The 57,671-nt window shown below is 61.8% G+C and carries 53 protein-coding genes (2 of these 53 cut by a window edge); 19 read left to right on the top strand and 34 right to left on the bottom strand.

Features of this window, described 5'->3' with window-relative positions:
* From hrpD5 to BWP39_RS22925, 4 genes are all read left to right on the top strand, one after another.
* On the top strand, nt 1-646 hold the 3' portion of the coding sequence (gene hrpD5, locus BWP39_RS22910) for an HrpD5 family protein (protein WP_096724367.1). Its footprint begins 368 nt before the window's first position; 646 of the gene's 1,014 nt are visible here — the last part of the coding sequence; its start codon lies off the left edge, out of view; the stop codon is at nt 644-646.
* Nucleotides 643-924 carry a hypothetical protein gene (locus BWP39_RS22915; RefSeq protein ID WP_207557055.1) on the top strand — a complete coding sequence of 94 codons (282 nt, stop codon included), beginning with the start codon at nt 643-645 and terminating at the stop codon, nt 922-924. Before hrpD5 ends, BWP39_RS22915 begins: the two co-directional genes overlap by 4 nt.
* A 123-nt stretch (nt 925-1,047) precedes the next feature.
* Nucleotides 1,048-1,257, top strand: coding sequence for a hypothetical protein (locus BWP39_RS22920; protein ID WP_096724371.1), 210 nt, complete (start codon nt 1,048-1,050; stop codon nt 1,255-1,257).
* 112 nt (nt 1,258-1,369) lie between these two features.
* A complete protein-coding gene (locus BWP39_RS22925) occupies nt 1,370-1,825 on the top strand; it encodes a CesT family type III secretion system chaperone (protein ID WP_091007024.1) in 456 nt (151 codons plus the stop codon).
* A gap of 9 nt (nt 1,826-1,834) precedes the next feature.
* Here BWP39_RS22925 and pilV read toward each other — a convergent pair whose 3' ends face one another.
* From pilV to sctC, 6 genes are read right to left on the bottom strand one after another with little or no spacing between them, the layout of a single operon-like run.
* On the bottom strand, nt 1,835-3,499 hold the full coding sequence (pilV, locus tag BWP39_RS22930) for a shufflon system plasmid conjugative transfer pilus tip adhesin PilV (RefSeq protein ID WP_096724373.1): 1,665 nt from the start codon (nt 3,497-3,499) through the stop codon (nt 1,835-1,837).
* Nucleotides 3,478-3,948, bottom strand: coding sequence for a type IV pilus biogenesis protein PilM (gene pilM, locus BWP39_RS22935; RefSeq protein WP_096724375.1), 471 nt, complete (start codon nt 3,946-3,948; stop codon nt 3,478-3,480). The genes pilV and pilM overlap by 22 nt, the downstream gene beginning before the upstream one ends.
* A gap of 43 nt (nt 3,949-3,991) precedes the next feature.
* Entirely contained in the window at nt 3,992-5,362 is a 1,371-nt protein-coding gene (locus BWP39_RS22940; RefSeq protein ID WP_096724377.1) for a type II/III secretion system family protein, read from the bottom strand.
* Nucleotides 5,363-5,365: 3 nt separating this feature from the next.
* Complete coding sequence (locus BWP39_RS22945; protein ID WP_096724379.1) at nt 5,366-6,124, bottom strand: response regulator transcription factor; 759 nt, start codon at nt 6,122-6,124, stop codon at nt 5,366-5,368.
* A 33-nt stretch (nt 6,125-6,157) separates the two neighbouring features.
* Nucleotides 6,158-7,249, bottom strand: a complete 1,092-nt coding sequence (locus BWP39_RS22950; protein ID WP_207557056.1) for an ATP-binding protein — start codon at nt 7,247-7,249, stop codon at nt 6,158-6,160.
* A 17-nt stretch (nt 7,250-7,266) separates the two neighbouring features.
* Complete coding sequence (sctC, locus tag BWP39_RS22955) at nt 7,267-9,054, bottom strand: type III secretion system outer membrane ring subunit SctC (protein WP_407944803.1); 1,788 nt, start codon at nt 9,052-9,054, stop codon at nt 7,267-7,269.
* 107 nt (nt 9,055-9,161) lie between these two features.
* On the opposite strand from sctC, the gene BWP39_RS22960 reads away from it, so the two are divergent.
* Nucleotides 9,162-10,262, top strand: coding sequence for a type IV pilus twitching motility protein PilT (locus BWP39_RS22960; RefSeq protein WP_096724381.1), 1,101 nt, complete (start codon nt 9,162-9,164; stop codon nt 10,260-10,262).
* A 180-nt stretch (nt 10,263-10,442) separates the two neighbouring features.
* Here BWP39_RS22960 and BWP39_RS22965 read toward each other — a convergent pair whose 3' ends face one another.
* From BWP39_RS22965 to BWP39_RS23000, 8 genes are all read right to left on the bottom strand, one after another.
* Nucleotides 10,443-11,012 (bottom strand): type 4 pilus major pilin, encoded by a 570-nt coding sequence (locus BWP39_RS22965; protein WP_096724383.1) that lies wholly within the window; start codon nt 11,010-11,012, stop codon nt 10,443-10,445.
* A 97-nt stretch (nt 11,013-11,109) separates the two neighbouring features.
* Nucleotides 11,110-12,186: a type II secretion system F family protein gene (locus BWP39_RS22970; RefSeq protein ID WP_096724385.1), complete on the bottom strand. Its 1,077-nt coding sequence runs from the start codon at nt 12,184-12,186 to the stop codon at nt 11,110-11,112.
* Complete coding sequence (locus tag BWP39_RS22975; RefSeq protein WP_096724387.1) at nt 12,176-14,008, bottom strand: GspE/PulE family protein; 1,833 nt, start codon at nt 14,006-14,008, stop codon at nt 12,176-12,178. The genes BWP39_RS22970 and BWP39_RS22975 overlap by 11 nt, the downstream gene beginning before the upstream one ends.
* Before the next feature lie 5 nt (nt 14,009-14,013).
* Nucleotides 14,014-14,634 carry a hypothetical protein gene (locus BWP39_RS22980; protein WP_096724389.1) on the bottom strand — a complete coding sequence of 207 codons (621 nt, stop codon included), beginning with the start codon at nt 14,632-14,634 and terminating at the stop codon, nt 14,014-14,016.
* A complete protein-coding gene (gene pilO2 / locus BWP39_RS22985; protein ID WP_096724391.1) occupies nt 14,624-15,898 on the bottom strand; it encodes a type 4b pilus protein PilO2 in 1,275 nt (424 codons plus the stop codon). The genes BWP39_RS22980 and pilO2 overlap by 11 nt, the downstream gene beginning before the upstream one ends.
* 25 nt (nt 15,899-15,923) lie before the next feature.
* The gene (pilN, locus tag BWP39_RS22990) at nt 15,924-17,672 is read right to left on the bottom strand and encodes a PilN family type IVB pilus formation outer membrane protein (protein WP_096724393.1); all 1,749 of its coding nucleotides are present in this window, start codon (nt 17,670-17,672) and stop codon (nt 15,924-15,926) included.
* Nucleotides 17,672-18,727 carry a toxin co-regulated pilus biosynthesis Q family protein gene (locus BWP39_RS22995; RefSeq protein ID WP_096726110.1) on the bottom strand — a complete coding sequence of 352 codons (1,056 nt, stop codon included), beginning with the start codon at nt 18,725-18,727 and terminating at the stop codon, nt 17,672-17,674. The genes pilN and BWP39_RS22995 overlap by 1 nt, the downstream gene beginning before the upstream one ends.
* A 610-nt stretch (nt 18,728-19,337) precedes the next feature.
* On the bottom strand, nt 19,338-20,465 hold the full coding sequence (locus tag BWP39_RS23000; RefSeq protein WP_133116917.1) for a hypothetical protein: 1,128 nt from the start codon (nt 20,463-20,465) through the stop codon (nt 19,338-19,340).
* A 320-nt stretch (nt 20,466-20,785) separates the two neighbouring features.
* Here BWP39_RS23000 and BWP39_RS23005 point away from each other — a divergent pair, with 320 nt between their 5' ends.
* From BWP39_RS23005 to BWP39_RS23025, 5 genes are all read left to right on the top strand, one after another.
* Nucleotides 20,786-21,109 (top strand): hypothetical protein, encoded by a 324-nt coding sequence (locus BWP39_RS23005; protein ID WP_096724397.1) that lies wholly within the window; start codon nt 20,786-20,788, stop codon nt 21,107-21,109.
* 8 nt (nt 21,110-21,117) lie between these two features.
* The gene (locus BWP39_RS23010) at nt 21,118-21,507 is read left to right on the top strand and encodes an HrpB1 family type III secretion system apparatus protein (protein WP_096724399.1); all 390 of its coding nucleotides are present in this window, start codon (nt 21,118-21,120) and stop codon (nt 21,505-21,507) included.
* Between the two features lie 299 nt (nt 21,508-21,806).
* The gene (locus BWP39_RS23015; protein ID WP_096724401.1) at nt 21,807-23,339 is read left to right on the top strand and encodes a catalase; all 1,533 of its coding nucleotides are present in this window, start codon (nt 21,807-21,809) and stop codon (nt 23,337-23,339) included.
* A 126-nt stretch (nt 23,340-23,465) separates the two neighbouring features.
* Nucleotides 23,466-24,077 (top strand): ankyrin repeat domain-containing protein, encoded by a 612-nt coding sequence (locus BWP39_RS23020; RefSeq protein ID WP_096726111.1) that lies wholly within the window; start codon nt 23,466-23,468, stop codon nt 24,075-24,077.
* Nucleotides 24,078-24,427: 350 nt separating this feature from the next.
* On the top strand, nt 24,428-26,623 hold the full coding sequence (locus BWP39_RS23025) for a winged helix-turn-helix domain-containing protein (protein ID WP_096724403.1): 2,196 nt from the start codon (nt 24,428-24,430) through the stop codon (nt 26,621-26,623).
* Nucleotides 26,624-26,651: 28 nt separating this feature from the next.
* On the opposite strand, the gene BWP39_RS23030 is transcribed toward BWP39_RS23025, so the two are convergent.
* The 3 genes from BWP39_RS23030 to BWP39_RS23040 all read right to left on the bottom strand — a co-directional run bounded on the left by BWP39_RS23030 (nt 26,652) and on the right by BWP39_RS23040 (nt 30,260).
* Nucleotides 26,652-27,329, bottom strand: coding sequence for a hypothetical protein (locus BWP39_RS23030; RefSeq protein WP_096724405.1), 678 nt, complete (start codon nt 27,327-27,329; stop codon nt 26,652-26,654).
* Nucleotides 27,330-27,460: 131 nt separating this feature from the next.
* Nucleotides 27,461-28,612: a malate/lactate/ureidoglycolate dehydrogenase gene (locus BWP39_RS23035; RefSeq protein ID WP_096724407.1), complete on the bottom strand. Its 1,152-nt coding sequence runs from the start codon at nt 28,610-28,612 to the stop codon at nt 27,461-27,463.
* 184 nt (nt 28,613-28,796) lie between these two features.
* Nucleotides 28,797-30,260 (bottom strand): M20 family metallopeptidase, encoded by a 1,464-nt coding sequence (locus BWP39_RS23040; RefSeq protein WP_096724409.1) that lies wholly within the window; start codon nt 30,258-30,260, stop codon nt 28,797-28,799.
* A gap of 218 nt (nt 30,261-30,478) precedes the next feature.
* On the opposite strand from BWP39_RS23040, the gene BWP39_RS23045 reads away from it, so the two are divergent.
* Both BWP39_RS23045 and BWP39_RS23050 read left to right on the top strand, forming a co-directional pair.
* Nucleotides 30,479-30,787, top strand: a complete 309-nt coding sequence (locus tag BWP39_RS23045; protein ID WP_096724411.1) for a superinfection immunity protein — start codon at nt 30,479-30,481, stop codon at nt 30,785-30,787.
* 38 nt (nt 30,788-30,825) lie between these two features.
* Nucleotides 30,826-31,983, top strand: a complete 1,158-nt coding sequence (locus tag BWP39_RS23050) for an epoxide hydrolase family protein (protein WP_096724413.1) — start codon at nt 30,826-30,828, stop codon at nt 31,981-31,983.
* Between the two features lie 40 nt (nt 31,984-32,023).
* Here the strand turns inward: BWP39_RS23050 and BWP39_RS23055 are convergent, their stop codons facing one another.
* The gene (locus BWP39_RS23055) at nt 32,024-32,917 is read right to left on the bottom strand and encodes a LysR substrate-binding domain-containing protein (RefSeq protein WP_096724415.1); all 894 of its coding nucleotides are present in this window, start codon (nt 32,915-32,917) and stop codon (nt 32,024-32,026) included.
* A gap of 113 nt (nt 32,918-33,030) precedes the next feature.
* Here BWP39_RS23055 and BWP39_RS23060 point away from each other — a divergent pair, with 113 nt between their 5' ends.
* Nucleotides 33,031-33,570, top strand: coding sequence for a lipocalin-like domain-containing protein (locus BWP39_RS23060; RefSeq protein ID WP_096724417.1), 540 nt, complete (start codon nt 33,031-33,033; stop codon nt 33,568-33,570).
* 16 nt (nt 33,571-33,586) lie between these two features.
* A complete protein-coding gene (locus BWP39_RS23065; RefSeq protein ID WP_207557057.1) occupies nt 33,587-34,177 on the top strand; it encodes a helix-turn-helix domain-containing protein in 591 nt (196 codons plus the stop codon).
* Here BWP39_RS23065 and BWP39_RS23070 read toward each other — a convergent pair.
* The 5 genes from BWP39_RS23070 to BWP39_RS23090 form a co-directional block, all read right to left on the bottom strand.
* Nucleotides 34,140-34,439, bottom strand: coding sequence for a YodC family protein (locus BWP39_RS23070; RefSeq protein ID WP_096724421.1), 300 nt, complete (start codon nt 34,437-34,439; stop codon nt 34,140-34,142). The two genes, BWP39_RS23065 and BWP39_RS23070, sit on opposite strands and share 38 nt — an antisense overlap.
* Nucleotides 34,440-34,896: 457 nt before the next feature.
* Nucleotides 34,897-36,390 (bottom strand): MFS transporter, encoded by a 1,494-nt coding sequence (locus tag BWP39_RS23075; protein WP_096724423.1) that lies wholly within the window; start codon nt 36,388-36,390, stop codon nt 34,897-34,899.
* 31 nt (nt 36,391-36,421) lie between these two features.
* Nucleotides 36,422-37,048 (bottom strand): TetR/AcrR family transcriptional regulator, encoded by a 627-nt coding sequence (locus tag BWP39_RS23080; protein WP_096724426.1) that lies wholly within the window; start codon nt 37,046-37,048, stop codon nt 36,422-36,424.
* Nucleotides 37,049-37,157: 109 nt separating this feature from the next.
* A complete protein-coding gene (locus BWP39_RS23085; RefSeq protein ID WP_096726112.1) occupies nt 37,158-38,003 on the bottom strand; it encodes an isocitrate lyase/PEP mutase family protein in 846 nt (281 codons plus the stop codon).
* 124 nt (nt 38,004-38,127) lie between these two features.
* A complete protein-coding gene (locus BWP39_RS23090; protein ID WP_096726113.1) occupies nt 38,128-38,553 on the bottom strand; it encodes an OsmC family protein in 426 nt (141 codons plus the stop codon).
* A 341-nt stretch (nt 38,554-38,894) separates the two neighbouring features.
* On the opposite strand from BWP39_RS23090, the gene BWP39_RS23095 reads away from it, so the two are divergent.
* Complete coding sequence (locus tag BWP39_RS23095) at nt 38,895-39,203, top strand: DUF4148 domain-containing protein (protein WP_096724428.1); 309 nt, start codon at nt 38,895-38,897, stop codon at nt 39,201-39,203.
* A 118-nt stretch (nt 39,204-39,321) separates the two neighbouring features.
* Here BWP39_RS23095 and BWP39_RS23100 read toward each other — a convergent pair whose 3' ends face one another.
* Together BWP39_RS23100 and BWP39_RS23105 are read right to left on the bottom strand one after the other, a co-directional pair.
* Nucleotides 39,322-41,154, bottom strand: coding sequence for a glycoside hydrolase family 15 protein (locus tag BWP39_RS23100; RefSeq protein WP_096724430.1), 1,833 nt, complete (start codon nt 41,152-41,154; stop codon nt 39,322-39,324).
* A 36-nt stretch (nt 41,155-41,190) separates the two neighbouring features.
* Nucleotides 41,191-42,096 (bottom strand): alpha/beta hydrolase, encoded by a 906-nt coding sequence (locus tag BWP39_RS23105; RefSeq protein WP_096724432.1) that lies wholly within the window; start codon nt 42,094-42,096, stop codon nt 41,191-41,193.
* Between the two features lie 207 nt (nt 42,097-42,303).
* Here BWP39_RS23105 and BWP39_RS23110 point away from each other — a divergent pair, with 207 nt between their 5' ends.
* Nucleotides 42,304-43,263: an alpha/beta hydrolase gene (locus BWP39_RS23110; RefSeq protein ID WP_096724434.1), complete on the top strand. Its 960-nt coding sequence runs from the start codon at nt 42,304-42,306 to the stop codon at nt 43,261-43,263.
* 5 nt (nt 43,264-43,268) lie between these two features.
* On the opposite strand, the gene BWP39_RS23115 is transcribed toward BWP39_RS23110, so the two are convergent.
* Nucleotides 43,269-44,303 carry a substrate-binding domain-containing protein gene (locus tag BWP39_RS23115; RefSeq protein WP_096724436.1) on the bottom strand — a complete coding sequence of 345 codons (1,035 nt, stop codon included), beginning with the start codon at nt 44,301-44,303 and terminating at the stop codon, nt 43,269-43,271.
* 291 nt (nt 44,304-44,594) lie between these two features.
* Here BWP39_RS23115 and BWP39_RS23120 point away from each other — a divergent pair, with 291 nt between their 5' ends.
* Together BWP39_RS23120 and BWP39_RS23125 are read left to right on the top strand one after the other, a co-directional pair.
* Nucleotides 44,595-45,800, top strand: a complete 1,206-nt coding sequence (locus BWP39_RS23120) for an MFS transporter (RefSeq protein WP_096724438.1) — start codon at nt 44,595-44,597, stop codon at nt 45,798-45,800.
* 128 nt (nt 45,801-45,928) lie between these two features.
* Nucleotides 45,929-47,239 (top strand): carbohydrate porin, encoded by a 1,311-nt coding sequence (locus BWP39_RS23125; protein ID WP_096724440.1) that lies wholly within the window; start codon nt 45,929-45,931, stop codon nt 47,237-47,239.
* A 154-nt stretch (nt 47,240-47,393) separates the two neighbouring features.
* On the opposite strand, the gene BWP39_RS23130 is transcribed toward BWP39_RS23125, so the two are convergent.
* The 5 genes from BWP39_RS23130 to gltA all read right to left on the bottom strand — a co-directional run bounded on the left by BWP39_RS23130 (nt 47,394) and on the right by gltA (nt 54,149).
* Nucleotides 47,394-47,948, bottom strand: coding sequence for a carboxymuconolactone decarboxylase family protein (locus BWP39_RS23130; protein WP_096724442.1), 555 nt, complete (start codon nt 47,946-47,948; stop codon nt 47,394-47,396).
* Nucleotides 47,949-47,969: 21 nt separating this feature from the next.
* Complete coding sequence (locus BWP39_RS23135) at nt 47,970-49,298, bottom strand: aspartate aminotransferase family protein (RefSeq protein ID WP_096724444.1); 1,329 nt, start codon at nt 49,296-49,298, stop codon at nt 47,970-47,972.
* 109 nt (nt 49,299-49,407) lie between these two features.
* A complete protein-coding gene (locus tag BWP39_RS23140) occupies nt 49,408-50,268 on the bottom strand; it encodes a MurR/RpiR family transcriptional regulator (protein ID WP_096724446.1) in 861 nt (286 codons plus the stop codon).
* Nucleotides 50,269-50,367: 99 nt separating this feature from the next.
* A complete protein-coding gene (locus tag BWP39_RS23145; RefSeq protein ID WP_096724448.1) occupies nt 50,368-52,662 on the bottom strand; it encodes an amylo-alpha-1,6-glucosidase in 2,295 nt (764 codons plus the stop codon).
* 185 nt (nt 52,663-52,847) lie between these two features.
* Nucleotides 52,848-54,149 carry a citrate synthase gene (gene gltA / locus BWP39_RS23150; RefSeq protein ID WP_096726114.1) on the bottom strand — a complete coding sequence of 434 codons (1,302 nt, stop codon included), beginning with the start codon at nt 54,147-54,149 and terminating at the stop codon, nt 52,848-52,850.
* 454 nt (nt 54,150-54,603) lie between these two features.
* On the opposite strand from gltA, the gene BWP39_RS23155 reads away from it, so the two are divergent.
* Nucleotides 54,604-55,005, top strand: coding sequence for a hypothetical protein (locus tag BWP39_RS23155; RefSeq protein WP_096726115.1), 402 nt, complete (start codon nt 54,604-54,606; stop codon nt 55,003-55,005).
* 42 nt (nt 55,006-55,047) lie between these two features.
* Here BWP39_RS23155 and BWP39_RS23160 read toward each other — a convergent pair whose 3' ends face one another.
* The 3 genes from BWP39_RS23160 to BWP39_RS23170 all read right to left on the bottom strand — a co-directional run.
* Nucleotides 55,048-55,860: an alpha/beta fold hydrolase gene (locus tag BWP39_RS23160; protein WP_096724450.1), complete on the bottom strand. Its 813-nt coding sequence runs from the start codon at nt 55,858-55,860 to the stop codon at nt 55,048-55,050.
* Between the two features lie 186 nt (nt 55,861-56,046).
* Complete coding sequence (mreB, locus tag BWP39_RS23165; protein WP_096724452.1) at nt 56,047-57,117, bottom strand: rod shape-determining protein; 1,071 nt, start codon at nt 57,115-57,117, stop codon at nt 56,047-56,049.
* Nucleotides 57,118-57,350: 233 nt separating this feature from the next.
* Nucleotides 57,351-57,671, bottom strand: partial view of an alpha/beta hydrolase gene (locus BWP39_RS23170; RefSeq protein ID WP_096724454.1) — the 3' portion only. The gene runs 342 nt beyond the window's last position; 321 of the gene's 663 nt are visible here — the last part of the coding sequence; its start codon lies beyond the right edge, outside the window; its stop codon occupies nt 57,351-57,353.

Consider the following 57,671-nt stretch of genomic DNA (forward strand, 5'->3'; position numbering starts at 1 on the left):
GTCGACTGCGGCATCGCGCACCAAAGCGCTGCGCACCGCCGGCGTCGCACTGGCCTGCACGGCATTGATTGGCGGTCTGTTGACGGCCGGCGTGATGATGGCGGGCGCGCAATCCACCGAGGCCGCGACAGTCCGGTTCGATGCAGCCGAACTGTCGAAGCAGATGACCGAAGCATTGCATCGCGCGGGATTGAAGGAACTGACGGCCACGCCGCGCGGCACCAACGTCGTCGTGAGCGGCATCGTTACTAATTCGGACGGCAGCGACACGGCGCGCAGGATCATGGACACGCTCGCGCGCGGCAAGACACTGCGCGAATACGATGTCGCGCAGCAGGACATCGACAACATCCAGCAGTCGCTCGGTAATGCGGGCGCGCGGGTGGAGTACAAGGGCAACGGCGTGTTTCGCGTCAGCGGAACGGTGCAGTCGCTCAAGAAGTTTCAGCAGCTGCTCGCCAACGTCAAACCGGATCTGGATGAGAACGTCAAACGGCTCGACGTCGACGTGAAGGAAACGCGCTCACCGGTGCCGGATATCCGGTATGCCGAAGTGGTTTCGGTGGGCAGCGTGCACTACATCGAAACACCGGACGGCACCAAGCATCTGCTGGATACCACCAGCACCGGCAAAGAAAGCGAATGAACTCAAAAGGAACCGACATGTACGACGCATTGCTCCCTGTTGCGCAAGACCTCAATACCCTCGATGCGACGCTCAATGCGCCGGATAGTCAGCAGCGCGTCGCACGGATTGTCGGGGCGTTCGAAGAGACGGCCCGGCGTATCAGCTCGGCGACGCAGGCGGCGCGAAGCGACCACGAGCGACTCGAGCTGCAAAAGCTGTATCGCGGCATGATCGCGGCGCAGCGCATCGTCCTCACGCTTCACGAACGTCACACTGAGCGCAGCGTGGCGGTGTGAGGTTCGCGGAGCGCCGGATCATCAGGGCCGGCTGTCGCGCTCCGGGATTGTTGCAGTAGCAGTTGTGACCTTCGACCTTGGCAGCGGTTTTGGTAAACCTCATCTTTAATCTGGAGAATCATCATGAGCGGCGGACTTCAGTCATCCGGTGTAAATCAGGCAACGCAGAGCAACCAGGACTCAGTGGCCGAAATGCAGAAAATGGCCAACGAAAACAACGCGATGACGATGGCAAGCATGCAGATCAACATGCAGCAGCAGATGACCAGCGCGATCGCATCGGTGGGCAACAACGGCGCGAAGAACGTCGCCGACGCTGCGAAGGGGCAGTAAGCGCAAGCAACGTGCGACGCGGTACCTGGGGGTTGCGGGACTGGAAAGAGTTGGGTGGTATCCGGTTCCGTAGCCTTTTTTCTTTTGTCTTTCAGCTACAGCAACTGCATTCATGAGCCGGGAACGATACGAGGAACTGGTCCGCGACATCTGCCAGGTGGTGGACCTGCCGGATGCGGACTACGTACTCGAAACGAAGACGATCGAAATCGAAGGGTTCGAGGTCAGACTCGAGAATTACGAAAACGACCCGGGCTCGCTGTACGTCAATTTTCACTACGGCGCGATTTCGCCTGGGCGGACGCTGGTCGTTTTCCGGTTGATGCTCGAGGCGAACCTGCTGATCTATGCGCAGGATCAGGCGCAGTTATGTCTCGATGCCGATACGGGCAGTATCGTGCTGCTCGTGCATGTGCCGCTTACCGATGACCTTACCGGCGAGTATCTTGCCGAGCTGTTTGCGCATTATGCCGAGCATGGGCGGTACTGGCAGACCAATATTATCGAGTCGTCGGATGAGATGTTTGAGGGCATCGTTTCGGGGAATTATTTGTGGTTGAGGGCTTGAGGTAGAGGCTCAATACACCAGGTTGATAGCCCATCCGCTCATCAACGGTGTATTGATGATGTGCGTCGTACCTGTTCCAGCAGGGCAATAGTTGGAGAACCATGGTAATCCGTTCTGGCCGTCACCCTGGAATACGCCCCAGTTTGTCTTGATCCGGATCGTGTAAATACCGGGTGCAAGCACCTTGTTCAGCGTCACCGTGACGCCCGCAGACCCATCAAGAATGTTGGGCGACTGCATTTCCGAATGCGCATACGACGTGGTGCGGCCGGTATCCATGATGTCGAGGTATTGCGTCAACTGCGCCAGCCAGTTCGTATGATCACACTGTGCGTGATTCATGTGCGCATACGAGGTCACGTTGATCGTGCCAGTGCGCACAAGCTCCACGTCCTGATAGACGTAGTTATTCTTTGTCCGCGTCACGTCGTCCCATTGGTTCTGGCCGGCATCGGGTGCGGAACAATCGAGGTAATCTATCGCCGTATTATCCGCAGGCGGATAGATGATCTGGCAACCGTTATTCCACTTGCCGGCGGTCATGGAGGCCGTGCTTGTCCAGACATATGCCCCGCTAACCTGCTGACAGGACAGTACCTCGCCGTCTGATTTAACGCCGAGTTGCACAGGGTTTGGCACATCGGGTTGGGCTTTACCGTCAAGGCCTAACCCACATGGTTGCCCCTCTGTAACGAACGTCGGAAAATTCACCGCACCGTTGTTGTCGACCGCAGATGGCACCCACTTCTTCCCAGTCCATGTGTAAGGCAACTGGGTGTCCATCGTTACTCGAGTCTCGCCGGGTACCTGCCCTGCCATACCTGCCAAAGCCGTGCCGTCCTGGACGGGCTCGCGCCAAGGCATTGGCGTCCACAGTCCGCCGATGCATGACAGCAAGTGATTACTCGTATCGGCGGCGAAGAAGCTCGCCGTCGTAACCGCGGGATTGGAGCAGGCATCCCCAGCCTTTGCGTAGGTCAAACCAATCGGCACATTCATGACATTCAGTTCGGGGTGTCCCGGCACAGCGTTACGATACAAAAAGTCAGTCGACTGATTGCCCGGCCCCATCATGAACAGTTGACTGGCAAGATGCCCCGCCTGAAGGGTGCAGGGCGACTTGTCCCACGAGCTGGCCGGCGCGCTCCAACCACCATAAGCGCCAACAGCCTTGATTGACGTGGACGTATCAATCAGCCCTCCACCAATGCCGGCATTCGCAGCAATATAGCCAAGATCAGCCTTAGGAATCGCCGTACCATTCGTGCTGACGAGTAGCGCGTCGATCTGCCCGATGACCGGCTGCTGAAATAGCAGGCAGACCGATTGCCGGAAGGCATTCGTGGTGCCGCGGTAACTTTCCGGAATGTACTTGTAATTGATCATATCGTCGAGCAACCACGCGGTAGTGGTTCCGTCGGCCGGAATGGACCCCAGAAGCGTCGCATAGTTCTGCTTGATCGCCTCATTCACAGCCGTAGCAATCTGCCGCTGATACTGCGCAACTTCCTGATCGCGCGTGTCGTTCAGCGATGTGTTGATCATCATGGTGACACCGACAATCATCAGCGCGCCGATAAACAACGCTGCTAACGCCTCAAGCAAGGTTACGCCGCGCTGGCGGCCGGGCAGGCGCCTGATCTGGCGACGCTTCAGAATACTTGTGCGATCCATACTGGCGTTCCGTCAGTGAGAGGAGGCATGCCGACCGGCAACACGACGTTGCCGCCGGTATTCTGCGGATTGACGATCTGTTTGTTTAGAACAGAACCGGCTTCCACGGAATATCCAGCCTGCTGAAGCAAGGCGCCCAGAAAACCGGCGGGCAATGGCGGCCCGCCCGCCGCGGGATAGACAACGACGATTCCGTTGTTGACGTAGTTTTGCCAGCGCGTCGATGTGTAATTCCAGTTGCCGATATGAGCGAAGTCGCTCTGCGGCACCGCGCCACCTGCCGTGTGGTGGCTGAACACGTAGTTCTCAAGCTGCTCGCGATAAGACGCCATGTCGCCCGCCAGCGCGGCCGGCATATCGGGTGGCACCGCATTCACATTGGAATTCGGCAACAACGCATAAAAGGAAATCAGCGCCGCAGCAACAACGGCGATCCACAGTGCCCACATACTGCATGCTCCTCAAGCTTGTGATAGCCCGATACGACGTGTGTCAGGCCGCAATGTGCGGAATCAACAGAACGAAACGCTGCGGCGCATTCGGATCGGTCTGCCCCGGCGTCGGCGCCGCGATCACCAGGCACTCTCCCGGCGCGAGATTCGCTGTCACGATCTGTTCGTGTCCAGGCGAACCTCCAGCCTGTGTATCCGCGCGGCCAAGATCGACACGCAACGCAACACGTTGAAATGCCGCTTCGCCATCGAGTGTCGGCTTGACCGATAGCCACAGATTGTCCGCGCTATCGGGCACATCCCCTTCGCGTAGCGCGAGCCGCGCTTCGTGCCGGTCGATCACAGCAGGCGATCCATCGAGCGTGAGCATCGTGCGCGACACTTCGGTATGCGCACGCTGTGCCTGCTCCAATGCGTGTAGCTGTACAACCAGATCGTGTCCGCCATCCGCGGCGGTTGCAAAACTGGGTGTACCGCTACTGCCCGCGCCGGTATCGCCAGTTGTTGCAGGAAGCGGCAACGCAGCCCCCAGTTCAGCCAGCGCATCACGATTAACATCGACCACCCACGCTTCAACCGACACCAGCTTTGGCCGCGTATCGAGATCGGTAACCAGCACTGCGTCGCCGTCGATCCGCTCCGGCTTGTCACGGATCAGCACGGAATTGGTCGAGGCATCCGCCTCGACAATCGGCAACGCTGCAGCGAACTCAACGGGTTGCACGGCGTTCTGATTCGCATCGGTACCGAGTCGACCATGCATGAAGCGTTGCTGCAATAAAGTCGCCACGCCCTGCACGATCACATCACGCCCGCCGATCGAGCGCACCTGATCCGCAGCAAGTGCCGACTGGAGACGGACTACCTTCACCGTGGTCCGCGTGCGCGCTTGCGCATCGAGTTCAAGACGCCCCGCCGCGCGGCTCAACTGCGCGATATAAGCAGCGGGTCCCTTGACGACGACCGTGTGATGCACCGGATCGAATTGCAACGGAAAGCGCGCATCGGTCACGCCCGACTTCGCGAGACCCGCAGCTAGCGCCTCGGGTGTCAGATAGTTCAGCCGGATCGCAAGCGTTTGTTCGTCACTGATGGGTGATATCTGGATCGCCGTGCCGTCGTAGTACCAGTCCAGATCGAACCGCGCACAAATGGTGTCGAGAAACTGCCGCGGCGGCATCACGAAGTGCCCGTGCACGGTGCCTTGAATAGTGCCGCTCATACGAATCGGCACGTTCTGTCCGGTGGAGAACGCGTTCAACGTATCGACAAGACTGCTACCGTTGGTGTCGTACACGAAGCGGCTGCCTTGCCAGTTAACGCTGGGCGCACCCAGCGCACCCATGCTGCCGGTCGCAGCAGCAAGTACGCCAGCGAACATCACACCGCGCAACAGAGTTCGAATCGACATGAGTTATTTCCGCGCAGCGAGCGAATCAGGTGGAGCATCGGTGGGACTGCTATCGGGCCGCAGCGTGAGTCGATAGCCGGTTGCGTACACCGACTGCACTGTCCAGTCGACACCCGCCGACTTCAGGTTATTCCGCACCCTGCTCACATACATATCCACCGAGCGGCTCTGCACCGCCGCGTCCCACCCCCACACCACGCTCATCAAATCCTGGCGCAGCACCACCGCACCGAGATGCGACGCGAGATGCCAGAGAATGTCGAATTCCTTCGTGCCAAGCCGATGTGCTTCGCCACCCGGTGTCACGAGCGAACGCGCCTGCTGGTCGAGCACGCTGTCTTCGATCATCATCTTGCGGCCCTGCACGTTCGATGAACCGAAGCGTCGCAGCAACGCGCGCACACGCGCCAGCAACACCTCACGATCGAACGGCTTGACAAGGTAATCGTCCGCACCGGCATCGAGTATGCGCACGATGTCCGTCTCTGCGGAATGTACGGTCTGGAACAGCACCGGCATCGTCGACTGCGAACGGCCGCGAATCTTCTGCAACAACTTGTCGCCCGATACACCCGGAATATCCCAATCGAGAATCGCGAGATCGGCCCAGTTGTCGGTTAGATGCTGCTGCGCTTCGAGACCGTTGTGAAACGCATTGACCTGATAACCCTCGGTTTTCAGCCATGAAAGCATCAACGCGTGATGCGCTGGATCGTCTTCGACCAGCAGCACGCGCACCGGTCTGCCTGACATTAGTTTCATCGTCGAACCTCATTCATGGTAAGCATGCGTGCGTCATTTGCGCGACGCATGCAGTGCCCGATCCGCATCGACCAGCGACGATCCGCCCGACGAACGTACCGAACTCGAATTCAGACAAGGCAGTTGCAGCACGAACGTCGTGCCGCCCTCCTCGTTCAGTTCCGCGTACAGCGTACCGGCATGCAACTCGACGATCTGCACGGCAAGCTTCAGGCCGAGGCCGAAACCCGTTGCGCTTTTCTTGCCGACTGCTTCGAAGCTGGTCAACCGTCCGCCTGCTTCCCGCAGACCCGGCAAGCCGCCTGCGCGATCAGTGACCGTCACTTCGACAAGGCGCTCCCGATAGCGCAGCGAGACCGTTACCGCATCGCCGCGCGACGACGCGCGCACCGCGTTGTCGATCACGTTCTGGATCGCGCGCGCGACGAAATTACGCATGCCGTTCACCCACGCCGGTGAACCGTTCGGCAACCACAACTGCAGCGGAACGCCGTAGTACGTCGCCGTGACCTCGAGTTGCGAAATGATCTGCCGCACCGTGGTCCGCAGATCGAAACGCTTGAAGTCGCGAGCATGCAGATGCTCGGTCACCGAACTAAAAATGTATTGCTCGCCAAGCGCCAGTACGTACTGCGCCAGTTGCGTGATCTGCTGCATGCCCCCGCAACGCTCGAACGCCTCGGGGTCGCTCGAATCGAGTTGCGTCAACGCGTTGATCGAATTGAGCGGCGAACGCAGGTCGTGCAGCAGGAAACGCAATGACATGGCCCGCTCGTCGATCGAGCGGCTGAACTCCGTCACGTCGGTCACCGTGACGACCATGCCGACCGCGTCGTTTGCGCTGGCATTCGCCTGAAGCCAGAGCGTCGCGTCTTCGACGTGCAGATCGAAACCGCGCTCGAAGTCTTCGCGGCGCAGCACTTCGGAAGTCGCGAACTGGTCACCCAGCATGGTGGCGAAGTCGCCGCCCGCGGGCAACGACATGTTCAATAGCTTCGTTGCACGTTCGCTTGCGTCGAGCACCACACCGCTGCTATCGAGCGCGACCACACCGCACGGCATGCCGTCCAGCACGGCGCGCATGCGCCGCGTCTGCTCTGCGGATTGTCGGGTCTCTTCGTCCACGCTCGGTTACCTCGTGACTACGGCGTGATGACACGCGGCGACAACAGGAACAGCTGCTCCATATGCTTCTTGTTCGTGTTATCGGTGCGGAACAATGCGCCGAGCAGCGGAATCTTCGACAGGAGCGGCACGCCGGATCTGCCGAAGGTGTCCTCGTTCTTGTGATAACCAGCGATCAGCAGCGCCTGGCCTTCGTTGATGAACGCCTGCGTCGTGATGTTGCTGGTCTGGATCACGGGCAGCGTCCCCACGTTCGTCCCGGTCAGCTCGCCGTCTTCAATCGCGACGTCGAGCTTGATACGCGTCTGTCCGTCTTCCTCCACGACCATTGGCAACACGCGCAGCGAAACCCCCGTCGAAATGCTGTACAGATCGCCCGCCGTGTAGCCCTGCACCTGGACGAAGAATTTCGTCTTGTTGTCCATCACCGCTTCGATGTTGTTTAACGTCACGACCTTCGGGCTCGCGTCGATCTTCGCAAGGTCGGTCTGCTGCAACGCCGAGACGCGTGCCATCAGATAGCGACCGGCATCGCCGAGTACCGCCGCCATCGAAAGACCGGCCGGCGACGCCAATGCCGTGACGTTGCCCTGCAACGTGGTGTTGCCGAAACTTTGTGTCAGGTTGCCGTTGTAGCCGTTCTGCGTATTCGTGCCCGAGCCGGTCTGGATGTCGATGTGACTGTTGTGCGCGGTCCAGTCGACACCGAGTTCGCTCAGCGCGTTATCGTCGATCTCGATGATGTGGGCTTCGATTTCGATCAGTTGCGGCTTGATGTCGAGGCGCTGGATCAGCGTGTCGTATTGCGACATGTGGTCGCCGGTATCGCGGATCACGACCGAGTTGGTGCGCTGGTCGGCGACGATCACCGGCAAGGAACCGTCGCTACCTGGCGATGCCACCTGGGTGGGCAACGGCGGCGGCGATGTCCCGATGGCCGCCTGGAGCTGCGGCGACGGTTCGCCGGTCAGCCCCGAGAGCATGCCCTTGCTGGCACCGCCGGACGGCAGCGGCGGCGGAATATACGGACCGTTGTAAGTCTGGCCGTTGACGTCGGTCACCGGTTCATTGCGCGTGACCCCCGACGACTGCCCGCTGCTACGCCCCTCGCCACCCTTACCCTTGTCCTTCTCCTTGCCCGAGTCGGGATGGTAAAGATTGTTGAGCACCGTCGCCACACCCTCGAGCTTGACCTTGTCGCCTTCGATCATCACCGTACGATCCTGCGCCCAGCCGTGATACAGCGGGAACACACGCACCATCGTGCCGCTGCGACGCGACGCATTGCCGTCGACTCGCGCCGCAATCTGCGTGACGAGCTGCACATAGCGCGGCGGCCCGCTGACGATTGCGGTGCCCTGCGTGGCATCGTAGTTAATCGGAAAGCGGTCGTCGGACACCTGCATCTTGTTGAGCGTTTCGCGCAACGATTCGGTGCTGGCGTTATCGAGCTTGATCAGCGAGCTTTGCAGATCGGAGGATGCGACCACATCGAGCACCTGGCCATCGAAGTACCATGCGAAACCGAACGATGCAGCAAGCGTGTCGAGGAACTTGCGCGGCGACAGATGGAATTTGCCGCTCACCGTGCCGGTCACGCCGGGCGCGATATTCGTCGCGATGCCCTGGCTCGCGCCGAAGTCGCGCAGCACGTCCTTGATGTCCTTGCCGTCGGCCGCATAGTCGACCACCGACGAGCGCAACCGGAGCGGCGCCGCGTGTGCAGTGGGCGCAATCGTGGCGAGTGCGAGCGCAGCGCACATCGCGGCGGTATTCAGCTTTCTGCTCCACTTCTTCATTGCCATTGCTTGCCTGATCCGGTTAATTGCTAAAACAGGGCGATCGGTTCGGTACGTCGAAGGCGATTTCATGTGAGAATTTCCCATCCGTCCTTATTCGGCAGACCACGACCATGAACATCCCCCACCACGACCGGCGCGATCTCACCCGCGAGATTCTCGACCTGATCGATCTGCGTCAGGTCTTCACCGACATCCATATCGAGCAGGACCGGCCGATCATGATCAAGACGCCGCGCGGCTGGCTCGCGGTCGGCGAAGAGCCGGTACTGCTCGAGGAAATGGTGCCTACGCTCGAATCGATCGAGTCCGATTGGGAAAATTTTCTGCAGCACGGCGCGATCGATCGTCCGTTCGTGCTGACGCGTTGCCGGCTGCGTTGCAATATCTATCGCACCTACGGCGGCCGTAAGCTGGTGATCTCGATTCGTCGGCTGCCGTTGCAACCGCTCGCGCTCGACAAGCTTGGTCTGCCCGCTTACGTGCGCACGATGATCGAAAGTCCGAAGGGTCTGGTGCTGGTCACCGGTCCGACCGGTTCGGGCAAGACGACAACGATTGCGTCGATGCTCGATTACATCAACCACACGCGCAACGGTCATATCGTCACGATCGAGGAGCCGATCGAATACGAACTCGAAAGCCATACGTCGATCGTGTCGCAACGCGAAGTGCCGACCGATGCGCCGAGTTTTACGGCGGGTCTGCGTGAGGCGTTGCGACAGAAAGCCGACGTCATCATGGTTGGCGAGATCCGCGATCCGGATACCGCTGAGACTGCGTTGCAGGCCAGCGAGTCCGGTCACCTGGTGCTCGCGACGATGCACACCGGTAGCGCGGTTGGTACGCTCACGCGGTTGTTGTCGTTCTTTCCGCCCGAGCATCGTGAGCGATATGCGACGTCGCTGGCTAATTCGTTGATTGGTGTGGTCTGTCAGTGTCTCGTGCCGACTGTGGATGGCGAGAACTTCGTGCTCGCCAGCGAGCTGCTGTTTAACAACAATCAGCAGATCAGTCCCATGCTCGTCGACCCGACCAAGGTGCCGCTGATTGGCGACCTGCTCAAGCGCAAGCATGACAACATGTCGCGGTTGCTCAACGAGCATCTGGCCAGTCTTGTCGCGAAGAACATCTGTACCGCGCGTGATGTGATGCGGTCGACTTATAACCGGATGGAGCTGCACGATATGTTGCAGGCTATTGTGCCGCGGTGAGTGGCAGGTGCTGTGCGGCGAGTGCTGCGCGCTAACGCGCGCAGCACCTGCATCGTCGAGTAACAGGTCGCGCGTTTCCTCACAGCAGCAATGATGTTGCTGATGCGAAGAGCTGTTCCGGAGAACACTGAAACTCGCGACGATACCTGACGATGCGTTCATAGTGGACTCAGCGAGCGGTTAGTTCGAAGTCCACGTGATGGTGTTGTTGTCGCCAGGGCAGGCGGTTTCCGCGTTCGTGAGGCTGGGCGGAAGGGGGAGTATCGATGCAGTGGTGTTCGTCCCGATCGCCGCCCAGCTTCCGCCGGCAGTTACAGCACTGATGCACACAGCCTTCGGGACATTCGCAAATGCGATCGTGAACTGGGACGGGCTAGCGGTGGACACGACGACTGTCACCGCTCCGCCCCAGCTATTCGTTGCATTGCCGCTCGTGGCGTCGACCGCAAGATCGCCCGGAAATACACCTGCTTTCGAAAGAATCTGGTCCGAGACACCGGTATAGCCATTCCCTTGCGCCATATACAGCTTCTTCACCCCCGTCTGAATCGAATTCACCTGCTCTGCCACCGCATTCGACCCCGCACTGGTAAACGCCCCATTCAGCAGCGCCACCGCCCCAATCACAACAATCGCCGCAATACCCAGGTACGCAATCGCCTCCAGCAGCGACGCCCCCCGTTGTCCTTGCTGCGACACACGAGCGGCACGTGTACCGAACCGCGAAGCCAGTTTCATCGTTTGTTGCATGATGCTCTCCTCGATAAACACAAATAACCGTTGCCAGCGGGTGCCCCGCCCATCCGGCTTCCATGCAGCAACGCTGCATGGCGATTGATTACCGCGCTCAATGCATCGAGCGAGACATGGCGGCAATTTCCTGCTGAATCCCGAAGAAGCCGGTAATCAGCCATGACAGAACCAGTGCCAGCGTGATGATCGCCACGCCGTTCACGACACGCATCTGCGCCTCGATGATCGTGACGCCTTCCTGCATCCATTCGTCTGCGAGCGACTGCAGCGCTTCAGCAAACCCCTTGTATTCCGCATACACACACAGGTCGTCGACAATCTCTTCCGACGGAAAACCGTACCCGGTGTTCTTCATCGCTTCGCCGACGTTCAACCCTGACTTGACGCCAAACAGCACGTCGTCGATGCGCTGGCGCAACCACGGTTTCGCGTTGGCCGCGAGACGCGTCAGCGATTTTTCGACGGTGAAGCCCGCAGCCTGCAACGAAGAAAACGCCACCAGAAAGCCGCAGCCAACAATCAACCGGTACACCGAATACGGCGGAAACCGATCGAGCACGACCCGCGCGTTGCTGGCCCAGCGCGGCATCGAATAGAACAGCGCGACCAACGCCAGCACCACCGCAATGACGCAATAGATCATCCCGCTCTGCACGAAACGCGACATCGTGTAGAGCGAATGCGCGACGCCATGCCAGCGGTCCGGACTGACGATCGATGCAAAACGCGGAATCACCAGCTTGCCGAACAGAAACAGATAGCCGAGCGTCATGACGAAAATCACGGTCGGATAAATCAGTCCGCCGATAATCGCAAAGCGAATCTTGCGTCCCGACATCACGACACCGGACACCATCTGCAACGCGACCTCGAGGCGACCCGACTGTTCGCCAGCCATCACGATCATCTGTTCGGTGTGCGGCACCCACCACTCCATCGCTTCCGACAACATGCCGCCGTTCTGCACCACGCGCCGCCAGTCGGTGAGCGTCACCGCATCGGGCTCGTTTGGCTTGCGGCCCTCGTGCGATGCGCGAAATTCGAGTTCCTCGAGCACCTTGAGCAACGGCAGACCGTTGCTGATCATCTTGGCGATCTTGCGATAGAGCCGCAGCCGCACCTGGGTCGTGAACTGCAGGCGCGCCCAGGTCCGATAAACATCAACCGCCATGACCTTCCCCGCCTGCAACAAAGAGCCCACGCTCGGCGTCCGATGCCGGCGGCAACGGCCCGACCACACGCTCGGCCATGCGTGGATCGACGAGCCCTGCCGCGACCTTCTCGACCGCATGCTGCGCAACTGTCTGACCGCCCATTTCACGGAGCCAGTATTCGTGCGCGGCGTTCTTGCGACCTTCGCGCAGCAGTTCGCTAAACGTCGTATCGGTACGGATCACTTCCGCAACCACAGTCCGGCCCACCGTGCCGTGGCCGCAGTGCGGACAACCTGAACCCGCCACCCGCACCTGATCGAAACGCGCACCGACCGCACGCTTCACGCGTCCGACCAGTGCCGGATCGAGCGTATGCATCACGTCGGCGAACGGCTGCGAACAGTGCTGGCACAGCAGCTTGACGAGACGCTGGCTGATGAGGCCGGTAATCAACGTTTCATCGGTCACCATCGAAAGCGGCAAGCCCAGATCGGTCAACCGGTCCGCAATCGCAATCGCGCTGTTGGCATGCACGGTGGTCCACACCTGGTGGCCTGTCATCGACGCGCGCAACGCGCTCTGTGCCGATGCACGATCGCGCATTTCGCCGATCATGATGGTGTCGGGATCGAGCCGCATCGCGTTGGCGATCGCCGCGGAAAACGCAGTAGAGCGTGCCTCTTCGCTGTTCGCATTGACGACCGGCGTCTGCACCGCACCGGTGATCGGATACTCGACCGGATCTTCAACCGTGATCACATGGATCGAACCCGCCATGTCGCGAATCTGGCTCGCCAGCACACGTTGCAACGTCGTCGACTTACCCGAACCAGTCGGCCCGCTGATGATGTTCATCCCATGCGGCTGCTGCTTGAGCAGTTCGATCATCTCCGCCTGCCGCGCGGTAAACCCGAGATCCTCGAGCGCGATGGTTTCGCCTGCGTCGTTGTAGAGCAGCCGCATCACCATCACACTGCCGAGGCTGGTCGGCGCCGTTGCAATCCGCACGCCGAACAGCCGTTCAGGCAGCTTGTCGCGATCGCCAATGCTCGCGTCCTGGCGCTCGTTCGGCTTGTAGGTGTTATCCGATACGCTGGCCATCGCCGAATACAACGTGGCCAGCAGCCGTTCACCGTACTCGCGCGTCTGTTCGCTGATACGCGTGAGTTCGTTGTGAATGCGGAACAGGATCTCTGTGCTAAAGCGATTCACGCGAATGTGAATGTCCGACGCGCGCTCCGTGCAAGCCCGCGCGATCAGATTCTTCGCGACCACCTGCATCTGCGTGTGATCGACCCGCTCGCCGGTGCCATCGCGGCGCTTGCCCTGATACGAGCGCCGCACGGTATCGAGACTGGCGAGCCGCGTCGAGTAGCGATAGTTGAGCCGCTCAAGCCGCGCGCAGTACGACAGCACGAACGGATTCATGTCGTGCCCTTCGGCCACCAGCAGCGTGCCGTCGTCGAGCAGGCAGAGGAACTTGCGCTCCTCGGCGCTCGCCGCATACTCGCCGGCGTCCGACAACGGCCGGGCGGCCGGCCGCGGCACTGCCTCTGCGCGCGGTTGAGCCGTTGCCTGCACGGTGGTGTCTACTGCGATCGGTTCGGGTAACGCAACCGGCAACTGGGCGAGCAGATCCTCAGGTGGTGGCTGCGTAGTCGACACCGGCGGCTTGAGCAACTCGCTGCCATCCGGTTTCTGCACCTTTGCAACGGCCGGCGACAACAGCGGCGTCACGACAGACGACGGCGACGGCGATGGCGAAGCCGACGCAGCAGCCGCTCCCGGCGACACGACATGTTTCTTCGACGAACCGGAGGAATACAGCGGAGTAGCCATGATGCTTATCTCCCTGGCATGGGGATGGTCGGAATCGGTGACATGCCATTACGCATGCCGCTCGTTGCGACCATATGCGACTGCGTCCCCGAGGACGAGGACGAGACCGTCAGCGTATTGCGCATGCCGTGACTGTCGATCACCACCACGCCCGGACGGATCGACACGACCCGCATCCCGTTCGACAGCGTGTCGCCGGCATGCACGTCGACCTCGCTGCTGTTGTTCACATTGAGCGTCGCCATCATCATGCGTCCCAGACCCTGGGTTGCGATCACGGCCACTTCATCGTTCGTGACGGCACGGCCCATCTTGCTGAGCGCTTCCTGGCGCTCGGCAACCTGCGTCTGCACGTCGAGTTTCTTCAGTTGTGCGTTCAGGATGACGGTGTCCTCCTGCAGACCCATCAACTCCTGTGCGGCCGCGAGCGCGGCCGGCGACGGCGCGCTATCGGTTACCGCAGGCGCCGCGGAGGTTGCCCCGACCGCCACCGTCCCCGACGCGGCGCGCGGATTCGCCGGCTTGATCGTGGCCGGTGCGGGCGCGGTCTGCGCACTGGCGAGCGCGGGCCACGCGAGACAGCAGACGAGCGCCCAGTTACGGAGCGAACGGTCGTTATTGTTCATATACCACTCCTTCAACAGTCCATTGCCCCGGTCGGTACGACAGCGTGTCCACCCGCACACCAGGCTCGTCCAGATAACTCATCACATTGCGCGGAGACAGTTCGCCGAGCTGCGCGGAAAATCGCCACGTCTGCCACGGCGGCAGATCCGCCGATGCCTGCCCGTTCACGATCGGCCGCTCCGACGCAAAACGTAGCGGGACGCCCAGCAACTGGAACGCGGATAGCAAACGAATCCGCACACCGTGTACGCCGACAATCGATTCGTCTCCGGCGGGCGGCAACGAGACCGGTGTGACGAGCGACGCGTGGTCGCCGTTAACATCGGTTACCGCACGCGGTTCGGCCGCGAGCAGGATCGCCACGTTCGAATCGCTGCGTGACCAGCTATACGACACGCTGCCCGGACTGCAGTTGTAGCTGTCGAGCTGCCAGCCACCGGGGCCGACCATCGCGAAGTGGTCGAGGCAGTAACGTGCGAACGTCGAAGGCAGCGGAGCACTCGCCCACGGATGCACGAGCGGCGGTTTGCTGAGCGCGGTCGATGGATGCGTCAGCAACTGCCGCTGCGCGAATTCGAAGGCACGCTCGCGCGCAATGTTCTGCCGGTACGCGCGATACAGCAGCCCCGCATACAGCAGCCCGATGATCAGCACACCGGCGCCGGCGACGAGCGCGATCCTGCGCCGCTGCACCTTGTGCGATACCGGTACGAGATTGAGCCAGCCCGGCAGACGCGGCTTGCCGCCGCGCCGCGGAATCATGTCCTCGATGCGGCGCGGATAGAAGTTGTGGAAGCCTTGCGACTCGATGCTCGGGTCGCCGATCACAACGTTCCAGCCACCGAGGCTGTAGTCGCCATGCAGCCGCTCGAACACTTCGTCGCTGGTGCCGACCCAGTCGCCGTTCGGCAGAAACGCGCCGTCACGTACCGCGAAATACGCCCAGCGGCCATCCGGCAGGCTGAACGCACCAAGCCAGTTCGGCGCGGGTTGCTGGCGCCCTTCGTAGAACGCGCCTTCGGTCGCGATCGCTTTCGACACCATCGCGCCAAGCGACGGCAAACCGAACTGCGCGCCTTCGCGTGTGCTCGCAAAACCGGCACCCGCGAAGCTGCGATCGATGCGCAGCACCATCGCATCGAAGTTCAGCCGGGTCGCGAGTTCGATCGCCTCGGTGCGCAGTTCGTGCCGCCGCGATAGCGATTGCCAGAACAGACCGCAGACAAAGCGATAGCGGTCGATCTGGATGATTTGCGTCGCCATGATGGAGGTACCGTTCCGTGCCGGGTCAGGCGCCGTTCGTCGTGACCGGCGTGATCAGGATCACGATCACCTCGCGCGAACGCTGTGCGTTATAACCGCCACCGAGCAGGAAGTTCGAGGGCGTGAGCGTGCCGTTCTGGCTACCGTTGTCGACCACGCCTTCGTAGCCGCCGATCACCAGCGTCTGGCCTGACTTCATCGACACGCGTTGCAGGAAATTGCGCGTGTCGACGGTGGGCAGCTGGATTGACTGCGCGTTGGCGCCGGAGCCGCTGCTGACGGTTACCAATGGCTGCAGTGTCGAAATGTTCGTATAGAACTGCATCATCACCGTGCCGTCGTCGAGGATGTGCGGCAGCAGCGTGAGGTTGAAGCCGGTCGTCACGGTGCCCGGCGTGAGCGAGGTCTGGCTACCGACATTCGCCGTGTTGGTGGTCGATACCGATGCCAGATAGGTTGTCATGGTCGCAACCTGCACAGGCACCGGCTGGTCGTTGAGCGTCGTCACCGATGCCGACGTCTTGCGTCGCACGGTGCCCTGGTCGGACAACGCAGTGATCATCGCGCTGGTCGCGTTCGCACGGCTGTTCGGCGAGATAACCGTAGCCGACAACTGTGAGTTCGCAGCCGACGGCTTGCTGCCGCTCAGCCCCTGGAACACGTTGTTGCCGAACGTGAACCTCGTGCCAAGCGCCTCGTACACCGCGTTCCAGTTGATGCCGTAGCTGTCGCTGGCAGACAGCGCAACCGACAGCACCGTAACGTTGACGAGTATCTGCCGGGACAGCACGCGGTTCTGCTGGTCCATGAACTCGCCCACCCGGGCTAGCACGTCCGGTGTATCGGTCACCGTGATCGAGCCGGTGCCTGGTGACGTCACGACCGAACCAGATGGCGACAACATCGTCTTGATCGTCGCCTGCAGGCCGGTGTACACCGACAACAGCGCGTTCATCGTGGTATTGGCCGTGTTATCGGAGGAGACCGACGGTGTCGAACCCGATCCGCCGCTGCTGCCGCCACCCCCGCCTGCACTGCCGCTTCCGCCAGATCCGCCGCCGCTCCCGCCACCCGAGCCGCTGCTGCTCGCACCGCTGACTACATTCGCATCGAGCTTCGAATCGCCAGGAATCGCCGACACCTGATACACACGCGTTTCGGTATAGAAGAATTCGATCGCGCCGTCCGCGTACTTCCAGAACACACCGAAGCGTGCGCTGGCCGCATCGAGCAGACCGCGCAAATCGCCATGCGGGTAGACGATATGGACCGACGACAGATCCGACGCCATCGCAGCACCGCGTGCGCCGCCCGTCGACGAACCCTGCATCATCCCGGCCGGCAGCGGCGGCAAGCCCGGGTAGGCGCCCGTTCCACCGCCTGTCGACGAACCGCCCTGGATGCCTTGCGCCACCGCACTCTCGGTGCCCGGTGCGACCTTCGCCGGGATGTTCGTCATGCGCGTGATGCGGTCAGCGAACGCACGCAGTGAATCGACGGTGCCGTCGAAGCTGGCCGGTTCGTTGAACACGCCGGGCAGCGTCGTCGACGCGGAGAGTTTGAGCGTATTGCCCGACAGCCACAGCCCATCGTTCGTGACAACCGAATCGGTATCGTGCTCGCGGTTATCACCATGCTGGATGCCATCGAGCAGACGCTGCTGATGCGTCGCATCTATCTGGGCGTCGTGGTGGATGCCCTGGATCAGACCCGTACACCCGGCCAGCATGCAAAGCGATGCGCCGATAACGGCGGCTTGACGGAGTACGCGCATCAACCTGCTCCCTTCGCGGTAACACGCAGCACGTGATTACCCTTGTACAAGATTGCCTGGATCGGTACCTCCGAATGACTCAGCGCCTCGACGACTGAATTCAATGCCTGTTCGAAGGTGCCCTGGATAGTCGCGGCTGCATCGATCGAGAAGTCGGTCGGCACCGCCCAGATGAATTGCCACCCTGCCTCGCGTGACCAGCGCGCGAGCGCGTTACGTACCGAGCCGTCGGATTGCCGCAGGTCCCAGGTCATGAGGCCGGTATCACTCGTCGGGCTCACCGTGCCCTGCGTTGGGATGCTGGTGGGAGCGAGCAGTTGCGTAGCCGCAGGCGCGATCGTGGGTGCCATGCCTGTCGTCGAATTCGATACGGCGACGTTCAGCGGCATTGCTTGCGGCGAAGGGGGAAGTGAAGACGCAGGCGTAGATGCAACGATACGCATCGGCGCCGGCGCAGGCGCCGCAACGGGCAGTTGCCGTGCGCGCGGCGCGGGCGCCAGTGCCGCCATATAAACCGGGTTTGCCGGCGTACTGGTTGCAACAGGATGGGCAACCGGAATCGCAACGAGTGCGGCCGCAGAATCATCGGCACGCGGCGCCGTGTTGCTCGTGCTATCGGCGCGCGGCGGAACCGGCAGCGGCGCCGCACTGGCCGTAGCGAGCGTTTGAGCCGCGGGCAATGTCTGCCCCGGCATCGGTGCAACCGCAGTCACCGTCACCAGATGAAGATCGGTGTTGACGTGTGCCTGCAGTGAAGGATTGCCCGCGAGTATTTCGTTCAGCGCCGCCACGAACGATTCACCGCCGTGCCAGCTCACGGGCACATCGGCCCACGCACCGGCGTTTGGCACATTGACGCCATAGCTGGACGGCACGATACGCTCGAGTGCACGCAACAGCGGCACACCATGACCGCCCGCCTTGACCGTATCGCCGCCCGAATACCGGCTGCCATCGACAATCACCTGCGGGTCCGACGCAACCGCATCAACGCTCGCGGTCGAGGCACAGCAGAAAGAGAGCCCCACCCACACACCTGCCGTTAGCTTTCGCATACCGTCTTCGCCTTCTCTATTGCTTTCATCGTCGTGCGAGTTCTGCGAACACAGGTCTCCCTGGCCGCCCAATCGCCATGCGCTCTCTCATGTATGTTCTTGACGCGCCCCGTCGTGCGGAACTGCGCCGGTTTCATTCCGCAAGGAAGCCGCTATGCGGAATGAATATTGATGAATTTCCACGCCCCGTCCGGCTTCATTCGATGCCACGCCGCCAGACGTCGACGCTTCGGCAACACACTCACCACCCAGACATCAGGTTCGCAAATGCATGCCCTGCGTCAAAGATCCCCGCTTGCTGACACTTTGAAAGCTAAAACCAGAGGCCAGATTGGCATCTTCGCCGAGTTTACGACAAGTCAGTAAGATTCTTTAATAAAAATATTAATGGTTTACGAGCGAGCCACACGAATATTAGTCATAAAAATATGCTGAACCCATAGTTTGAGACCAGGTCCGCGTCGCCAGGGTCTCACTTCTCACGTCGATGCACGGCCGGAGGACTGCTTGCGACGACACAATTGCTGCCGAAATCCGCGCTCCATCCACGCCGGTAAATCGAATAAAAAAGCAGAAGTAACCGCAGGTAAGGACATACAGCCACGTACCTTTACGTCGCGTCGGACATCACGACGTTCACCGTCTTGCTGGTATCCCCTGCGAGTCCCATCGAGGCCGCGTCGTCGGTCGGATACTGGTAGGCATGGATCGCATCGCCGTCGCCCGCCGTGCGGCCATCGGACAACGTCACCGTCATGTTCTCCGCGTTGCCGGCAAAATCCTTGTTGCCATCGACCTTGCTGATGTCGGGATTCCCGGCGCCCGCTGCCTGTCCGTTTCCGGCACCGCCGTCCTCGTAGAGCACTTCGTCCGGATGCGTATTGCCGTTCGCGTCCGACGGCGAAATGCGCACGCCGATATCGCCCGAGCCCGCGGTGAAGGTTCCGGTCTGACCGGGTGCGAGCGTCATCGTCGCCTTGTTCGCACCCTGCACGGAGTAGGTGAACGACTCGGTGCGGTTCGTGTTGTTGGTTACGTTGAAGGTCTTGTCGTTGCCGGTGCCGGTGTTCATCGTTTGCGTCGATGCCGAACTGACGCCGTTCACCGCGCCGGCCTGCGCAACACCGCCGGCATTGTTCGTCAGCCCCGGTGCGGAGCTGGGCGATCCGCCTGGCGGATTCGACGCGGGCGGCGGCGGGTTGCTGGAGCCGGACGGAGCTCCACTGGGCGACCCGCCTGGAGGATTCGACGGCGGCGGCGGGTTGCTGGAGCCTGATGGAGCACCACCAGGCGCACCACCAGGCGCGGACTGCGCGGACTGCGGATTGGTATTGAAGTTGGACGGCGATCCACCACCTCCTCCACCAACACCCTGTGGCGACGACATGCTGCCATCGTCCGACCCCGGCAAGATATTCTGAAACGCCGCGATCAGCTCCTGAATGATCTGCTCGATCTGCTGCATGCTGAGACCGCCGGTCGAACCGTTGCCCGATGCTGGATCGATCGAGTTAGCCGGGGACGTATTGAAGTTCGACGGAGCGCTGCTGGACCCTGTACCCTGCGCGGGTGAAATGTCATTGCTGTCCGATGCGGACAGCAGACTCTGACACGCCGCGAGCAGCTCTTCGATGATCTGCTCGATCTGCTGCGTGCTCAGACCGCCATTCGAACTGCCGCCCGTCACCGAATCGAGCGGGTTGAGCGCGTAGTTATTCTGAATGCTCAGGCCTGTCATGATCACTCCCATCCGTCTGTAAGTATCGAGGTGTCCGGTCTGCACGACACACCTGGTACGTTCAAATGTACGGTGGGAAATGTTCGCGCATACGACTCGACGCGAAACCACGACGCGCTGCGCGAAGACTCGAACATTGCGATGAATCGGCTACCCGATGCGGTGCTTCGCATTTCGGCGTCTGCTTTCGCAATGTAATGAACCTTGCCGGTGCATTGCCACTACATTGAATACGGGATCGACGATTGGCAGGTTCCCACTCACGCTTCCCGCACCTTCTTCGGGAAATGACTTCTCACCTCGATCAAGAGGAACACGAAATGAGCATCTTAGGAAAAATTGGTGGGGCCCTTGAACACGCCGTTTCGAGCACGGTCGGCGAGATCGGTAAAGATATCGGCGGTGTTTTCAACGGTGTCAAAAAAGTTGCGTCGGGTGTCGGCGATCTCGCAAAAGGTGCGTTGACGCTGAACCCCAAAGAGATGAAAGACGGCGCGGTCAATGTCGGCAAAGGCGCCTTTGGAACCGTGACGAGCGGCCTGTCGCTGACACCCGAAGCGCTCGCGTCCAGTGCAGGGCTCAACCTTCTGAAAGGCGGGGTGGACGAGCTCAAGGGTCACGACGGCAACAGCGCAAACGGCTGAGCGACGACATGGATATCGCCGAAACACACCGCGCAACCGATGCGGCTTCGATGGGCCAGGTTGTCGCCGACTCCATCATCGAAAACCGGCTCGACGAAGCGGAAGCGCTCCTTCAGGAGCTGAACGAGGCCTATCCGGAGACGCGCAACAAGCTGGTTTTTCCGGTGATGATCGCGATTCAGCGTGGGCTCGCTACCGAGGCATGGCAACTCGTCAACGGATTGCCAGACGATCAGTGCGCAGAACTGAAAGCACTGTGTCTGCGGCAGATGAACGACCCGAGCTGGTATGGCTATGCGGAATCGTGTGTGGATCACTCCGATCCGAACATACGCAGCGCCATGCGCAATCTGCTCGACCGCTCCGAAGCTGATGACATTCACCCGTTTTACCGCTGAACCACAGGCGGCTAGTCGCACTATCCGGAGCGCCGCGATACGCGATTAGCCTGCCTCACGCCTTCATACCTCAATCGCTCATCGCAATCGATGACGCGCCGCAAAATAAATAAAAAATTCTCTGCTTCCCTTTCTCCAATATGCCACCTGAATGCACGGTGTCATTGCCCGCCTTATCCGTTACCGCCGATTAAAAGTCGCTATCCCGACAATGTCTAAATCCGATTGGTAAGTGGGCATTGCGTTCAATAGGATCTGCTGGGTCATCCGCCGCCCCCCACAATCAGCAGGAGACGATCATGGCTACATCAGCCAGGCACCCACTCAGGTATCTTCCGGCAGCACTCATCGTTGCATTCACATCGACTTCGTTCGCAGCCAACCTCACACGTGACAATGGCTCGCCCGTTGGCGACAACCAGAATTCACAGACCGCCGGACCCGCTGGTCCGGTTGTGCTGCAAGACTCGCAACTGATCGAAAAGCTGCAACGCTTCGATCGCGAACGCATCCCCGAACGTGTCGTACACGCGCGCGGCACCGGCGCCTTCGGCGAGTTCGTCGCCGACACCGACATCTCCGATCTGACGAAGGCGCAAGTGTTCACGCCCGGTGCGCACACGCCTGTTTTCGTGCGCTTTTCCACGGTGATGGGCTATCGCGGATCACCGGAGCAGGCACGCGATCCGCGTGGTTTCGCGACCAAGTTCTATACGCAGCAAGGCAACTGGGATCTGGTTGGTATCAACTGGCCGATCTTCTTCATTCGCGATGCAATCAAGTTCCCTGACTTCGTTCACGCGAACAAACCGAGCGCCGTCACCGGTGTCCAGGACGCGAACCTTGCATTCGATTTCTTCGCGCATACGCCCGAAGCGACCAGCATGCTCACCCATCTGTACACCGTTCAGGGCATGCCCGATTCGTACCGGCACATGGATGGTTTTGGCGTTCATGCGTTCAAGTTCGTGAATGCAAAAGGCGAAGTCCATTACGTGAAATTCCACTGGAAAAGCGTCCAGGGCATTCACGGAATCCGGCCTCAGGACATTCCGACATCCATTGGAAAAGACTGGAATCTGATGTCGAACGATCTGTATACGGCATTGAAAAACGGCGATTATCCGAAATGGGATTTGACGATCCAGGTGCTGAAGCCCGACGAACTCGCGCAGTTCGACTATGACGCGCTCGACGATACGAAGATCTGGTCGACGGTACCCGAGCGCAAGATCGGCACGCTGACGCTGAACCGCGTGCCGGACAACTACTTCCAGACCACCGAGGAATCGGCATTCGCGCCATCGCGCATGGTGCCGGGCATCGAGCCGTCGGAAGACCGCATGCTGCAGGGGCGGCTCTTTTCGTATGCGGACACGCAGATCTACCGGATCGGCACGAACTACAACGAACTGCCGATCAACCGTCCGCTCGCCACGGTCACGAACAACAATCAGGACGGTCTGATGAACTTCGGTGACCGCAAAGGCGATGTGAACTACGAGCCGTCCGGCATCGCCGAACTCGCGCAAGATCCGCAGTACAAGTACGTGCAAACGCCGCTTGCCGGCACGACGCAACAGCAGGCGATCCACAAGACGCTGAATTTCCGTCAGGCCGGCGAGTACTACCGGTCGCTGTCCGCGCAAGACAAGGGCGACCTGGTCACGGCGCTCTCCACCGATCTGAACCATGTGACGAACGAGACCAACAAGTACACGATGCTCTCGTACTTCTACAAGGCGGATGTGGACTATGGGACACGCCTGGCGGCCGCTACGCACGCCGATGTTTCGCGTGTCGCGGCGCAGGCTGCGAAGCTGAGCGACTGACGCACCGTTTCCTGCGATCGTCGTAACCGTTGTTGAGTGGTTGAGTTGTTATCCCAGCGGGCCGGCGCCGTTCGATTGATCGGGCGTCAGGCGCCGGCCCGCGGCATTTTGCAAGAGAGCGTTGCCATGCAACCCCACACCCGACTCAAGCTCGCGGCGGCCTGCGCTGTCGCGTGTATCGCCTTCGCGGCCGGTTGCCGCTCGACACCGGAACTCGTCGCGCCACCGCAAGGCACGCCGATAGCGAATCTTCACCAGTACGACGAACAATGGTTCGCTGCGGCACGCCTCGGCAGGATCGATATTCTTAAGGCGTTGCTCGACGCGGGCTATCCGATCGACAGCACGACCGACGCCGGCTATACCGCGTTGATCCTCTCCGCATACGACGCCCAGCCGGCCGCGCTCGACTTCCTGATTCAGGCCGGCGCGAACCCGTGTCTCGGCGACAAGCACGGCAACACCGCGCTGATGGGCGCACTCTTCAAAGGCGAACAGCCAATCGCCCAGCGCCTGATGGCAACGCATTGCGATATCGATCAGACCAACAACGCAGGCGAGACCGCCCTATCGTTTGCAGCACTGTTCGGACGTCTGACGCTGCTGCCCGAACTGGTATCGCGCGGTGCGAATCCAGATCACACCGATGCACACGGTGGTACCGCACTACAGATGGCCGAGGCGCAAGGCAATCGCGCGGCCGCTAACGCATTGAGAAAAGTCGGCGCCAGCCACTGATTACGACAATCAGGTTAAAAAAAACCATTCTGCATCTGCAGCAGTTGCGGCGCAGCAAACGATGCGTTGTACGCGATCGCGCGGCCCACAATGTCCGCGCACACGACCCTGCAAACGCATCGACATATCGCCTGAAATTCGGCCTGAAATTCGTTTTGGCACATCATCGTCCCGACTGAGGACACCCTCCTTGCTCATCCGGCCGCGAGGCAATAAGCTTGCGGCTACTTATTCTCTGGAAACCGGTCCGCCGGCTTCACTCACATTCGTCGCAACGCGGCGTTGGCGCACCTGTCGCGCGCCGCGAGGGCCGTCACCCCGGCCCGTCCACACCAGGCTGGAGACCCTCGATGTCGTTACCGCGACCGACAGGGCCGGTAATCGCGTTCGGCCGCTACCGGCTATTGCAGAACCCTGTGCGCCTCGTCGCTGACGAAGCGCCTGTCGATATGAGCGGCCGTGCGCTCGAACTGCTGCTCGCGCTCGTCGAAGCAAAGGGGCGATCGGTTCCACTGCCCGAACTCGCGCAACGCGCATGGTCGCGCGGTGCGGTCGATACGAACACTGTGCAGGCCCAAGTGTCGGCGCTGCGCCGGGCGCTGGGTGCAGACCGCGATCTGATCGTCACCGTGCCCGGTTATGGATATCGTTTCGCCGGTACGCCGCAATTTCTCGATCACGCTGACTCCGCAATTCGCACGAGTCCTGGTGCGAATGCGAGTACGCATGTCAGTGTGACCACGCCGAAACTGTCCCCGCCTCCACTCTTGCTGCGCATGCCCGTTCGCACTACACCGTTTATCGGTCGTCATGCGGAACTGTCGGAGCTGCTTGGGTTGGTGTCGCTGGCGCGTGTCGTGACACTCGCCGGCGAACCCGGTCTCGGCAAGCGCCGTCTCGCATACGAAGTCGCGCGGCGGCTTGCGGCGCACGTGCCCGACGGCATGGTCGCCGTCGCGTTCACGCCGCAACTGCAGGCCGATAGCCTCGCCGATACGCTCGCGATGGCATTGCGCGTGCCGGACGAAATCGGCGCGACAACCCACGAACGTCTGCTGTCGGCGATCAGCGACCGGCGCCTGCTGCTGATCGTCGATTGCTGCGAGGCGCTGCGCAAACCGGCTGGCTATCTGCTCAGTACGCTCGTCGAGGTAGCGCCGAATCTGCGCGTGATCGCGACGGCGAACGCGCCGCTCTCCATCGATGGCGAACATGTCGTGCCGCTCGGACCGCTGCGCATACCGAGGCACACACGGCTCAATGCAAGCGAAGCGCCGGAGTTCGACGCACTGCGGCTGCTGTTCGCGCGGCTGACCGTGTTGCTGACGGCGCTGCCTGCTGCGCTCTCGGCAGTTCTACCTGCTGTGATACCCGACATGTCGGGCCGTACGTCGTCATCGCGTGGCAGGGCCGATGCGGACCCGCTCGCCATGTTCGATGCGGGTCGCCTCGCACCGGACACGCTTGCCGCCGCCGCGTTGATCGCGCGCCGGCTCGACGGTGTACCGCTCGCGCTGGAACTCGCCGCCGCAGCGATCGCCCGGCGCATTCCGGCCCACACGCCGCTCGATCCCGCGATGCACTCGTTTGCGCGCGATCTCGATCGCCTGATGACGCAGCGCACGGCTGGCGCCAACCTGTTGCTGCTGCGCTCGACACCGCTCGCCGCCGTGCTCGATCTGCAGATGACGGCACTCGATGACGCGACGCGCACGCAGTTCAGACGCCTCGGCATTTTTCCGGGCGAGTTCACTCGCGCTTCGGCGGCACGGGTGCTCGTGGAATTCGCTGCGTTGCAGACCGCGGGGCAGCGTGGTGTTGTGAGCGAAACGTCGAGCGAAACGTCGAGCGATTCGGCGCCTGACACGCAGATCGATACGCTGCTCGATGCAGGGCTCATCGAGCGCATTGAAGGCGATGGCGAAACGACGTTCTGTCTGCGCGGCCCGGTGCGTCAACTCGCACGCAATATTCTGTGGCAGCACGGCGAACTGGAATGTGCGGCTGCGGCGCATGCGCAGACGCTCGTACCGCGGCTCGCGGCGAGCAGTTCGCGACGCGCGCGCGTGCCTGGCGACGCAGTCGATCGCAACGACCTCGGCGATCTACGCGCGGCACTCGATTGGGCCGTGAGCAACGACCGCTTCGAGATCGCGATTGCGCTGCTCGACGGCTCGGAACCGTTGTGGCGCACGCTCACGCTTGCACAGGAATATCTGCGTGCGATTCGTGCGGCGCTCGCGCGCGTCGATACGAGTGCAACGCGCCGGATGCGCGACGAAATGCGTTTGCGTATTACGCTTGCACGCGCCTTGCCGCTCGCGCATGCACCGCTCGACGAGATTTCCGCAGCGTGGCAAGAAGCCTACGATCTCGCCAATGCATGTGCGGATAGCGCCTACCGGCAGCACGCGCTGACCGGCCTGATCGCGTCGCTCGCGAAGGCGGGAGAAAGCGGGCCCGCGACCGGCGAGCCGACACGCGATGATCAGACTGCCCAGGCGAGCGGGCCTGAAGAGTCACGTCGAGCTCGTCGCGACGCGTAAGCGGTCATCCCGCTCACGCGTCGCACGATCATTTCGCGTGGTCCATCAATCCCGATGCCTGAGCGCCGAATACGCTTTGCATGGTGTTCCCATACGCGCCAGTGGTACCCGTCGCAACGTTGGATGCGACATCTCGTCCCAACGTATTGTGGCCCCAGCTTGCAGCCGGGCCACCCGATGCGAGCGCCTCGGCCTGTGGGCCACTGATCTCGCCATTCTTGACCCCGGTTTCCAGGAAGCCCTCGACATTTTTCATCTCGTCGGAACCGGCATTGCCAGCCTGCACCGCGCTGGCAAATTGCTGTGCAGCGCCCGGATCCTTGGCGGCCCATTGATTGAATGCAGACTTGAATTGCGGCGACATCTGGGCAGAACTGCCGAACGCCTGCGTAGCGGCATCCGCCCCATTCGTCCCATTCGTGCCATTCACTCCGTTCGCCCCATTCGCTCCATTCGTACCGCCATTGAAATTGGTGGGTGCGTTGCCGCCTGGGCTGGAACTACCGCCGAAGTTGGTTGGTGCGTTGCCACCCGGACTGGAACTACCGCCCATCGATTGCTGCAGCATCTGTTCGATTTCTCCAAGTAGCTTCAGCAGTACTTGTTGCACGCCCTGGTTGCCACCCTGCGGTGTACCCTGCGTGCCGTTTTGTACCACGCCGAAGTCGACGTTGCCTGGCAGATTGACGCTCACTTGTGCGTTCATGGTGTTTTCTCGCTGAAAGGGTTCAATGAAATGTTCATCTCGCATGTAGCCATTTCAGCTACCTTTCAAGACTAGTTGTTTATCCCCCTTGCAGCATCGCGCGTGCGAAGTTCGGCACGGTTTGGCGAACCTCAATGCAGCTCACGCGACCACGTCTCCACCTGCTGCGCCGGCACACCCACCGCCGCGGCTGCCGCACAGATCTGCTGCCACGTCGCCGGATCGACGGGCACACCATGCGCTTCGCGTTCTGCACGCGTCGCACGTTCCGGTTCGCCCGGCGCGAGAATCCGCTCGACGCCGTCGGCCAGCGGCGATGCCTTCACCCACTCGATAAACGCATCCGCTTCGGCCTCGGCGTTCGGCGCATCAAATGCCGTGGGATCGATGATTACCGACATCATGCAGTTGATAATTGCGCGACTGTGGTCGACCGTATCGGCATGCGTGGTGTAACCGCCGCTCAGCGCACCAGCGAAGATCTCGCACATCGCCGCGAGGCCGAAACCCTTGTGGCCGCCAAACGGCGTGAGCGATCCGAACGGCGCCTCGAGCATCACTTTCGGTTCGCGTGTTGCGTGTCCCTGATGGTCGATCAACGCACCGGCAGGCACCTGCTTGCCCATGTTGTACGCAACGCGCGCCTTGCCGTAGGCGACCGTGCTGGTCGCGAAGTCGAGGACGAGCGGTGGCCGCCCGGCACGCGGGAACGCCGCGCAAAACGGATTCGTGCCGATACGCCTGTCGGCACCACCGAACGGCGCGACGAGCGGATCGCCCGCGACGTTGACGAAGTGAAACGACGCGAGCCCCGCCCGCGCGCACTGCTCGGCCCAGTGTCCGATGCGGCCGATGTGATGCGCGCCGCGCAGCGCGACTGCGCATACGCCGAGTTTCTGTGCGCGTTCGATACCGCGCTCCATCGCCTCGTAGGCCACGACCTGGCCAAAGCCCTTCACGCCATCGATCGTCAGCACCGCCCCCGCATCGCGCACAACCTGGGCGTGCAGGTTCAGTTGCAGTTTCCCTCCGTGCAACGACTCGACGTAGCGCGGAATCATGCCGACGCCGTGTGAATCGTGGCCGCTCAGGTTCGCGGCCAGCAGATGGTCCGCAACCAGTTCCGCTTCGCGCGGTGCGCTGCCAGCCTGCTCCCAGATCGCGCGCACGATTGCATGCAGTCGATCGACAGGGATGCGTACGGCGGGAGCGGGAGGAGCGGGAGGAGCGGGAGGAGCGGGAGGAATGGCAGAGGTAGTGCGGGTGTCGTGGGTTGGGTTCATTCGGCGCAGTCGAGCGAATAGAGGAAGAAACCAGCAGAAGAAACGGTGCGGTGAACGTCGCCCTGCCACCGGGACATCGACGCATCCGGCGCGGGGCATTGCACCGCGGCGCCGGATTGACCTGACTAACTGAACATGAGGGACATGACGAACATGACGCCGGGTCGGCAGGATCCGGCGGTCATCACTGCGCCGCGGCAATCACTTCGGCAACGGCAGCGGTCAGCTTCCTGCCGTACGGCACATGCAGGAATTCGTTCGGCCCATGCGCGTTCGACTTCGGACCGAGCACACCACACACCATGAACTGCGATTGCGGGAAGCCTTCCTTGAGCACGTTCATCAACGGAATCGTGCCGCCCTGGCCCATGTATGCGACGTCCGCGCCGTAATGCTCGCGCGATGCATCGTTGAGCGCGGTTGCGAGCCACGGCGCAACGTCTGGCGCGCTCCAGCCGGTCGCCGCACCGGCGTCGGCCTTGAACGTGACTTTCGCGTTGTACGGCGGATCGAATTCGAGCAGCGCTTTCAGTTCGGCGACCGCCTTTGCGGCGTCGACGAGCGGCGGCAGCCGCAGCGACAGTTTGAACGCGGTGCGCGGACGCAGCACATTGCCCGCATCGGCCAATGCGGGCAGACCCGCTGCACCGGTCACCGACAGCGACGGACGCCACGTGGAATTGATCAGCGCCTCTTGCGGATCGGTCGTGGTGGGTAGCACGGGCCGGCCGTCCTGGCCGCACGCCCACGGCACGCTCTTCCACACGCTGTCGCCAAGAATCTGCGCGGTCGCCTCGGCTTCGCGCAGACGCTGCGGCGGGATCGCACAGTGGAAATCTTTCGGCAGCAGGTTGCCGTTCGATGCATCTTCGAGACGCTCGAACAGTTGTCGCATGATGCGGAAGCTCGATGGTGCAATACCGCCGTAGCCGCCCGAATGGATACCTTCGTCGAGCACCTCGACTTCGAGATCGCCGGCAACGAGACCGCGCAGCGAGGTGGTCAGCCACAACTGGTCGTAATTGCCCGCACCGGAATCGAGACACACCACAAGCCCGACCTTGCCGAGCCGCTCGCGCAGCGCATCGACATACGGCAGCAGATCGTAGCTGCCCGATTCCTCGCAGGTTTCGATCAACCCGACGCAGCGCGGCCGCTCGATGCCTTGCGCGTCGAGCGCCGCGAGAGCGGTCAGGCTCGCGTAGATCGCGTAACCATCGTCGGCACCGCCGCGACCGTAGAGCTTGCCGTCTTCGAACTTCGGCGTCCACGGGCCGAGGTCGTTACGCCAGCCGGAAAACTCCGGCTGCTTGTCGAGGTGGCCGTACAGCACGATCGTGTCGGTGCTGCCCGAACGCGTGGCCGGCGTTTCGAAGAAGATCACCGGCGTGCGGCCCGGCAGGCGCACGATTTCGAGCTTCAGTCCGCGCACCGGTTGCTGTTCGGCCCACGTAGCCGCATCGGTGACGACGCGCTCGATAAAACCGTTGCGCACCCAGTCGGGATCGAAAGCGGGACTCTTGGCGGGCACGGCGATGTAGTCGGTCAGCGCCGGCACGATCTCGTCGTTCCATTTACGGTCGACGAATGCGCGCAGCGCATCGTGATCGACCTGGCGGTTCTGCTGGGTGGTGTCGTCGGAAATCATGGGGGCGGTCCGGAGCGTTCAAAACGAACATGATAGTCCCGTTGATGGCGGCGTTAAATACCACGCTGCCTGGCGCACCGCTCACGTATCGCATCGAACGTCGCTACAGCACGCGCCTCACACCGTGAAAGCCGAACGAAACCCACCGACAGCGATTCGACAATCGCGCCGCAATCGCGCGACAATCGTGCAATCGTAGATTCCGCCGGAGCGCGTTCATGGGCAGTAACCTCATCGTTCAGATCGTGCTGGCAATCTGCGCGCTCGCGCTGTACTTCCTGCCGTCGATCCTCGCCGACCGGCGCCAGCGCCACGACGTGCTGACCATTGCGCTCTTCAACGCCTGTGTCGGATGGACCGTGCTAGGCTGGCTGCTCGCGCTCTACTGGGCGTGGCAGCCGAATCCGCCGGTCAATCTGGCGGGCGATATTGTGAAGACCCGGCGCGTCGTGAGAATGCGCGCGTTTTCCAAGTCGTTGCTCGATCATGTGCAGACGCGGGTGTCGCGCTCACGGCCGCCGAAATAAACGCCGATGAACACATACGCGACTGCGGAGACCCACCGATGCAAGCCACGCCGTTCCAGATTTCGATTCCCGATTCCGAACTCGATGCACTCGCCCAACGCCTGCGTCACACGCGCTGGCCCGATCAATACACCGGTGATGCGTGGGCGCTCGGCACCGACGCGACATGGCTGCGCGAACTGGTGCACTACTGGGCAACGACCTTCGACTGGCGCGCCGCCGAACGCAGGCTGAACCAGCAGCCGCAGTTCACCGCGCGCATCAACGGGCTGCGCATTCACTATGTGCACCGGCGCGGGAATGGTCCGCAGCCCTATCCGCTCATCCTCACGCATGGCTGGCCCGGATCGTTCATCGAGTTCCTGCCGCTGATCGACCTGTTGTGCGATCCCGCGTCGACGGGTGGAGACCCCGCCGATGCCTTCGACGTCGTCGTGCCGTCACTACCGGGTTTCGGTTTTTCGGAGCGACCCGCGGAGCCGGGCACGGCAGCCGCGCAGACCGCCGACATGTGGGCTGAACTGATGCGCTGCCTCGGCTATGCGCACTTCGGCGCACAGGGTGGCGACTTCGGCGCGTTTGTGTCGGCGGAACTTGCGCGTCGGCATCCGCAGCAGGTTGACGGGGTTCATCTGAACTACCTGCCGGGGTCGTACGAACCATCGCTCGATTCGCCCGCGCCGCCGCTCACCGATGACGAACGCGCGTTCCTCGACGCGAAGAACGCATGGGCCGCACTCGAAGCCGGTTACTCGCATCTGCACGCCACGAAGCCGCAGACCGCGGCGTATGCGCTCAACGATTCGCCGGCTGGTCTCGCTGCCTGGATCGTCGAGAAATTCCGTTCGTGGAGCGACTGCGATGGCGACGTCGAGCGCGTGTTCTCGAAGGACGAACTGCTGACCAACCTGTCGCTCTACTGGCACACGCAGACGATCAGTTCGTCGATGCGCTTCTATTGGGAAAACCGTCTGCAGCCGATGCGCTTCGCCGCCGGCGAGCGCGTGAAGCCGCCGCTCGGCTTCGCGCGTTTTCCGAGGGAGATCAGCCGGCCGCCGCAATCGTGGGTCGGCCGCGTATTCGATATCGCGCAGTGGGCCGACATGCCACGCGGCGGTCACTTCGCGGCGCTCGAGCAGCCCGCGCTGCTCGCGGAAGAGATCCGGCGGTTCTTCAGGCCGCTGCGTCAGCGGTGACGCCGTGCGTTGCCACCTCTACCGGTAGCAGTTCAACGCCTCAGGCCGCCAGCGCATCGCCCAGTTGATCGACCATCGTCTCCAGCACGACGTCCTTGAACTTGGCGAGCGCCGGTTCCAGCGTGCGATGTCGCGTATGCAGACACGCCCTGAGCGGCCCGCTCACGATGGGTGGCAAACCGCTGGCCTCATTCCACACACGCAATCGATCGGGTAGTCCCAACGGCGTACGCACCGTCACGCCGAGACCGGCTTCGATGGCCGCCCATAAGCCATGCAGGCTCGGGCTAGTAAATGCGATACGCCACGCGATTCCCGCCTGATCCAGCGAGTCGAGCGCCCGCTTGCGGAAGAAACAGGGCGCCTCGAAAGCGACAATCGGAATAGGCTCGCCCGGCTCCCAGACCGGGGTCGACGAGGCAGGACCGATCCAGACAAACGGCAGCGCAGCGACGACTTCCGCGTCCTTGCGGCTATCGTTGCCGAGCGCCAGAACGAGGTCCAGTTCCTCCCCGTCGAGACGCTCGAGTAGCCGCCGGTTCGCGTCGACCACAACGTCGATCAGGACCGACGGATGCGCCCGCTTGAAACGCCCCAGCGCCGCCGGCAACCAGGCTTCCGCAAAATCGGGCGGCAGGCCGAAGCGCACGCGACCGGCCACGGCCCGCCCGCGAATCGTCGCTACGACCTCGTCATTCAGATCGAGCATGCGCCGCGCGTACGACAGCATGACGTCGCCCGCTTCGGTCGGCACGAGCCCGCGGCCCTGCTTGACGAACAGCGGCACCCCCACCTGCTCCTCCAGCTTGTGAATCTGCTGGCTGACCGCCGATTGCGAGCGCCCGATGTGTTCCGCGGCTCTGTTGAAGCTACCGAGCCGATGGGCGATGACGACGGTCCGCAGAACGTCCATGTCCAGATTGGTATGGCCCATAGTTCAGTTATTCCGATATATATGAACCGAATAATTGTATTTTATTATTTGTTCGTCTGGCGTAATTTTCTGGGCATGGCCTGACGCCCAGATCATTTACAGGATTCCTCACCATGAAAAACCGTGCCTTTTCCTTTTCCTGGATCCGTTGTACTGCTGCCCAGGTATCGCTGCTCGGGCTGGCATCGCTCATGATCGCGACGACACCTGCCCGTGCGGAAATGAGTACGCTCAGCCTTCCCCTTGTCGGCACCTGGACGCTGGTCAGCGCCGACGTGCAGCACACAGACGGCACGCGCACGCACGACTACGGCCCGATGCCGAGAGGCATGCTCTTCATCGATGCACAGGGACACTATTCGCTGCAGATCTTCAACAGCGAACGCAAGCCGTTCGCATCCGGCGACAGGGATACCGCGACGCCGGACGAATACAAAGCTGCCGCGCTCGGCCTCAGTTCGCATTTCGGCATGCTCAGTGACGACCGTTCGCGCATGGCGCTGACCTTTCATATCCACAAGGCCTCGTATCCGAACTGGGAAGGCACCGAACAGGTCCGCATCTACGAGTTGAAGGACGGTGAACTGAGCTATCGCGTGCCGGCGCGCGCCAATGGCGACGTTCCGATATCCGTCTGGCGTCATCTGAACTGAAGCGCTACGTCCTTCAATGACTCAACGCATCGCCACCGTTATGAATGCACCGCTCGCCCCCGCTTTGCTGGCACCTGGCCTTGGCGCCCGGATTCGCACGCGTCGAAGGATCATCAACCATACGCTGGAGCAGACTGCGACAGCCGCGGGTATGTCGACCTCGTTTCTCTCTCAGGTCGAGCGGGATCTGACGACGCCCTCAGTGAGGTCGCTCGCGAAAATCGCTGAAGCGCTGGATATGCCGATGCAGTACTTCATCGACACCGCGGACGCCTGCGTATCCCGTTCGCAGCAGCGGCAATGCTTCGGACTCGATGGCTCGGCCTGTTCGTTCGCGCATCTGACAGCGCCACTACCGCATGGGCAGTTGCAGAGCATCCTCGTGCGGATGCCGGCGGGTGCGCAACAGCCCGCCATCACGACTCATGCTCTTGAGGAATCCCTGTTTGTGACCGCCGGCGAACTCACGCTTTCGCTGGAAAGCGAAACCCTCGTGCTGCACGCCGGGGATGCGGCGTACTACCGGTCGAACCAGGTGCATCACTGGTCGAACGGCAGCGCCGTGGAAACTACCGTAGTCTGGACAGGCAGCCCTCGGCTCCTGTAGCGCCATGCCGCGCCGCTGCGAGCCTTGCGGCCGCAGCGGGAATCGAACGCGGTTCGGGCTGGACCCGATCGCGCTCGAACATCTCCTGACGCAGTTCGCCATGCGCATCGAACCACTGGCAGATCAGCCATTCGCCCGGTGCCGGCGCGACCGCACCCGCGTAGGTCACCGTCATACGCGGGCCGCCGGTTTTGAGCGTGACGACATCGCCCACCTTGAAGGCGAGCGATACGTCGATTGCGTTAGGAGCGGCGGTAAGCATTGAAATCCCCGTTACTGGAGCGTTGCGCGAGGCGCGTTATACCAGACACGCCACGTCGTTTAAATCACCCTTTGCCGAAGACGTTCGACCGGCATGGATTTTTAAAGATTGGCGAAGACTAACAAACCAGATTTCCGTTCGGCAAGTGCTTTTTATTAATATCGTTTCCATGGCCGGGAAGTTTGAAACGGTGTATCCCGACCCCGGTTCATTTTCGGCCGAATCGTTACCCATAAAGGATAACCGACCGGTCGGCGTATATCTTGCCCCCTCGATTCGAACGCGGCAGAATTTACTTTCCCTCAATGTTCCCCAGCGCAAAACATGCCGATCATATTCCTCGTTTATGCCAATATGATGTAAATCAAGAATTAACGGTTTTTTTAGATCAATAGCATTATTGGGTATTTACCCTTAATGCTCCGGCACGGTGCCGCTTTGCAACCTATGGGGTCATTCAGCCCGCAACCGGTGCGCTTCGCTGCAACGCGATGCGCTGATGGCGCACGAGCAACGTGCTCAGCCCGATGCAGATCGCCATCATCACGGCGTTGATCGCGAGGCTCGACTGGAATGCGTGCGCGTAGCCCTCCGGTGTCGAGCGACCGGCAAGCACGCCAAAGAACGCGCCGCTGATCGCCGCGGTACCGAATGCCGAACCGATCTGCAAGGTCGACGACACGACACCCGATGCGAGCCCCGCCTTGGCAGGCTCGACTTCGGCGAGCACGATGCGCACGATCGACGGGAACACCAGGCCGTGGCCGATACCCGCGAACACGAGACCGGCATAGAACAACAGGTCGGGCGCTTCGGCCTGCATCGAGGCCCATCCCGTGACGGCGAAACCGCCCGCCAGCAGCGTGAAGCCGAGTGTCAGCACATGACTGCCGATATACCGCACCACCGCGGGCGAGGTCAGCGGTCCGAGCACGAAGCCGATCGCGAACGGCATGATGGCGATGCCGGAGGCGAGCGATGTCCAGTGCAGGCCGGTTTGCAGATAGATGCCGTAGGTCAGGAAGAACGCGCTGTTGCAATAGAACAGGAACGCGAGCACCAGCCCCAGCGAAAACGCCGGATTGCGGAACAGCAGCAGATCGACCAGCGGATGACCGCCGGCTCGCTCGACGCGTTTTTCCGTCGCGACAAACCATGCGAACGCGGGCACCGCGAGCGCAAACATCGCGAAGGTCCACAACGGCCAGCCGGCTTCGCGTCCATGTGTCATCGGGTAGATGACGAGCAGCAGCAACAGCGACAACAGCGCCACACCTTTCAGATCGACACCGGTACTCGTCGCCGGACGATTCTCGGGCACGAACTTCCACGTACCGAGGAACGCCAGAATGCCGATCGGCACGTTGAGCAGAAAAATGATCCGCCAGTCGAGACCGAACGGCCGATAGGTGATCAACGCGCCGCCGCCGAGCTGCCCAACAATCGACGACAGACCGAACACGAAACCGTAGATGCTCATCACCTTCGTTTGCCGGTGCGCCGGTACGACAGCACGGATGGTCGCGAGCACCTGCGGCGCCATCACCGCGGCCGCAATGCCCTGCACGATCCGCGCGAGCACCAGCATGTGGCCGCTCGTCGCAAAGCCGCACATCGCGGACGAAATCACGAAGCCGGCCATCCCCGTGAGAAACACCTTGCGCCGGCCGAACAGATCGCCGAGCCGGCCGCCGGTGATCAGCAGCACGGCGTACGCCGATGCGTATGCGGAGACGATCAGTTGCAATTGCGCATCGGTGGCGCCGAGGCCGGTATGGATCGCCGGCAGCGCGAGATTGACGATGAAGTAATCGAGCGGCGCGAGGAATGCGCCGATGAACAGTACGCCGAGCGCGAGCTTGCTGAGTTCGGTTGGCGCGGCGTGCACTGGCGCGCTTGTGCCGCGCACGGCAACGCCATTCGGCGTCGATTTGACGCATTCGCTATTCATGACTATCCGTTCAAGAATTAGTGAAAAAAATTCAGACGAGCGCGCGCATTGCAATGTCCACGACGGCTCCGAGCTCGCGCTCATCGCTTTTGACCTTGCCGAGAACGCGCAGCCCCTGCGTAATGCACAACAGAAAATCCGCCACCGATTTTTCATCGAGCCGGGAGTTGAATACGCCGCTCGCCTGGCCGCGAATCACGGCCCCGGCGAGTAGCGTCGCAATGCGCCGCTGGATCGATTCGATTCGTTCGCGCACCTCCGCGTCCTCGATCGACATTTCCAGTGTGGCATTCGTGATGAAGCAGCTCCGTAATCCCGTCAACGACGACGCCACCCGCGTGTGGTGCAGCAAGGCCTGGCGCAATGCCTCGTCCGGCGGCAGGTTGGCATTCAGGCGCTCGCACAGCCGCGCGATCGAACCGTCGGCGTAGTGATCGAGCGCGGCGAGCATGATGCCGCGCTTGTCGCCGAATACGCCATACAGGCTGCCGCGCAGTACGCCGGTCGCCTTGCAGAGATCGTCGATCGAGGTTGCGTGGTAGCCGTGACGCCAGAACGTGTGGCTCGCTTCGGTCAGCACGCTGTCCGTGTCGAACTCGCGCGGACGGCCGCGCACGCAGACATCGGATGGCTTTTTCGGGGAGGTGGCTTGACTCATGAGCCGAAGTTTATGACTGCACGTTCAAGAATTCAAGCCAAACGGTGATCAACCCTGCTCTCAGTAGGCCATCGGTGCGTCGGAGCGTTGAAACGCCGCGGTCTGCCCGTTACGGCGCGGGCCAGGTGCGCGCCGCCGTCGCAAACAGCTCGTTGACCTGCTGGTTATTCGCCGCTTCGGCCGAATAACCGAACGTGCCGTGATCGCGTATCTCGTGCGCGGCGCGCATGAACGCGCCAAGCGCCGCACGGGCCAGTGAGCCGCCCACGCTGACCCGCTTTACACCGAGTGCGGCCAGTTCGTCGAGACTGAAGAGGCTGCCTTGCAGTCCCATCAACACATTGACCGGCCGCTCGAGTGCCGCGGTGACCGCCGCGATGTCGTCGCGGGTTTTCAGTCCCGGTGCGTACAGCACGTCGGCGCCGGCTTCCTGATACGCATGCAGACGACGGATCGTGTCGTCGAGATTGGGCCGGCCGACCAGGTAGTTTTCAGCGCGCGCCGTCAGCGTGAACGGAAACGGCAGACTGCGCGCCGCTTCGACGGCGGCGCGCACGCGCTCGACCGCAAGATCGTGCGCGTACAGCGGGTCGTCGGGACGGCCGATCGAATCCTCGATCGATCCACCCACCACGCCCGCGGCCGCCGCACGGTGAATCGTTTCGGCGGCATCTTCGGGGCGGTCGCCGAAACCGTTCTCGAGATCCGCGCTGACCGGCAGGTCAGTGGCCGCGACGATCTCGGCGAGATGCACCATCATCTGGTCGCGGCCGACCGCGTTGTCCGGCAAACCGCGTGAAAACGCGTAGCCGGCGCTGCTGGTCGCGAGCGCCTTGAAGCCGGCAAGGGCGAGCAACCGCGCGCTGCCGATGTCCCATGGGTTCGGAATGACGAATGCGCCAGCGGCCTGATGAAGGGCCGCGAAGTCCTGCGCCTTTTCTGCCTGCGATTTCATCTGGAGTCCGTGATCGAGGGGTTGGTTGATCGAGTGAGCGCGGTTGTGCGGTTGGGCACGCATCGCCATCGCCGCCGCTGAAAACAGGCGAGCACCGTGCCCGCCTGCGATGTAGAACGCCGCGTCAGGTTTCGAGCTTCGCATCCATCGTGATGGTCGCCTTCAGCACTTTCGATACCGGGCAACCAGCCTTGGCATCGGCGGTCGCTTTCTCGAACGCAGCCTGGTCGCCGCCCGGAATCTTCACCGCGACATCGAGATGCACCGCGGTAATCGCGAAGCCGCCGTCGACCTTATCGAGCGTAAGCGTCGCAGTCGTGCCGATGCGCTCGGGCTTGATACCGGCCTTGCCCAGTTCCGCCGACAGCGCCATCGAAAAGCACCCTGCGTGGGCCGCTGCAATCAGTTCCTCGGGGTTGGTGCCGATGCCGTTCTCGAAGCGAGTCGCAAACGAATACTGGGTGTCCTTGAGGACGCCGCTATCGGTGGAAATTGCTCCCTTGCCGTCCTGCAGGCCGCCTTGCCAGACCGCCGATGCCTTGCGCTTCATCTCACTCTCCAATAGGAACCGTGTCTGCACAACGACGCGTTTGAATCGATGCCTGCCGCAGCGGCCGCGCCCTGATTCCGCGGACCGGCATCGATCGCGTGACGCTGCGCACGACATGGCGCGGGCGTGGACCGAACTTCATCATAGGCGGTTCTCAATGCAGCGTTGTGACCGCCGCGCGGATACACGGACCGGCCATTGATGCAATTCCCGCAAGAATCTATATCCGGATCTCGGCTTTTTGCGGCTTGCCTTACGAAATACACTCGCCGCAACAGATCAGGCAACGGTGTGACGTCATTCGAGCCGGTCTGATCAACAATCGATCATCGGAGGTCACCATGAAGTCGCTTATTTCTGCAGTTGTCGTCGCCGCTGCGCTGGCAGTGCCTGCTGTGTCGTTCGCGCAGCAATCCGATAGCACGGTTACGCGCGCGCAGGTTCGCGCCGAACTCGTGTCAGCGCAACAGGCGGGTCTGCTGAGCCAGCCTGATCCGGTCTATCCGCGTAACGCCGCGAACGTTCAGACAGTTGCTTCGGTTACGCCGCAAGGGGAGACGGCAGTTGGCAGCGCGGCAGTGAGCCGGTCGCAATGGGGCGTGCGTACGGCGCCTGATCAAGGGATCTTTGCGACGTATCGTGGGCAGTGAGCCGCGGCTGTAGCGGCAGCCAGCAACATGCACATGAACAAGGGGATGCAACGGAACACGTTGCATCCCCTCTTCACATCCGCACAGGCGAAGGCGTGAGTACATAAACTCGCCGCGATCACCCCGCAGCAGTTTCGACGTGCACAGGATGCCCCGCAGCGCGCGCCATTTCGTCCTCGTGATGCATGAGGTTCATCGCCGTGTGGACGAGCGCCACATGCGAGAACGCCTGCGGAAAATTACCGACGAGCCGGCCCGCCACCGGATCGTATTCTTCAGCAAGCAAGCCGAGATCGTTCGACAGCGACAGCAAACGCCCGAACAGCCGATGCGCATCGTCGATGCGACCGAGCAACGCGAGATTGTCGACGAGCCAGAAGCTGCAGGCGAGGAACGTGCCTTCTCCAGGCGGCAGCCCGTCGTCGTATTCGGTCGTCCGGTAGCGCAGCACGAGGCCATCGTGCAGCAGCTCGCGCTCGATCGCCGCAACGGTGCCCGCGATGCGCGGATCCGACGGCGGCAGGAAGCCGACGATCGGCAGCATCAGGATGCTCGCGTCGAGTTCATCGCTGCCATAGCTCTGCGTAAACGCCTGCTTCGCCGGATTCCATCCCTTCTCGCACACATCCGCGTGAATCTCGTCGCGCAACGCGCGCCAGCGTTCGAGCGGTCCGGGCAGGCCGAACTTCTCGGCGGACTTCAGCGCGCAGTCGAACGCGACCCACGCCATCACCTTCGAGAACGTGAAATGGCGGCGACCGCCGCGCGTCTCCCAGATCCCTTCGTCCGGTTCGCGCCAGATCGTTTCGAGGTGCGCGAGTAGCGAGCACTCCACCGACCAGACCGTATCGTCGGCCTGCAATCCGCCGACGCGCGCAACGTGCAGCGCACCCATCACCTCGCCGAACACGTCGAGCTGCAGCTGGTTCGCGGCTCCATTGCCGACCCGCACCGGCTTCGATTCCTCGTAACCCGGTAGCCAGTCGAGTTCGATCTCGGGCAACCGACGCTCGCCCGCGATGCCGTACATGATCTGGATCTGCTCGGGCGAGCCCGCCATGACACGACCGAGCCAGCTACGCCACGCGCGCGCCTCGTCGTAGTGGCCGCCGCGCATCAGCGCGAGCAGCGTGATCGTCGCGTCGCGCAGCCAGCAGTAACGGTAGTCCCAGTTGCGCGTACCGCCGATGTGTTCGGGCAGCGACGTGGTCGGCGCGGCGACGATGCCGCCTGTCGGTTCGTACGTGAGCGCCTTCAACGTGATCAACGAACGCCGTACCGCGGATGCGTAACGACCCTGCACCTGGCAGCGCTCCGACCATTCGAGCCAGTAGTTCTCAGTGAGCGCGAGCAACGACAGCGGATCGCGCGCAGGCGGCACGCGCAGATGCGACGCCGAGTAGGCGAGCGCGAACGGCACACGCTCATCCGCGTGGACCGTGAACTCCGCAACGGTCGCACGCAGGTGTTCGCCGGAGAGCGGCACCGGCGTGCGCAGCACCACAGTATCGGGACCCGCAGTCGCCTTCATCCCCGTTTCATGCGACAGCTGCGTCACCCACGGGATCGAGCAGCCGTAGTCGAAGCGCAGTACAAGCTCCGTGCGCATCTTCATCGCGCCGCGTCTGCCAACGAGGATCCGCACCAGTTCCGACCAGCCGTTATCGGGCGGCATGAAGTCGATCACCGTGACCGCTCCGTCGGCGCTTTCATAGTCGGTTTCGAGAATCAGCGTGTCGCCGCGGTAGCGACGCGTGGTCGCTGTGACGTTGGCGTCGTCGGCAGGCGCGAGTAGCCAGCGGCCGTGCTCGGGCGTACCGACAAGTGCGGCAAAACAGGCGCCGGAATCGAAACGAGGCCAGCACAACCAGTCGACGGAACCGTCGCGCGAAATCAGCGCTGCGGTGTGTCCGTCGCCGACGAGCGCGTAGTCTTCGATGAAGTTAGCCATGGATGTATTCTTTTGTAGCCCGGAAGACGCGAACGATCACAACCGCGCATAGCGGCGCAATATCTCGCCGACGACACTAAATGCGTTGGAAATGGCCGGAATATCGTGATTGAAAAACAGGAACCCGTGAGGCAAACCGGGCAATCGCTGCACCAGTGTTTCGACGCCCGCGGCCGCCAGTTGCAGCGCATAAGCTTCGCCGTCATCGCGCAGAGAGTCGTATTCCGCGGTCAGTACGATCGCCGGCGCGAGCGACCGATGGGATTCCGCCAGAGCAGGCGAAACATCCGGATTAGCGATGTCTGCCGCTTCGAGCCCATATTGGGCGCACATGAACTGAGCGCTCTCGAGCGTAATGTCCGGCCACTTCGCTTCGCGTATCAGAGGCGAAGTCAGACGCATGTCGGTGGGGGGATAGATCAGGCATTGAAACAGCGGCTGCGACTCGTTTCTCGCCGCGCGGCGCAAAACGACCGCTGCAGCCAGGTTGGCGCCAGCGCTCTCCCCGCCCAACGCGATCAACGCCGGGTCGCACCCAAGTTCCTGCGCATGGCTGATTGCCCAGGAAAAGGCCGTGTCGCAATCATCCAGTCCAGCCGGAAAACGATGCTCCGGCGCGAGCCGGTAACCCACCGCCAGTACCGGGTAGCCCGATTTCTTCGAGACCCACGCGCACATCGCATCATGTGTATCGAGATCGCCCTGGAACCAGCCGCCTCCGTGGATAAAGACGAGCAGATGGTTGCTCAGCGCATGGTCCGGACGATAAAGACGGACAGGTACGTTCCCGGCGTGAAAGTCTTGCGTCGCAACCCCGTCAGGACGAAGAAAGGTATCTCCCAGCGCGCGCATCCAGGCACGAACCTGGGGTATGACTTCAGGGGTTAGCGGTACGGGCGGTGTTGCATCGAGCAACGCCGCCAGGTCGGGATCTAAGGGCATTCCGTCTCCTAGCTCATGTTCTAGATCGATATTTCGTATGAAATGTTATCGATGTCATTTCTGGAAGTCAAGGCCGGAACAACGATTCGCCAGCATCAGTGATGCTTCGATAGACTCCCTGTTTCCCGCTATTGTCAAACGAAGCAAAGCATGGTCTGATGCCTGCACTCGAATTTACCGAGCATCCAGTGATGAGAATTGATATCGATGTCATACACCACATCCGATGGTAAAAACCTGCAGCCGCCAGCACTTGCCGGCTGGGTCAGCGAGGAAGCGCAAGCGCACTTTGCGACGCATGTTGCCGGGATCGTCACTCCGCCGGGCGACATTGCCGCCATTCGCGCGCACTACGACGCGATCAATCACGCTCGTGTCGAAATCGCAAAGCAGCTCTACCCCACTCGCGTGGAACGACAGGTGCTGAACAGTGTGCCCGTCGATGTCGTGTCACCTCTCGGGCAACCCGATAACGGGCGTCGCCTGATCTGCCTGCATGGCGGAGCGTTTATGTGGGGCAGCGGCGCTGGCGCGCTGGTGGAAGCCATACCGGTCGCCGCGGTATCCGGTTGTACTGTCATCGCAGTGGACTATCGACTGGCTCCCGAGTACCTGTTTCCCGCCGCAACGGACAATGTCGTCGCGTGCTACCAAGCCCTTCTGGAAGACCGGCCTGCGACCCGTATCGCCCTTTATGGCAGTTCGGCAGGCGCGATGCTGAGCGCTCAGGTGGTCGCGCGACTCATTGCGGACGGTACGCCCGTGCCCGGCGCGGTCGCCATGCTGCATGGGGCCGGGCTGGACCTGGACGGAGACTCAATGGCCGTCGCCGGCTATCTGAACGGGATGGCGGCGCAGGGCATCCCTGCACCCCGCCCCGTACTGCCCTACCTGGCAGGCACGCATCCTGGCGACCCGCTTGTCACTCCCGGCGACCGTCAGGCTGTACTCGAGCACTTCCCGCCAAGTCTGCTCGTGACCGGTACGCGCGATTTTGCGGCGAGTTCGGTGTTCACGATGCATCGTCGATTGCACACGGCGGGCGTGCCTGCAGAGCTGGTGGTATTCGACGGCCTGTGGCATACGCATCACGTCGATACCGCGTTGCCGGAGTCACGCGAGGTGTTTGAACTGCTTGGGCGCTTCTTTGCCATGCACCTGACGTAGTCCTGCTATCCGATCGTTGAGGACCGGACGACCAGGTCGACCGGCAGCGGCCCCGGAACCTCGGACTCGCGATTGTTGATAAGGCTCAACACGACTTCGACCAACGCACGTCCGGCAAGGGCCCAGTCCTGCCGGACCGAAGTGAGCGGCGGAACATTGCTCAAGGCAATCGAGCTGTCGTCGTAGCCGACGACGGCGACAGCGCCGGGGATCGCGACGCCACGTGCAGACAATGCGTCACAGGCGCCGGCAGCGATCTGGTCGCTCGCCGCGATGACCGCATCGAACTGCACGCCGTCGTCCAGCAGGTCCGCTATCACACGCTGGCCCGCCGGACGCGAAAAATCACATGCGGACGCCTTGACGAGCATCGCTGAACTCTCGGCCAGCACGCCACGCACCCCATCGAGACGACTCGCGACTTCTGGATGCTTTGGATTGCCCAGAAAAACAAAGCGCTTGCGCCCGATCTCCAGCAGATGACTCGCGGCCAGTTCGCCCCCTTTCCGGTTGTCGCTGCCCACTACCGCCAGCCCCGTGTCTCCGGCATGCCCCCATATGACGGTAGGCAGTCCGCACGCGGCGACTTCGGCGGCGCGTCCGCCGCGCTCGCCCTGACCCAGCATGATGACGCCATCGGCGGACACGTTGTTTGACGCCAGAAAGAGGTCGCTCGTTGTTACCAGCATGACGTGATCGATCGCCGCCAGCGATTCCAGCAGGCTACCCAACACCAGCAGCAGGATGGGGTCGGTGGCCGGCCGGTCGCCGTCGACGAGCTTCTCGATCACGACCGCGATGGTGTGCGTGCGCTGCGTGCGCAGGCTGCGCGCTGTCGTATTGAGGCGGTACCCAATCTCACGCGCCACTTCGGCGATCCGCTCACGAACCTCTGGACGAACGAGATCGCTATCCCGCAGCGCGCGGGACACGGTGATTTTCGACACGCCAGCCAGCTCGGCGACCATTTCCATGGTTGGCCGTTGATGAGCCACATCGCTGACTTTAGGGGCGGCCAAAACGTACTTGCGTTTCGACATAGGGAGAGAGATCGCTGTATATCAAGTAGTGGGTGTAGGACGGCTGGCTGACTGCGCACCTGCTTGCCCGCCGTCATGGTCCCGATATCATAGCACCCTGATATTGTTAGACCAAATGGCGTCCCGGCGAGTCGTCAATCCCGCCCATGACGCCGCACCAACCTCCATATTGACGCCAGACTGGCGCGAACTCATCTCACAAGGGCAAACCCGTAGAGCCAATTTCGATGTATCTCGATAGACTATGTTATCGATGTCATTTGCAGTACAAACACGACGCAGGAGACAATCATGGCGGCCACCATCCCGGACCCGCAACAGATGACCCACACAACTTCACTCCCCGGTGACCGGGTAGCGGGAAGACAGCTTGCAACAGGTGTTTCGCTGCTCTATCTGGCGCTGTACTTCCATTTCGGCTTCTTCGCCTGGATGCCCGTATGGCTCAAGGATGCGGGCTCCTCCGCGACCGAGATCGGCACGCTGATTTCGATCCCATTGATCCTGCGCATCCTGACCGTTGCGCCGTTCGCCGCGTGGTGTGGGCGGCACGGCCGGGTTCGCAATGGCATTGCGCTGACGGTATTGAGCGCCGCGGTCATCCTCGTATTTTTCCCGCAAGCAACGACACACTGGAGCCGGCTCGCGTTGTTCCTCGTCTTCTCGATCATCTGGGATCAGATACCGGTGCTCATGGACGCGTACGCGATTCTGACCGTGCGCAGTCGAAAGCTGGATTTTGGTCGCCTGCGTGTCTGGGGTTCCATCGCGGTAATTGCCTCGAGCGGCCTTGCAGGTTGGGTCATCGAAAAACTGGGCATCAAATCGCTTCCGTGGGCAATCGCTGTCCTGCTGCTGTTCCCATTGGCGATTTTGCCCTTGCTGCCACGCGATAGCGCGCTCGTACACGCATCGCCGAATGGCGGTGGCAGCTGGCGTGAAATCTTTCGCGACCGGACGCTGATGTCCGTCCTCGTCACCGCTTCGCTCTTGATGGGTAGCAGCGGCGTGATCACCGGCTTCGGATCGATTCAATGGAAAAGTGCGGGCATTCATGAAAGCACGATCGGCATTCTCAATGCGATTTCCGTGTCGTCCGAAATCGTTATTTTCACGTTCGGGGCAAAGCTACTCGGGAAACGCGACCCGCGAATCATGATGGTGATTGGCGCCCTGTTTAGCGCCTTGCGCTGGGCGATCATGGCAACCTCCCCGGCTCTGCCGATGCTCGTTTTTGCACAGATTCTGCAGTGCTTCCTCGTCGCGGGCGCACTCCTCGCTCCGGTCCTGATGATCGCCAGCCGGGTCGAGGACATCCTGGTCCCCAGTGCGCAAGGACTGTATGCCGTTTTGCTTGGCGCGACGCTCGCAGCGGTGATCGCAGGCTCGGGATGGCTATGGCAGCTCGGACCGGCAAAAGCCTATCTGGCTATGGCTGTCCTCGCGTTGCTGTCGCTACCGGTTCTCGCATCGTCGTGGCGCCGCGCCGCGGCTTAAGGGTGAATTCGAATACCAGTTTCGTCGCGAGCGAATCATTCGCGAATACATGAAGTGAACGCCTCTTGAATCGGGCTTAATTTCCAGAATAGGTGGGGGGAGACTTGAATAAATTAACGTGCGCTCGCATGGTGCCTACGCTTGCACTGACGCTTTGTTCGCTGGCCAATTCGAATAACGCCGCAGCGCAGGCGGCACAAGATTGTCAGCAGTATGACCAGTTTGTTCCTCGCGGCGGCGTCGACCCCATTCCGTCTCCGTGTCAAACGGTAGATCCGGAACTGGGTGGTTTGCGCAAGGCACTGGCCGCAAATGGGATCGGAATTTCCGTTTCTCTTGCCGGTCTCGTGACTTACAACCTGAGAGGCGACGGCGGAACACCTCAACAGCTTTATTCGGGACAAAAGCCGACCTACAACAGCACGTTCTTGCCGATGTTTACCTACGATCTCGGCAGACTCGGTCTCAATCAAGGCTCCCAGTTCACGTTCAAGCCGGTATTCAACTACAACTCATTTCGCGGTAATGGACAGACTGGTTTTTCAGCCAACCAGCTCTCCGTCTACCTGCCCTTTTTCGACAATAACGTAATCGTTCAGGCCGGGTTCTATTACGCTGCTTCCGTTTTTTATGGAACCAATATTGGCGACATTGCCGGAGCTGCAATTTTAGGTCCGAGCAGCACACTGCCGTTTGCGACAGGCATTCAGGGCTGGCTGCCAACCCCGGCCCTGGACATCACGACATACTTTGGCGACAAGCATTTCTACAATCACTTCGGCGTCACGCGGAGTGCAGATCCCGTTGATCCACTATACGAATGGAACAACAACCGGTCCGGACTTAACCCCTACGTCAAAGGCGGTCGACCAGCCTTTATCGACGAAGTGGGCTACAAGGTAAATCCGGCTCCCGGGCAGAGCAAGGTGTGGTTCCGTGCCGGCGCGATTTACAACACGTCGGGATTCCCGACGGTGAATTCGATTCATACCCAGCCTTATCTATCGGGAAGCTATACGAATCGAAACTATGGGTTCTACGGGATTCTCGACTATCAACTTACCCAGCCCAATGCGGGCCTTCCGTTTCAGGGGTGGTACGTCAACGTCAAGGCCGATTACGGCTCTCAATTAGTCAATGTTTTCTCGTCCGATGTTGGATTGACCCTCTACAAAATTGGGACCTTTGCCTCAAGACCGTTTGACCTGTTTTCGCTTTCGGTGGGCCGGAACTTCATCAGTAGTGACTTCGTCGACTTCGCCGATTCAGCGGGAATCGGCGCAACACGGGGTATCACGACCGCGTCGGTGAGCTACGCGTTCCTGGTCAAACGCGGTATCTACTGGAACAACGCGTTTCTTTACTCGAGCACACCGACGGTTGCGCCGCAGCGCAAAGCGGCGCTCAGCATACTCAGCTCGGTGACGCTCGAGTTTTGATGGAGGTAGAACAGGACGCGCTAGCGCGCCTGCCTTGAAGGCTACGAACGCCCCGGTCGATGCAATCGACCGGGGCTTTTTCGTTGCACGTTGCGGCCGCGGGTAATTGAGCCCCCAGGGTCGCTTCGACAATCACCGTGGCAAGCCGCTAACGCTACTCCGCGAACGGCAAAGACACCTGCCCTTGCGCACGCATATCGAACACATTCAGCGTCATCGCCACCAGCGCGTAATAGCCGAGCAGCGCAACCAGATTGATCGTTACCGAGTGACCGAAGCGCTCGACCGTTTGCGCGTAGGTCGCATCGGACACGCGCTTCGTGTCATAGAGTTCGCTGACGAACGCGTAGATCAACGCGTCGTCGGCATCCGCGAACGCCGGACGCGTCCCCGCCAGCAACGCCTGTGCATCCTCTTCCCGCACACCGGCCTGCAGCGCGATCGGATAGTGGATGTACCACTCGGCCTGCGCCTGCCAGCGCACGGCTGTCACGAGGATCGCGAGTTCCGACAGGCGCAGCGGCAGCCCCGTGTGATACCGGCAGAATGCGCCGAGGCGCTGTGCATGCTGCGCGAGTTCCGGGCTATGAATCCAGCCGAGAAACGGACCGTTCAGATTGCCGCGCGGCCCGGACAGGATTTCATCGAGCACGGCTTTCTGTTCGGGTGTTGCAGCGGCGGCGTCGAAGTGCGGAAGACGATCGGTCATAGCAGGGCTCATGAGGAAGGTTCAGGACGCAGGCAACGCAGCATCGATCGCGTCGGTCAGGCGTTCGACGATCGTATCGATGTCGCGTGCCGTACAGATGAACGGCGGTGCAAGCAGCACATGATCGCCGATCTTGCCATCTACGGTGCCGCCCATCGGATACACCATCAGCCCGCGATTGAACGACTCGTTGCGAATCGCCGCATGCAGTTTCAGCGCGGGATCGAACGGCACTTTCGTCGCCCGATCCCGCACCAGCTCGACGCCGACGAACAGTCCGCGACCGCGCACGTCACCGATATGCGGATGCTGCGCATAGTGCGTGCGGAGTTGCGCGCGCAATTGCTCGCCGCGCGCCCGCACGTTCGCGAGCAGGTTGTCTTCGGCGATCACGTTCTGCACTTCGAGCGCCGCCGCGCACGCGGTCGCGTGACCGATATATGTGTGGCCATGCTGGAAGAACCCGCTGCCACCGACAATCGCGTCATAGATCTTCGCGCTCACGAGCGTCGCACCGATCGGTTGATAACCCGCGCCGAGCCCCTTCGCAATGGTCAGCAGATCGGGCGCGACGCCGTCTTCGTCGCACGCATAGAGATGGCCGGTGCGGCCCATACCCGACATGATTTCGTCGAGGATCAGCAGCACGCCGTAGCGGTCGCACACCGCGCGGACCTTGTGGAAATAATCGCGCACCGGCGGCACTGCGCCAGCGGTCGCGCCGACCACGGTCTCCGCGATGAAGGCGGCCACTGTGTCGGGACCGAGCGTGAGGATCTTCTGTTCGAGTTCGTCGGCGAGGCGTTGCGCATAGGCTGCGTCGGTCTCGTCTGCGTGCCGTTCGCGGTATGCGTAGCAGGGGCTCACATGGTGTGTCTCGATCAGCAGCGGCAGAAACGGTTCGCGCCGCCACGCATTACCACCGATCGCGAGTGCGCCGAGCGTATTGCCGTGATAGCTCTGCCGACGCGCGATGAAATGGCGTCGCTGCGTCTGTCCAGTCTCGACGAAGTACTGACGCGCGAGCTTCAACGCGGCTTCGATGGCCTCCGAACCGCCGGACACGAAGTACACATGCTCAAGCCCTTGCGGCGCCGCGGCGACCAGGCGGTCCGCCAGCGCCTCAGCCGGTTCAGTCGTGAAGAACGATGTGTGTGCGTACGGCAATTGCTGCGATTGCCGCCTGATCGCCTCGATCACACGCGCATTGCTATGCCCGAGGCACGACACGGCAGCACCGCCGCATGCGTCGATATAACGCTTGCCAGCGGCATCGACGATCTCGATGCCGTCGCCAGCCACGGCGACCGGCAGCGTTTTCTTCGGCATACGGTGAAATACGGTGGACATGGCGCTCCTCTTCTTAAATCACCACACGATGCATATTTATACATTCGCACAACGTTTGTTGTCAAATAGAACGCCACTATCCGCTGCAGATCACTCCACGCGAATAGCTTCAGGAAAGATAAGCGCCCTTCGAATGAAACGCGTGCTCGGCCTTTTCGATCTGCTCCACGGCACGCGCGCCTTCGAGTGCCAGCAGATGCGCAACCAGCGATTCCGCAATCGCCGTTGCTGCCACCAGTGAAGGGAAAAACGACGGGCTGTCGTGTGAAAAGATCAGCACCTTGTCGGCATGCAGTGCGATTGGCGACACCGCGCTGTCGGTGATCGCGATCAGCCGCCCGCCCTTCTCCTGCACGGCCTCGGCCACGCGTGCCGCTTCGGCGGAATAAGGCGCGAAACTGATGACGATCGTCGCGCTGTCGCGCTGGACACCATGCAATTGCAATTCGAGCGTGCCCGCTTCGCCGTTGAGCAGCGACACCGATGGGTGAAACAGCCGGTACCCATATACCAGCCCGAATGCAACCGAATAGCATGAACGAAAACCGGCCACATGGACATGCGATGCGCGCCGCAACAGACGCGCCGCTTCGACCGTTGCGCGCGCGTTGTGCGCGGCCGTCAGTTCGAGATTGTGCTGCTGGGCGATAAGCAGATCGTGTGCGAGCGCATCTTTCGCACTGGTCTTGACGAGCGAGCGCGCCTTGCTGGTGAGACGCTCAGGCCGCGTGCGCACGCGCGCGACGAACAACTCACGCAACTCGTTCCAGCCCGGAAAACCCAGTTGCTGCGACAGCCGAACGAGTGATGCAGGCTGCACCTGCGCCCGCTCGGCCACCTTACGCATTGACGACACCGCGACTTCATCCGGATGATCGAGCAGGAACGCCGCACCCATCTGAAACTGCGGACTCAGTTCGGCAAAACGTGTGCGGATCAAAACGGCAAGCTCGTCGAAGCTGTCTGGCATGCGGTGTACCGGTGGTGGTGGACGACAACAAATGTTACCACCGGCGCCCGTGCGGGCTTGTGCACCCGGCAAACGTCTTCGCCGCAGCAGGCAGCGTATTTACAGCAACGCAACGACCCGCACATCCCCCTGTTCCGCCGACGCGACCACCTTCCCCGCCACCCGCCGGAACGTGATCGTCACCGACGCATCGCCCACCCGCAGATCGCCGACTTCGAGCCAGTCGATGCCATCGGGCAGCATCGGCTGTTCGATCAGGACCTCGCGCTTCGCGGCATCGATCGTCATGCCGAGGCATGCTTCGAGCATCATGAACGGCGAGCCCGCCGCCCACGCCTGCGGCAAGCAGGCGACCGGGTAGGCCGTAGGCGGTTCGCCGCGCCGGCGCGGGAAACCGCAGAACAGCTCGGGCAAACGCATGTCGAAATTCACCGCGGCCTGAAACAGCGCCTGCAATAGACGCACCGCGGCCGCCTTGCCGCCGTAGCGCGCCGCGCCGCGCGCACATAGCGCGTTATCGTGCGGCCAGACCGAACCGTTGTGATACGCCATCGGGTTGAAGTGCGGTTGCCCCGCGGCCAGCGTGCGCACACCCCAGCCGGTATGGAACAGCGTCGACTCGAGCGCACGCGCCACCGCTTCGCCGCGGCTGCGTTCGGGCAAGCCGAACGCCAGCAGGTGCCCCGCATTCGACGCGAGCACGCGACACAGTTCGCCGTGACCATCGAGTGCAATGCCGTAGAAGCCTGCGTCTTCCATCCAGTACTTATCCTCGACGCACGCGCGAATCGCTTTCGCGCGTTGAGCGTAGTCGGCGGCATCGCCGGTCAGGCCGCGCAGCGTCGAGAAATGCGCCATCGTGTCGAAAGCGGCGCTCGCGTACGCCTGCACTTCGACGAGCGCAATCGGCCCATCGGGAAAACGGCCGTCTGCATGGAACACCGAATCGTGACTGTCCTTCCAGCCCTGGTTAGCCAGTCCGCCATCCGATTCGCGCTGATAGTCGAGCAGCCCGTAACGGTTTTTGTCGCACACGCCCTTCACCCAGCCAGCCGCGCGATCAAGCGCGGGCCACAGTTCGTCGATCAGTGCGAGATCGCCGGTACGTGCTGCGTAGGCGCCCGCCAGCACGATAAAGAGCGGGGTCGTGTCGACGCCGCCGTAGTACTGCGCGAACGGGACTTCACCGGTCGCCGCCATCTCGCTCTTGCGCATCTCGTGGATGATCTTGCCGACCGCCGCGTCGCGGAACGCCGAGTTCTCGCGCGCCTGGTGCTCGGCCTGAAAGCGCAGCACACCGGCCGCGAGCGACGGCTGCAGCCAGAGCGTTTGCAACGACGTAATCACCGCATCGCGGCCAAACGGTGTCGAAAACCACGGGATGCCAGCATACGGATAGGGACCGGACGCGAGATCGGTAGTCAGCAAGCCGAGGTCAGCCTGCGAGCGGTCGATCCACGCGTTGAACAGCGGATTGCTCGAATGAATACGCGCAGACGCGCGGCGCCGCTCGCGCATCACCAGGTGCGCATCGACGAGTCCCGCGCGCACGGCGGCCCGGCCCACGCGCGGACGCGCCGCATCGATCTGCGACAGATGCGCACCGCTCAGGTAGTGAAGCGGCTGCTGGACACCGGCGCTCGGCGCGTTGGCCTGCGCTTGCGTCAACGCCCTGACCTGCACCGACACCGACAGATAGATCGATACGCAGGCTTGCGCAGGCAGGCTTACCGTGTAATCGGCACGTCCCGCAAGCAGGTTGTCCGGCGTCGGCGAGAACGCGATCTGCACGCGACGTTCTACATTGTCGAGCCCGATGTAGTTAAGCAGTACCTCGCCATTCTCGACGCGCGCCGGCTCGTAGGTGCCATGCTTGTCGCGCTTCAGGCCGCGCACTTCGAACATGTCGCGGAAGTCGCTGGCGAACGAAATGGACAACGGCACTACGGCGTCGCTCGTGCCGTAGTTGGTGAGTTCGATCGCTTCGTTGAGCACCGTACCCGACAGCACGCGCACGCGCTCGACGTGAATCACGCCTTCCGGGGTACTGGTACCGCCGAGCAGCGGCAGCGGCCGGTTGGTCAGATGCGCGGTAAAGGCTGCGTTATCACTGCTCACGCTGCCCGACAGCAGCGACGGTGCGCGGCCGCCAAAAGTAAGCCGCAATTGCGACAGCACGCGCGTGTCGTTGACGAACAATCCGTCGTCGCGACCGGTGATGTCGCCTAGCGCATCGTTGACGATGAAGGTGTCGCCGGATTTCAGCACGTACTGTGCCGGGCTCGCGACGTTCTGGTTTTCGGGTGCGATGAATGCGTCAGGTGCGGGTGTCGCTGCGGCCGGTGTTGCGCCGCCCGAGTGCGTCAGTCCGCCGAGTGCTTCTGGATCCTGCATCAGCTTGCTCCTGTGCTGTTGGCCTTGTTGCGATTGTAGAGGGTATGAGGCCAGCAGAGGAGTTTCGTTCCTTATGCACACGAATGCACACGAGATGCCGTAAACGAAACTGCCGCGCAGCAGCGCGGCAGTCGAACCACAACGGTCACACGAGGCCACCCACTCGCCTCGTGCAGGCAAAACTCCTAGCGCTGCGCGATCGGCTTCGCTTCGCGCGACGTTTCGCCGACGAACAATTGCCGCGGACGGCCAATCTTCTGTTCCGGATCGGCAATCATCTCGTTCCATTGCGCGATCCAGCCCACCGTGCGCGCCATCGCGAAGATGCAGGTAAACATCGACGTCGGAATGCCGAGCGCACGTTGCACGATACCCGAGTAAAAGTCGACATTCGGATACAGCTTGCGCGACACGAAATAGTCATCTTCGAGCGCGATCTTTTCCAGCGCCATCGCGAGCTTGAAGAGCGGGTCGTCATGCAGGCCCAGTTCTTCCAGCACTTCGTAGCACGTCTCGCGCATCAGCTTCGCGCGCGGATCGTAGTTCTTGTACACCCGGTGACCGAAGCCCATCAGCTTCACGCCTGAATTCTTGTCCTTCACCTGCTTGATGAACTCGGGGATCTTGTCGACCGAACCGATTTCTTCGAGCATGTTCAGCGCCGCTTCATTCGCGCCACCGTGTGCCGGACCCCACAGGCAAGCAATCCCCGCTGCGATACAGGCAAACGGATTCGCACCCGACGAACCCGCGAGCCGCACCGTCGATGTCGACGCGTTCTGTTCGTGGTCTGCATGCAGGATCAGGATGCGGTCGAGTGCACGCACCAGCACGTCGTTGACCTTGTACTCTTCGGCGGGCGTCGAGAACATCATCTGCATGAAGTTCGCGCTGTACGACAGATCGTTCTGCGGATACACGAACGGCTGGCCGATGCTGTACTTGTAGGCCATCGCAACGAGCGTCGGCAGCTTGGCGATCATGCGCGTTGCCGAAATCTCGCGATGCCGCGGGTTATTGATGTCGAGCGAGTCGTGATAGAACGCCGACAACGCACCGACCGCGGCAACCAGAATCGCCATCGGATGTGCATCGCGCCGGAAGCCGCGGAAGAAGATGTGCATCTGTTCGTGCACCATCGTGTGCTTCGTGACGGTCTCGACGAATTCATCCTTTTGCTGCTGGTTCGGCAGTTCGCCCGTCAGCAGCAGGAAGCAGGTTTCGAGAAAGTCCGCGTTCTGCGCGAGGTTATCGATCGGGTAGCCGCGGTACAGCAGTTCGCCCTTGTCCCCATCGATATACGTAATCGCCGAGTTGCACGACGCCGTCGACATGAAGCCCGGGTCGTACGTGAACTTGCCGGTCTGGCCGTACAGTTTGCGGATGTCGATCACGTCCGGGCCGAGCGTGCCCTTGTAGATCGGCAGATCGATGGCGTCGCTACCATCGGAAAACGTGAGCGTTGCGTGTGTCGTCGAATCGTTCATCTGCGTTCCTTTATTTGTTGCACCGGTTTTGTCGCACCGACCGGTCACATCGATGATTACGGCGCATGCGGGCCGGGACCGACCCGCGTTGGCAATGCATTCTACGGCGCGCGCGTCCGGTTATTGGATCGATCGCGCACAACAAACCATCTCGCCCGACGCAACACTCGTTGCCGAAGATGTCCTGGGGGTGTCCAGGACATGTCGGGAAAATGAAACCTGCACGCTGCGTGCAACAGTGTTTTGCCGGCCGCGACCTGCACAGGCGCGTCCGCTCTGACATACTGAAGTCGTGTTTTGCTTCCCCTCGCAAGCACATTGTCGTTTCAGCCCGCCGTTCTGCGGCGGGCTTTTTTTACCGGCCAATATCAAGTGAAATCCGAGTTGAGACTCAAGTCGAAATTCGAGTCGAAGCTCAAATCGAAACGTCAGCTGAAATAACAGGATGGACCCGATGAATCTCACCGTCGAAACATTGTTCCCGGAAAGCGAACAGGAAGACGAAAGCATCGTCACCGCGCTGACCCATCAGGATATCGTTGTCGCGCTGTCGGCGGCACTGGCGCCAAAAAAGGTTGCAGTACTGCACATGCTGTATCCGCGCACCGATGCGCGCACGCACAGCAGCCTCGACTCGCTCGTTGCAGCGCTGCACGGCCACGGGTTGCATCAGGTCGCGCACCTCGTCGCACAGGAAGCGCACTACCTGCTGTTCAAAGACCCGGTGAAGGCCTGGAGAGCGTTTCAGGAAATCCGCAACGACTCGCTCGCGATCGGTGTGCATCTGTATTACAACGGCCTTGTCGGCCAGGCCGCCGAGCAGGTGCTCGACGTCGACGCGCATCGCAAAGGCTGAAGCGTTGAAACGTGCGCGCGCCAGCCAGCACTGCCACCGGGTTTAGCGGTCGGCGGCAGTGACGGCGGGCGCGCTGCCCACCTCGCGAATGAAGGTATCGATGTAGCGGTTGAACGCGGCCGGGTGCGCCAGGTTCATGCCGTGCGACGCGCCGCGTACCGTCTCGCGGCGCGCGTTGGGACACCACGCGGCCAGCGCCGTCGCAGTACGGCGAAACATGTCGGGGCTCTTTTCCCCGTCAATGAGTAGCAGCGGACAGCGTATTTCAGCGGCATCCTCCGGCGTGTAGGCCGGCAACGGATCGCGAAACTGGCGTGCAAGCGTATGGGCGTTATCGGTCGCCATCGTGCGAAACGCCGTCGTGCTTTTCGCCCAGAAACCCGGCCGGCTCACCGAGTCGACGAATAGCTGCAATCCCGCATCCACCTCACCCGTTTCGATCAGCTGGGCTGCCCGTGCGCGCAGTGCATTGGCCGTTTCTGGCAGCTTCGCGGGCGGACGGTCTGCAATCTGTAGCGGGCCGCCTGGGTCAGCCAGCGTCAGCGTACGCAGCCACTGCGGATGGCGTTTCGCGAAATGAAACGCCACACAGCCGCCACGCGAATGACCAACCACATGCGCCGGCCCGGCGCCGAATCGTTCGATGAATTCGGCCAGCTCGTCGGCATGATCGCTCCAGCTGAACGGTATGTCGGCGGGCGTATCGATGACGGGCCAGTAGTGCGTGAGGCTCACGGCGACACACCGGTAACGGCCTGACAGCCCGCCAAGCTGCGGTTGCCAGTAGCGGTAGTCGCAGAGCGAACCGTGTACGAAGAGCAGGAGTTCGCCGTCGCCGGCCTCGACGTACGGCATGCGCAGGTGGTTCTGCAGTGAAACGAACGATGGCGAAGAGGCAGGAACGGGCTGATTCACGGACACGGGCGGCCAGAGCCGGCAACGAAAAGAGCACCCATTGTCACACAGGCCACTTATCGGACCGCCCTGCCGAACTGCCGACCTGTGCCTGCGCCGGTAATCGCTCAATACCGCGGCGCCCGCTCAATCGAACGCAAACGCATCCACCATGCCGAGCGCCGCGCCCGCTCCGCGGACGGCGCACGTCAGCGGTTCATCGGCCACCCGCACGGCAACGCCGAGCTGCTCGCTCAGACAGCGATCCAGATGGCCGAGCAACGCGCCGCCGCCAGTCAGCACGATGCCACTGCCGGCGATATCGGTGATCAGTTCGGGCGGTGCGCTTTCGAGCCCGGTTTTCACCGCGCCGATCACCTGCCGCAGCGGCGCGACGATCGCCTCGGCGATGTCATGGTTGCTCAGTTGAACCGTACGCGGCAGGCCGTCCTCGACGCTGCGCCCGGTCGCGTTCATCCGCTCGATCGGTACGTCGCGCAACGCCGAGCCAATGGTTTTCTTCACGTATTCGGCCGTCTGCTCGCCGAGCAGCACGCCATACACGCTGCGCACATGATTGACGATCGCCTGGTCGAACTGGTCGCCGCCGACGCGGATCGACCCGCTGTACACGGCGCCGCCCAGTGCGATTACGCCGACCTCGGTGGTGCCGCCGCCGATGTCGACCACCATCGACCCAGTCGCCGATGCCACCGGCAGCCCCGCACCGACCGCCGACGCCAGCGATTCGCCGATCAGGCTCACCTTCCACGCCCCCGCAGACACCGCCGCTTCCTTGATCGCGCGCCGCTCGACCTGGGTCGCGCCGGCCGGCACGCAGATCGTAAACGTCGCGCGACGGCCGAACAGCTGGCGCGGCCGCGCCATCGCCACGAACTGACGGATCATGTGTTCGGCGGCGGAAAAGTCTGCGATGACGCCGTGCCGCATCGGCCGGACCGCTTCGAGATTGCCGGGCGCGCGGCCGAGCATCTGCTTCGCTTCGTTGCCGACGGCTGCGACGATCGGATTAGCGCCGGCCGTGACACGCTCGCGGCCCGCGTCGGCCGGCTTCTGGAAACACACGACGGACGGCTGGTTGAGCACGATGCCACCATCGTCGGTATAGATCAGCGTATTCGCGGTGCCGAGGTCGACCGCCACGTTGTGACGGAACAGACGGCTGAACAGCGGTGGATGCGACGTCGATCGGGCCATAGCTTGGCTCTGCGTGTATGGCCGCCCGTTGCCTGCGGCGGCGCGAATAATCGGCCCCGGCTGCGCGTTGACGGCTGTCCGGCCTGGTCCAGGCCCGCGTGTCGGGTGCTTTTTTCGTGCTTTTCTTGCTTTTCTTGCGCTTCGTGTTGATAACTTCTAACGGCAGCACCGGCGAGAAACTTTAGGCGCCTGTGCGAACCGGTATGACGACTGTCTGCATTGCCCGTTTTGCCTTAACCCCGCACGTCCGATCCACCCAGCGCCTTCACCAGCGCATCGCGTCCGAGCGCCGCGCCATCGGCGGAAATCGTGTGGCCGACGCCCTGCAGCGCGTATGCATCGACCGGGTAGCCCGCATCCTCGAGCGCGGTAGCCGCATGTTCGAGTTCGCGAACCGGAATGACGTCGTCGTCGGTGCCGTGAATCAGCGTGACCGGCGTGCCGCTATGTGCGCTAACCGGCGACGAAAGACGCCCCGAATAGGCGACCACTGCGGCCGCCCCATCCGGATTGGACGCGACATGATGCAACGACATAATTGAGCCCTGCGAAAA

The organism is Paraburkholderia acidicola (assembly GCF_002362315.1).
Classification (GTDB): Bacteria; Pseudomonadota; Gammaproteobacteria; order Burkholderiales; family Burkholderiaceae; genus Paraburkholderia; species Paraburkholderia acidicola.

Coding starts and splice junctions, on each gene's coding strand:
- BWP39_RS22915 (WP_207557055.1), top strand. CDS start 643: ATGAACTCAAAAGGAACCGACATGTACGACGCATTGCTCCCTGTTGCG.
- BWP39_RS22920 (WP_096724371.1), top strand. CDS start 1,048: ATGAGCGGCGGACTTCAGTCATCCGGTGTAAATCAGGCAACGCAGAGC.
- BWP39_RS22925 (WP_091007024.1), top strand. CDS start 1,370: ATGAGCCGGGAACGATACGAGGAACTGGTCCGCGACATCTGCCAGGTG.
- pilV (WP_096724373.1), bottom strand. CDS start 3,499: ATGGATCGCACAAGTATTCTGAAGCGTCGCCAGATCAGGCGCCTGCCC.
- pilM (WP_096724375.1), bottom strand. CDS start 3,948: ATGTGGGCACTGTGGATCGCCGTTGTTGCTGCGGCGCTGATTTCCTTT.
- BWP39_RS22940 (WP_096724377.1), bottom strand. CDS start 5,362: ATGTCGATTCGAACTCTGTTGCGCGGTGTGATGTTCGCTGGCGTACTT.
- BWP39_RS22945 (WP_096724379.1), bottom strand. CDS start 6,124: ATGAAACTAATGTCAGGCAGACCGGTGCGCGTGCTGCTGGTCGAAGAC.
- sctC (WP_407944803.1), bottom strand. CDS start 9,054: ATGGCAATGAAGAAGTGGAGCAGAAAGCTGAATACCGCCGCGATGTGC.
- BWP39_RS22960 (WP_096724381.1), top strand. CDS start 9,162: ATGAACATCCCCCACCACGACCGGCGCGATCTCACCCGCGAGATTCTC.
- BWP39_RS22965 (WP_096724383.1), bottom strand. CDS start 11,012: ATGCAACAAACGATGAAACTGGCTTCGCGGTTCGGTACACGTGCCGCT.
- BWP39_RS22970 (WP_096724385.1), bottom strand. CDS start 12,186: ATGGCGGTTGATGTTTATCGGACCTGGGCGCGCCTGCAGTTCACGACC.
- BWP39_RS22975 (WP_096724387.1), bottom strand. CDS start 14,008: ATGGCTACTCCGCTGTATTCCTCCGGTTCGTCGAAGAAACATGTCGTG.
- BWP39_RS22980 (WP_096724389.1), bottom strand. CDS start 14,634: ATGAACAATAACGACCGTTCGCTCCGTAACTGGGCGCTCGTCTGCTGT.
- pilO2 (WP_096724391.1), bottom strand. CDS start 15,898: ATGGCGACGCAAATCATCCAGATCGACCGCTATCGCTTTGTCTGCGGT.
- pilN (WP_096724393.1), bottom strand. CDS start 17,672: ATGCGCGTACTCCGTCAAGCCGCCGTTATCGGCGCATCGCTTTGCATG.
- BWP39_RS22995 (WP_096726110.1), bottom strand. CDS start 18,727: ATGCGAAAGCTAACGGCAGGTGTGTGGGTGGGGCTCTCTTTCTGCTGT.
- BWP39_RS23000 (WP_133116917.1), bottom strand. CDS start 20,465: ATGACAGGCCTGAGCATTCAGAATAACTACGCGCTCAACCCGCTCGAT.
- BWP39_RS23005 (WP_096724397.1), top strand. CDS start 20,786: ATGAGCATCTTAGGAAAAATTGGTGGGGCCCTTGAACACGCCGTTTCG.
- BWP39_RS23010 (WP_096724399.1), top strand. CDS start 21,118: ATGGATATCGCCGAAACACACCGCGCAACCGATGCGGCTTCGATGGGC.
- BWP39_RS23015 (WP_096724401.1), top strand. CDS start 21,807: ATGGCTACATCAGCCAGGCACCCACTCAGGTATCTTCCGGCAGCACTC.
- BWP39_RS23020 (WP_096726111.1), top strand. CDS start 23,466: ATGCAACCCCACACCCGACTCAAGCTCGCGGCGGCCTGCGCTGTCGCG.
- BWP39_RS23025 (WP_096724403.1), top strand. CDS start 24,428: ATGTCGTTACCGCGACCGACAGGGCCGGTAATCGCGTTCGGCCGCTAC.
- BWP39_RS23030 (WP_096724405.1), bottom strand. CDS start 27,329: ATGAACGCACAAGTGAGCGTCAATCTGCCAGGCAACGTCGACTTCGGC.
- BWP39_RS23035 (WP_096724407.1), bottom strand. CDS start 28,612: ATGAACCCAACCCACGACACCCGCACTACCTCTGCCATTCCTCCCGCT.
- BWP39_RS23040 (WP_096724409.1), bottom strand. CDS start 30,260: ATGATTTCCGACGACACCACCCAGCAGAACCGCCAGGTCGATCACGAT.
- BWP39_RS23045 (WP_096724411.1), top strand. CDS start 30,479: ATGGGCAGTAACCTCATCGTTCAGATCGTGCTGGCAATCTGCGCGCTC.
- BWP39_RS23050 (WP_096724413.1), top strand. CDS start 30,826: ATGCAAGCCACGCCGTTCCAGATTTCGATTCCCGATTCCGAACTCGAT.
- BWP39_RS23055 (WP_096724415.1), bottom strand. CDS start 32,917: ATGGGCCATACCAATCTGGACATGGACGTTCTGCGGACCGTCGTCATC.
- BWP39_RS23060 (WP_096724417.1), top strand. CDS start 33,031: ATGAAAAACCGTGCCTTTTCCTTTTCCTGGATCCGTTGTACTGCTGCC.
- BWP39_RS23065 (WP_207557057.1), top strand. CDS start 33,587: ATGACTCAACGCATCGCCACCGTTATGAATGCACCGCTCGCCCCCGCT.
- BWP39_RS23070 (WP_096724421.1), bottom strand. CDS start 34,439: ATGCTTACCGCCGCTCCTAACGCAATCGACGTATCGCTCGCCTTCAAG.
- BWP39_RS23075 (WP_096724423.1), bottom strand. CDS start 36,390: ATGAATAGCGAATGCGTCAAATCGACGCCGAATGGCGTTGCCGTGCGC.
- BWP39_RS23080 (WP_096724426.1), bottom strand. CDS start 37,048: ATGAGTCAAGCCACCTCCCCGAAAAAGCCATCCGATGTCTGCGTGCGC.
- BWP39_RS23085 (WP_096726112.1), bottom strand. CDS start 38,003: ATGAAATCGCAGGCAGAAAAGGCGCAGGACTTCGCGGCCCTTCATCAG.
- BWP39_RS23090 (WP_096726113.1), bottom strand. CDS start 38,553: ATGAAGCGCAAGGCATCGGCGGTCTGGCAAGGCGGCCTGCAGGACGGC.
- BWP39_RS23095 (WP_096724428.1), top strand. CDS start 38,895: ATGAAGTCGCTTATTTCTGCAGTTGTCGTCGCCGCTGCGCTGGCAGTG.
- BWP39_RS23100 (WP_096724430.1), bottom strand. CDS start 41,154: ATGGCTAACTTCATCGAAGACTACGCGCTCGTCGGCGACGGACACACC.
- BWP39_RS23105 (WP_096724432.1), bottom strand. CDS start 42,096: ATGCCCTTAGATCCCGACCTGGCGGCGTTGCTCGATGCAACACCGCCC.
- BWP39_RS23110 (WP_096724434.1), top strand. CDS start 42,304: ATGTCATACACCACATCCGATGGTAAAAACCTGCAGCCGCCAGCACTT.
- BWP39_RS23115 (WP_096724436.1), bottom strand. CDS start 44,303: ATGTCGAAACGCAAGTACGTTTTGGCCGCCCCTAAAGTCAGCGATGTG.
- BWP39_RS23120 (WP_096724438.1), top strand. CDS start 44,595: ATGGCGGCCACCATCCCGGACCCGCAACAGATGACCCACACAACTTCA.
- BWP39_RS23125 (WP_096724440.1), top strand. CDS start 45,929: ATGGTGCCTACGCTTGCACTGACGCTTTGTTCGCTGGCCAATTCGAAT.
- BWP39_RS23130 (WP_096724442.1), bottom strand. CDS start 47,948: ATGACCGATCGTCTTCCGCACTTCGACGCCGCCGCTGCAACACCCGAA.
- BWP39_RS23135 (WP_096724444.1), bottom strand. CDS start 49,298: ATGTCCACCGTATTTCACCGTATGCCGAAGAAAACGCTGCCGGTCGCC.
- BWP39_RS23140 (WP_096724446.1), bottom strand. CDS start 50,268: ATGCCAGACAGCTTCGACGAGCTTGCCGTTTTGATCCGCACACGTTTT.
- BWP39_RS23145 (WP_096724448.1), bottom strand. CDS start 52,662: ATGCAGGATCCAGAAGCACTCGGCGGACTGACGCACTCGGGCGGCGCA.
- gltA (WP_096726114.1), bottom strand. CDS start 54,149: ATGAACGATTCGACGACACACGCAACGCTCACGTTTTCCGATGGTAGC.
- BWP39_RS23155 (WP_096726115.1), top strand. CDS start 54,604: ATGAATCTCACCGTCGAAACATTGTTCCCGGAAAGCGAACAGGAAGAC.
- BWP39_RS23160 (WP_096724450.1), bottom strand. CDS start 55,860: ATGCCGTACGTCGAGGCCGGCGACGGCGAACTCCTGCTCTTCGTACAC.
- mreB (WP_096724452.1), bottom strand. CDS start 57,117: ATGGCCCGATCGACGTCGCATCCACCGCTGTTCAGCCGTCTGTTCCGT.